Annotated in this window: 49 protein-coding genes and 13 pseudogenes (1 of these 62 running past the window's edge); 29 read left to right on the top strand and 33 right to left on the bottom strand. The window is 36.6% G+C overall.

Features of this window, described 5'->3' with window-relative positions:
• The 3 genes in view from CWATDRAFT_RS10980 to CWATDRAFT_RS10970 are tightly spaced (at most 16 nt apart) and all read left to right on the top strand, a layout consistent with a single transcriptional unit that may run on beyond the window.
• On the top strand, nt 1-290 hold the final stretch of the coding sequence (locus CWATDRAFT_RS10980) for a sensor histidine kinase (RefSeq protein WP_042711428.1). It extends 1,087 nt beyond the left edge of the window; 290 of the gene's 1,377 nt are visible here — the last part of the coding sequence; its start codon lies off the left edge, out of view; its stop codon occupies nt 288-290.
• A gap of 12 nt (nt 291-302) precedes the next feature.
• On the top strand, nt 303-1,985 hold the full coding sequence (locus CWATDRAFT_RS10975; protein ID WP_007305081.1) for an ABC1 kinase family protein: 1,683 nt from the start codon (nt 303-305) through the stop codon (nt 1,983-1,985).
• Between the two features lie 16 nt (nt 1,986-2,001).
• A complete protein-coding gene (locus tag CWATDRAFT_RS10970; protein WP_007305080.1) occupies nt 2,002-2,313 on the top strand; it encodes a DUF2499 domain-containing protein in 312 nt (103 codons plus the stop codon).
• Here the strand turns inward: CWATDRAFT_RS10970 and CWATDRAFT_RS10965 are convergent.
• Nucleotides 2,307-3,101: an aminotransferase class IV gene (locus CWATDRAFT_RS10965; protein ID WP_007305079.1), complete on the bottom strand. Its 795-nt coding sequence runs from the start codon at nt 3,099-3,101 to the stop codon at nt 2,307-2,309. The genes CWATDRAFT_RS10970 and CWATDRAFT_RS10965 overlap by 7 nt on opposite strands.
• A gap of 387 nt (nt 3,102-3,488) precedes the next feature.
• On the opposite strand from CWATDRAFT_RS10965, the gene CWATDRAFT_RS10960 reads away from it, so the two are divergent.
• The gene (locus CWATDRAFT_RS10960) at nt 3,489-4,241 is read left to right on the top strand and encodes a HEAT repeat domain-containing protein (protein ID WP_007305078.1); all 753 of its coding nucleotides are present in this window, start codon (nt 3,489-3,491) and stop codon (nt 4,239-4,241) included.
• Between the two features lie 136 nt (nt 4,242-4,377).
• Nucleotides 4,378-5,700: a hypothetical protein gene (locus tag CWATDRAFT_RS10955; protein ID WP_007305077.1), complete on the top strand. Its 1,323-nt coding sequence runs from the start codon at nt 4,378-4,380 to the stop codon at nt 5,698-5,700.
• A gap of 243 nt (nt 5,701-5,943) precedes the next feature.
• On the opposite strand, the gene CWATDRAFT_RS10950 is transcribed toward CWATDRAFT_RS10955, so the two are convergent.
• The 9 genes from CWATDRAFT_RS10950 to CWATDRAFT_RS10915 form a co-directional block, all read right to left on the bottom strand.
• A complete protein-coding gene (locus tag CWATDRAFT_RS10950) occupies nt 5,944-7,569 on the bottom strand; it encodes an IS1634-like element ISCwa1 family transposase (protein ID WP_007305076.1) in 1,626 nt (541 codons plus the stop codon).
• Between the two features lie 543 nt (nt 7,570-8,112).
• Nucleotides 8,113-8,850, bottom strand: a complete 738-nt coding sequence (locus CWATDRAFT_RS10945) for a tetratricopeptide repeat protein (protein ID WP_232287073.1) — start codon at nt 8,848-8,850, stop codon at nt 8,113-8,115.
• 21 nt (nt 8,851-8,871) lie between these two features.
• Nucleotides 8,872-9,060 (bottom strand): hypothetical protein, encoded by a 189-nt coding sequence (locus CWATDRAFT_RS39710; protein ID WP_021829524.1) that lies wholly within the window; start codon nt 9,058-9,060, stop codon nt 8,872-8,874.
• 40 nt (nt 9,061-9,100) lie between these two features.
• A complete protein-coding gene (locus tag CWATDRAFT_RS10940) occupies nt 9,101-9,421 on the bottom strand; it encodes a 2Fe-2S iron-sulfur cluster-binding protein (RefSeq protein ID WP_007305074.1) in 321 nt (106 codons plus the stop codon).
• A gap of 45 nt (nt 9,422-9,466) precedes the next feature.
• Nucleotides 9,467-9,940, bottom strand: a complete 474-nt coding sequence (locus CWATDRAFT_RS10935) for a globin family protein (protein ID WP_007305073.1) — start codon at nt 9,938-9,940, stop codon at nt 9,467-9,469.
• Between the two features lie 37 nt (nt 9,941-9,977).
• A complete protein-coding gene (locus CWATDRAFT_RS10930) occupies nt 9,978-10,460 on the bottom strand; it encodes a 2Fe-2S iron-sulfur cluster-binding protein (protein WP_007305072.1) in 483 nt (160 codons plus the stop codon).
• Between the two features lie 36 nt (nt 10,461-10,496).
• A complete protein-coding gene (locus tag CWATDRAFT_RS10925; protein ID WP_007305071.1) occupies nt 10,497-11,156 on the bottom strand; it encodes a V4R domain-containing protein in 660 nt (219 codons plus the stop codon).
• Between the two features lie 4 nt (nt 11,157-11,160).
• A complete protein-coding gene (locus CWATDRAFT_RS10920) occupies nt 11,161-11,394 on the bottom strand; it encodes a hypothetical protein (RefSeq protein ID WP_050018350.1) in 234 nt (77 codons plus the stop codon).
• A gap of 112 nt (nt 11,395-11,506) precedes the next feature.
• Nucleotides 11,507-11,902, bottom strand: coding sequence for a hypothetical protein (locus CWATDRAFT_RS10915; protein WP_007303423.1), 396 nt, complete (start codon nt 11,900-11,902; stop codon nt 11,507-11,509).
• A 79-nt stretch (nt 11,903-11,981) separates the two neighbouring features.
• Between CWATDRAFT_RS10915 and CWATDRAFT_RS33410 the strand changes: the two are divergent.
• The 6 genes and pseudogenes from CWATDRAFT_RS33410 (at nt 11,982) to CWATDRAFT_RS10885 (ending at nt 16,493) form a co-directional block, all read left to right on the top strand.
• A pseudogene (locus CWATDRAFT_RS33410) lies at nt 11,982-13,421 on the top strand (NF041680 family putative transposase).
• Between the two features lie 113 nt (nt 13,422-13,534).
• Nucleotides 13,535-13,957 carry a hypothetical protein gene (locus tag CWATDRAFT_RS10905; RefSeq protein WP_050018348.1) on the top strand — a complete coding sequence of 141 codons (423 nt, stop codon included), beginning with the start codon at nt 13,535-13,537 and terminating at the stop codon, nt 13,955-13,957.
• Nucleotides 13,958-13,960: 3 nt separating this feature from the next.
• Nucleotides 13,961-14,104, top strand: coding sequence for a hypothetical protein (locus CWATDRAFT_RS37190; protein WP_157134066.1), 144 nt, complete (start codon nt 13,961-13,963; stop codon nt 14,102-14,104).
• Between the two features lie 154 nt (nt 14,105-14,258).
• Nucleotides 14,259-15,583: pseudogene (locus CWATDRAFT_RS35755) on the top strand (IS1380 family transposase).
• Complete coding sequence (locus tag CWATDRAFT_RS41735) at nt 15,576-15,743, top strand: transposase (protein WP_007303244.1); 168 nt, start codon at nt 15,576-15,578, stop codon at nt 15,741-15,743. The pseudogene CWATDRAFT_RS35755 and the gene CWATDRAFT_RS41735 overlap by 8 nt, the downstream one beginning before the upstream one ends.
• A 345-nt stretch (nt 15,744-16,088) precedes the next feature.
• Nucleotides 16,089-16,493, top strand: coding sequence for a hypothetical protein (locus CWATDRAFT_RS10885; protein ID WP_007305066.1), 405 nt, complete (start codon nt 16,089-16,091; stop codon nt 16,491-16,493).
• 17 nt (nt 16,494-16,510) lie between these two features.
• Here CWATDRAFT_RS10885 and CWATDRAFT_RS10880 read toward each other — a convergent pair whose 3' ends face one another.
• The 8 genes and pseudogenes from CWATDRAFT_RS10880 to CWATDRAFT_RS10845 form a co-directional block, all read right to left on the bottom strand.
• Entirely contained in the window at nt 16,511-17,152 is a 642-nt protein-coding gene (locus CWATDRAFT_RS10880; RefSeq protein ID WP_007305065.1) for a transposase, read from the bottom strand.
• A gap of 64 nt (nt 17,153-17,216) precedes the next feature.
• Nucleotides 17,217-17,798, bottom strand: coding sequence for a helix-turn-helix domain-containing protein (locus CWATDRAFT_RS10875; RefSeq protein ID WP_007303150.1), 582 nt, complete (start codon nt 17,796-17,798; stop codon nt 17,217-17,219).
• A gap of 8 nt (nt 17,799-17,806) precedes the next feature.
• On the bottom strand, nt 17,807-18,208 hold the full coding sequence (locus CWATDRAFT_RS10870; protein ID WP_232287072.1) for a hypothetical protein: 402 nt from the start codon (nt 18,206-18,208) through the stop codon (nt 17,807-17,809).
• A gap of 240 nt (nt 18,209-18,448) precedes the next feature.
• Nucleotides 18,449-21,768 (bottom strand): annotated as a pseudogene (locus CWATDRAFT_RS41335) (tubulin-like doman-containing protein).
• A gap of 73 nt (nt 21,769-21,841) precedes the next feature.
• Nucleotides 21,842-22,180 (bottom strand): HepT-like ribonuclease domain-containing protein, encoded by a 339-nt coding sequence (locus CWATDRAFT_RS10860; protein WP_007305060.1) that lies wholly within the window; start codon nt 22,178-22,180, stop codon nt 21,842-21,844.
• A complete protein-coding gene (locus tag CWATDRAFT_RS10855) occupies nt 22,177-22,470 on the bottom strand; it encodes a nucleotidyltransferase family protein (RefSeq protein ID WP_007308763.1) in 294 nt (97 codons plus the stop codon). Before CWATDRAFT_RS10855 ends, CWATDRAFT_RS10860 begins: the two co-directional genes overlap by 4 nt.
• A gap of 5 nt (nt 22,471-22,475) precedes the next feature.
• Complete coding sequence (locus CWATDRAFT_RS10850) at nt 22,476-23,372, bottom strand: VWA domain-containing protein (RefSeq protein ID WP_007305058.1); 897 nt, start codon at nt 23,370-23,372, stop codon at nt 22,476-22,478.
• A gap of 23 nt (nt 23,373-23,395) precedes the next feature.
• Nucleotides 23,396-24,994 (bottom strand): annotated as a pseudogene (locus CWATDRAFT_RS10845) (ABC transporter substrate-binding protein).
• Between the two features lie 408 nt (nt 24,995-25,402).
• Between CWATDRAFT_RS10845 and CWATDRAFT_RS10840 the strand changes: the two are divergent.
• Nucleotides 25,403-26,296 carry a carbohydrate ABC transporter permease gene (locus tag CWATDRAFT_RS10840; protein ID WP_007305056.1) on the top strand — a complete coding sequence of 298 codons (894 nt, stop codon included), beginning with the start codon at nt 25,403-25,405 and terminating at the stop codon, nt 26,294-26,296.
• 49 nt (nt 26,297-26,345) lie between these two features.
• Here the strand turns inward: CWATDRAFT_RS10840 and yidD are convergent, their stop codons facing one another.
• Nucleotides 26,346-26,570, bottom strand: a complete 225-nt coding sequence (yidD, locus tag CWATDRAFT_RS10835; protein ID WP_007305055.1) for a membrane protein insertion efficiency factor YidD — start codon at nt 26,568-26,570, stop codon at nt 26,346-26,348.
• Between the two features lie 96 nt (nt 26,571-26,666).
• Between yidD and CWATDRAFT_RS10830 the strand changes: the two genes are divergently transcribed.
• From CWATDRAFT_RS10830 to CWATDRAFT_RS10820, 3 genes are all read left to right on the top strand, one after another.
• Entirely contained in the window at nt 26,667-27,542 is an 876-nt protein-coding gene (locus CWATDRAFT_RS10830; RefSeq protein ID WP_007305054.1) for an alpha/beta fold hydrolase, read from the top strand.
• Between the two features lie 188 nt (nt 27,543-27,730).
• Entirely contained in the window at nt 27,731-28,483 is a 753-nt protein-coding gene (locus CWATDRAFT_RS10825; protein WP_007305053.1) for a TerC family protein, read from the top strand.
• 75 nt (nt 28,484-28,558) lie between these two features.
• On the top strand, nt 28,559-29,215 hold the full coding sequence (locus tag CWATDRAFT_RS10820; RefSeq protein WP_007305052.1) for a hypothetical protein: 657 nt from the start codon (nt 28,559-28,561) through the stop codon (nt 29,213-29,215).
• Here the strand turns inward: CWATDRAFT_RS10820 and CWATDRAFT_RS39695 are convergent.
• Complete coding sequence (locus tag CWATDRAFT_RS39695; RefSeq protein WP_232287071.1) at nt 29,201-29,353, bottom strand: hypothetical protein; 153 nt, start codon at nt 29,351-29,353, stop codon at nt 29,201-29,203. The two genes, CWATDRAFT_RS10820 and CWATDRAFT_RS39695, sit on opposite strands and share 15 nt — an antisense overlap.
• A 4-nt stretch (nt 29,354-29,357) precedes the next feature.
• On the opposite strand from CWATDRAFT_RS39695, the gene CWATDRAFT_RS10810 reads away from it, so the two are divergent.
• Both CWATDRAFT_RS10810 and CWATDRAFT_RS10805 read left to right on the top strand, forming a co-directional pair.
• Nucleotides 29,358-29,939: a helix-turn-helix domain-containing protein gene (locus CWATDRAFT_RS10810; RefSeq protein ID WP_007305051.1), complete on the top strand. Its 582-nt coding sequence runs from the start codon at nt 29,358-29,360 to the stop codon at nt 29,937-29,939.
• 64 nt (nt 29,940-30,003) lie between these two features.
• Nucleotides 30,004-30,645: pseudogene (locus CWATDRAFT_RS10805) on the top strand (transposase).
• Here the strand turns inward: CWATDRAFT_RS10805 and CWATDRAFT_RS10800 are convergent.
• The gene (locus CWATDRAFT_RS10800; RefSeq protein ID WP_232287070.1) at nt 30,629-31,360 is read right to left on the bottom strand and encodes a hypothetical protein; all 732 of its coding nucleotides are present in this window, start codon (nt 31,358-31,360) and stop codon (nt 30,629-30,631) included. The pseudogene CWATDRAFT_RS10805 and the gene CWATDRAFT_RS10800 overlap by 17 nt on opposite strands.
• A gap of 187 nt (nt 31,361-31,547) precedes the next feature.
• Nucleotides 31,548-32,650 (bottom strand): annotated as a pseudogene (locus CWATDRAFT_RS39690) (ISAzo13 family transposase).
• Nucleotides 32,651-33,264: 614 nt separating this feature from the next.
• Here CWATDRAFT_RS39690 and ltrA point away from each other — a divergent pair.
• Nucleotides 33,265-34,508 (top strand): annotated as a pseudogene (ltrA, locus tag CWATDRAFT_RS10785) (group II intron reverse transcriptase/maturase); the annotation flags it as partial.
• Between the two features lie 232 nt (nt 34,509-34,740).
• Here ltrA and CWATDRAFT_RS35745 read toward each other — a convergent pair.
• Nucleotides 34,741-36,226 (bottom strand): annotated as a pseudogene (locus CWATDRAFT_RS35745) (IS1380-like element ISCwa5 family transposase).
• Nucleotides 36,227-36,456: 230 nt separating this feature from the next.
• On the opposite strand from CWATDRAFT_RS35745, the pseudogene CWATDRAFT_RS10770 reads away from it, so the two are divergent.
• Nucleotides 36,457-36,855: pseudogene (locus tag CWATDRAFT_RS10770) on the top strand (Uma2 family endonuclease); the annotation flags it as partial.
• On the opposite strand, the pseudogene CWATDRAFT_RS10765 reads toward CWATDRAFT_RS10770, so the two are convergent.
• Nucleotides 36,813-38,330, bottom strand: a pseudogene (locus CWATDRAFT_RS10765) (IS5-like element ISCwa2 family transposase). The pseudogenes CWATDRAFT_RS10770 and CWATDRAFT_RS10765 sit on opposite strands and share 43 nt — an antisense overlap.
• Before the next feature lie 643 nt (nt 38,331-38,973).
• On the opposite strand from CWATDRAFT_RS10765, the gene CWATDRAFT_RS37180 reads away from it, so the two are divergent.
• The 3 genes from CWATDRAFT_RS37180 to CWATDRAFT_RS10750 all read left to right on the top strand — a co-directional run bounded on the left by CWATDRAFT_RS37180 (nt 38,974) and on the right by CWATDRAFT_RS10750 (nt 40,497).
• The gene (locus CWATDRAFT_RS37180) at nt 38,974-39,201 is read left to right on the top strand and encodes a hypothetical protein (RefSeq protein WP_042711425.1); all 228 of its coding nucleotides are present in this window, start codon (nt 38,974-38,976) and stop codon (nt 39,199-39,201) included.
• Between the two features lie 8 nt (nt 39,202-39,209).
• A complete protein-coding gene (locus tag CWATDRAFT_RS10755; RefSeq protein ID WP_007303150.1) occupies nt 39,210-39,791 on the top strand; it encodes a helix-turn-helix domain-containing protein in 582 nt (193 codons plus the stop codon).
• A 64-nt stretch (nt 39,792-39,855) separates the two neighbouring features.
• Nucleotides 39,856-40,497 (top strand): transposase, encoded by a 642-nt coding sequence (locus tag CWATDRAFT_RS10750; RefSeq protein WP_007305043.1) that lies wholly within the window; start codon nt 39,856-39,858, stop codon nt 40,495-40,497.
• Between the two features lie 163 nt (nt 40,498-40,660).
• Here the strand turns inward: CWATDRAFT_RS10750 and CWATDRAFT_RS10745 are convergent, their stop codons facing one another.
• Nucleotides 40,661-41,674, bottom strand: coding sequence for a hypothetical protein (locus CWATDRAFT_RS10745; protein ID WP_007305042.1), 1,014 nt, complete (start codon nt 41,672-41,674; stop codon nt 40,661-40,663).
• 285 nt (nt 41,675-41,959) lie between these two features.
• Here CWATDRAFT_RS10745 and CWATDRAFT_RS33385 point away from each other — a divergent pair.
• Nucleotides 41,960-43,444 (top strand): annotated as a pseudogene (locus CWATDRAFT_RS33385) (IS1380-like element ISCwa5 family transposase).
• Between the two features lie 233 nt (nt 43,445-43,677).
• Here the strand turns inward: CWATDRAFT_RS33385 and CWATDRAFT_RS10730 are convergent.
• A pseudogene (locus CWATDRAFT_RS10730) lies at nt 43,678-44,592 on the bottom strand (glycosyltransferase); the annotation flags it as partial.
• Nucleotides 44,593-45,143: 551 nt separating this feature from the next.
• Between CWATDRAFT_RS10730 and CWATDRAFT_RS10725 the strand changes: the two are divergent.
• A complete protein-coding gene (locus CWATDRAFT_RS10725) occupies nt 45,144-46,394 on the top strand; it encodes a GNAT family N-acetyltransferase (protein WP_007305037.1) in 1,251 nt (416 codons plus the stop codon).
• A gap of 177 nt (nt 46,395-46,571) precedes the next feature.
• Here the strand turns inward: CWATDRAFT_RS10725 and CWATDRAFT_RS10720 are convergent, their stop codons facing one another.
• Complete coding sequence (locus CWATDRAFT_RS10720) at nt 46,572-46,730, bottom strand: hypothetical protein (protein ID WP_021837003.1); 159 nt, start codon at nt 46,728-46,730, stop codon at nt 46,572-46,574.
• A gap of 164 nt (nt 46,731-46,894) precedes the next feature.
• Between CWATDRAFT_RS10720 and CWATDRAFT_RS10715 the strand changes: the two genes are divergently transcribed.
• A complete protein-coding gene (locus CWATDRAFT_RS10715; RefSeq protein WP_007305036.1) occupies nt 46,895-48,442 on the top strand; it encodes an IS5 family transposase in 1,548 nt (515 codons plus the stop codon).
• On the opposite strand, the gene CWATDRAFT_RS10710 is transcribed toward CWATDRAFT_RS10715, so the two are convergent.
• From CWATDRAFT_RS10710 to CWATDRAFT_RS10695, 4 genes are all read right to left on the bottom strand, one after another.
• Nucleotides 48,402-50,156 carry a GspE/PulE family protein gene (locus tag CWATDRAFT_RS10710; RefSeq protein ID WP_007305035.1) on the bottom strand — a complete coding sequence of 585 codons (1,755 nt, stop codon included), beginning with the start codon at nt 50,154-50,156 and terminating at the stop codon, nt 48,402-48,404. The genes CWATDRAFT_RS10715 and CWATDRAFT_RS10710 overlap by 41 nt on opposite strands.
• A 517-nt stretch (nt 50,157-50,673) precedes the next feature.
• A complete protein-coding gene (locus CWATDRAFT_RS10705; RefSeq protein WP_007305034.1) occupies nt 50,674-50,877 on the bottom strand; it encodes a phycobilisome linker polypeptide in 204 nt (67 codons plus the stop codon).
• A gap of 187 nt (nt 50,878-51,064) precedes the next feature.
• Nucleotides 51,065-51,550: an allophycocyanin subunit beta gene (apcB, locus tag CWATDRAFT_RS10700; protein ID WP_007305033.1), complete on the bottom strand. Its 486-nt coding sequence runs from the start codon at nt 51,548-51,550 to the stop codon at nt 51,065-51,067.
• Between the two features lie 88 nt (nt 51,551-51,638).
• Nucleotides 51,639-52,124, bottom strand: coding sequence for a globin family protein (locus CWATDRAFT_RS10695; protein WP_007305032.1), 486 nt, complete (start codon nt 52,122-52,124; stop codon nt 51,639-51,641).
• Nucleotides 52,125-52,609: 485 nt separating this feature from the next.
• Between CWATDRAFT_RS10695 and CWATDRAFT_RS10690 the strand changes: the two genes are divergently transcribed.
• Complete coding sequence (locus CWATDRAFT_RS10690) at nt 52,610-53,815, top strand: RRXRR domain-containing protein (RefSeq protein ID WP_007305031.1); 1,206 nt, start codon at nt 52,610-52,612, stop codon at nt 53,813-53,815.
• Nucleotides 53,816-53,817: 2 nt separating this feature from the next.
• Here CWATDRAFT_RS10690 and hypD read toward each other — a convergent pair whose 3' ends face one another.
• Nucleotides 53,818-54,933: a hydrogenase formation protein HypD gene (gene hypD, locus CWATDRAFT_RS10685; protein ID WP_007305030.1), complete on the bottom strand. Its 1,116-nt coding sequence runs from the start codon at nt 54,931-54,933 to the stop codon at nt 53,818-53,820.
• Nucleotides 54,934-55,167: 234 nt separating this feature from the next.
• Here hypD and CWATDRAFT_RS10680 point away from each other — a divergent pair, with 234 nt between their 5' ends.
• The 3 genes and pseudogenes from CWATDRAFT_RS10680 to CWATDRAFT_RS10675 form a co-directional block, all read left to right on the top strand.
• Nucleotides 55,168-56,124 carry a PhoH family protein gene (locus tag CWATDRAFT_RS10680; protein ID WP_007305029.1) on the top strand — a complete coding sequence of 319 codons (957 nt, stop codon included), beginning with the start codon at nt 55,168-55,170 and terminating at the stop codon, nt 56,122-56,124.
• A gap of 168 nt (nt 56,125-56,292) precedes the next feature.
• The gene (locus tag CWATDRAFT_RS33380) at nt 56,293-56,448 is read left to right on the top strand and encodes a helix-turn-helix domain-containing protein (protein WP_081450946.1); all 156 of its coding nucleotides are present in this window, start codon (nt 56,293-56,295) and stop codon (nt 56,446-56,448) included.
• A gap of 105 nt (nt 56,449-56,553) precedes the next feature.
• Nucleotides 56,554-57,342 (top strand): annotated as a pseudogene (locus CWATDRAFT_RS10675) (RNA-guided endonuclease InsQ/TnpB family protein); the annotation flags it as partial.
• Nucleotides 57,343-57,368: 26 nt separating this feature from the next.
• Here the strand turns inward: CWATDRAFT_RS10675 and CWATDRAFT_RS10670 are convergent.
• On the bottom strand, nt 57,369-57,671 hold a 303-nt coding region (locus CWATDRAFT_RS10670; RefSeq protein ID WP_007305027.1), incomplete at its 5' end, for a transposase.

The following is a 57,671-nucleotide window of genomic DNA, read 5'->3' as shown; positions in this document are numbered from 1 at the left end:
AAGTTAACAAAGAAAATGACAATAATGACTCATTAATTATTATCACCTTATGTAATATAAGTGAGCACGGTTGTCGAAATAACATTAGCGAGTTTTTTGAACCTTTTTACCGAGAACAAATTGTTATAGATAGTGGTATTCCTGGTATTGGAGTGGGACTAAATATTGTTAAAGATTTAGTTAAACTCATCCAGGGTAAAATTAGTCTTGAATCTCTCCCCACAGAGAACCCTAAACATTGTAAAATTGTATGTAGATTGGTTCTTCCTCAATCATTATCCTCATCGTAATTTAAAGGTTGTATGCTCACAAAACGCGGTTCCTCTAAGTCACTACGATGGCAACATTCTCGATATTCTCCTCTTGGTCGTCAATGGGAAGTCTCCTTATTTACATTCCAATTTTTACTATTTATACTATGGGATAAATTTTTAAGAAAAAATAGTTCCAAACAAAGACAAAAACGAGCAAAATGGTTAGTCAAAAATTTGCTCCAACTAGGGCCAACATTTATTAAAATTGGTCAGTCTTTATCCACTCGTGCTGATTTAATTCCCTTAGAATATATTCAAGAATTAAGTCAACTGCAAGATAACGTTCCTCCTTTTAGTACCGACGAAGCGATCGCTGTCATTGAAGGAGAGTTGGGTAAACCTGTTTACGATTTATTTGACGACTTTGAAATCGAACCCTTAGCATCAGCAAGTTTAGGACAAGTCCATCGGGCAAAATTATATACAGGCAAAGAAGTTGTTGTCAAAGTGCAACGACCAGGGTTAGAAAAAATTTTTAATTTAGATTTTGAAGTTGTTCACCGTTTAATTCGTATTTTAACTCGATTTTTTAAGTCTTTTAAAAAGTATAATTTAGAGGCAGTTCATGAAGAATTTTTTGAAATTTTATTTAGAGAAATTGACTATGTTCACGAAGGTAAAAATGCTGAGAGATTTCGCACTAATTTTCGGGGATATTCACAAATAAAAGTACCTAAAATTCACTGGAAATATAGCACCAAGAAAATATTAACTTTGGAGTATTTACCTGGAATAAAAGTAGATGATAGAGCAGCATTAGAAGCGAATAATATTAATTTAGATAACATTATTAAACTGGGAATTTGTTCATATTTAAAGCAATTATTGATCGATGGATTTTTTCAGTCAGATCCTCACCCTGGGAACATGGCAGTTAGTCAACGGGGAGAACTGATTTTTTATGATTTTGGTACTATGGCTGAAGTTAAAACCTTTGCCAAGGATCAGATGATCCAAGTATTTTTTGCTGTCTTAAAAAAAGATACGGATACAGTGGTAGATAACTTGGTTTATATGGGTTTAATTGAACCTTTAAACGATATGACTCCTGTAAAAAGAATTGTTGCCTTTTTATTAGAGAATTTTCGGGAGAAACCAGTGGATGTTCGTGCTTTTGAACAAGTCAGTGATGAGGTGTATTCGATGTTCAAAAGCCAACCCTTTCGTTTACCCCCACAAATGACATTCATCCTGAAATCTTTGGCAACATTAGATGGTATTGCCAGAGCATTAGATCCTCAGTATAATTTATTAGCAGCTAGTCAACCTTTTGTCAAAAACTTGGCTTTAAGTGGTAGTGGGGGAAGTGTGGTGACAGTCATGGTGAGACAGGCCAAAGAGATGATTAAAAGTAGCTTAAATCAATCTGATCTCTCCGAGAGGTTTTTCAGAGGTTTCGAAGAAAGAATAGATAGAGGAGAGTTACAGTTTAGAGTTCGCTCTTTAGAAAATGAAAGAGTTTTAAAACGTATTAATTTAGGGATAAGAAGCTTAATATATGCTTGTTTAACCGGGTTTGTTTTATTATCAGCTTCTATACTAATGACAACGGTTTATACTAAGTTTGCTTTAATCTGTTTTGGTTTTGCCGGACTTTTTAGTTTATTTTTTTTAAAGTCTTTAATCTCTTTACTTTTGCAAGAAAAAGTTGATAAATTATTAGAGAAATAAAGTTGATGAGTGATTTATGAATGTACTTTCTATTCCAACTTGGATGGTTCATGTTTCCAGTGTCGTTGAGTGGACAGTGGCTATCTTATTCGTTTGGACTTATGCCCAAGTCAGTGCTAAATTATATTGGCGATCGCTGTCTTGGGGAATGTTACCAGGTTTAGTTAGTGCCATGTGTGCTTGTACCTGGCATTTCTTTGATAATCCAGCTTCTTTAGATTGGTTAGTGACCTTACAAGCGTCTTTAACTGTTATCGGCAACTGTACCCTTTGTTTAGCCGGTTGGTGGATTTTTCGCTCCTCTGCTTGCCAAAAAACTGATCACTGATAATATTGATATAATATCTGTAATAGTTCGCCAGAGATATCAAAGTTAAGGTATTCTCCCTGACAATCAATAGAAGAAAAAGGAATGACTTCCACAACACTGTTTGTATAGACAACTAATTCCAGAGATTTAACCCAGGAAGGACTCCATTGGTTTTCTATAACATTGATATTTTTTTGACGTAACCAGTTAATTAATTGCCATCGTCCAATACCGGGTAAGATACCAACCTCTAACCCTGGGGTGTACCATGTTCCCTCTTTCCATCCCCAAAGATTTCCCGTTGTTGTTTCCAACCAATTATCTTGTGAATTAACTAAAATTGCTTCTTGAAAACCTAGTTTTTTAGCTTTTTGTAAAGCTAAGTAAGCTCCTAAATAATTGCCAGTTTTGTGACCTTGTAAACTGCGTTGAAACAGGGAATCCTTAGCTAACCATCCTTTGACCCCTTGCTGCTGTAATTTAACTAAATTTTCGGGTAAAAAACGTCCTGTAATCCATTCTTTACCATCAGGAAAAATAGTTATTCTTAACACAGGGTAAGTCCCTATCAAATAGTTTGCCCCTTCAGCTATTTTTTGCCAATTCGGTAAACACCAAGCAAACTGTTGTAAACTGGTTTGAAGACGATGACAATGGGCTTTCCATTGGGTTAAAGGGTGGTCTAAAGACTGCTGATAAACCCGAAGTGTAGTAAAAACAGTTGCCCCATATTTTAAACCTGGATCATCAATAGATAGAGAAATTTTGTCTTCCGTAAATAGCTGACCATCATACCAATATTTCACTCTAGACTTTTATACACATTATCTAAAAAAATGCAAGATAAATTCAAAAAAATTAACGAAAATCGCTCTTGTGACGAAAGAATGCCTAATACAGACCATTAAACTGTTATAGGTAGGTAAACTAAGCCCACAACCTACCTGAAAAATAAAGTATCATGAAAATGGACAAAATGCAAATATGGCAAAATTTTGCCATAATCAGCAAAAATGAGTTGTTTCTTAACCATTCAAAAAAAGCAAGTATTGTTGAGTAAATAAAATCAATTTTTCAAACTCTATAAATTTAAGTTATAAAGAACAGAGATTATTTTGTTGCCTCAGAAAGAGAATTAAGACAAGGGACAGGAAACCTGCTTAAATAGTTAACAATAGGCCATTCTAACGAGTATGCAAACCGACGACGACCTCAGCGTAATTGACAGTGTAGATCAATTTGATGACCCCTTGGATCGCCTGGAAGCAGTAGATGTACAGGTTCCCAGTCCAGATCCAGAGGAAATGTTGCCAAAATTGAGTGATGAAGACCCATCACAGAGAATGCTGGCGGCGAGGGTCTTTTGTGAACTAGAAGACTCTAGAGCGATCGCCCCACTGGTGCAACTGCTAGATGATATTTGCCCCTTAGTACGGGTTAGTGCAGCTTATGCCTTGGGAAGAAATACCAGTCCTGAAGCAGTATCCGCCCTAATAGAGTTATTGGGAAGAGATTGGAATGGATACGTCCGTAAAGGGATTGTTTGGGCTTTGGGCAACGGCAGCGATCGCAGCAGTATTGCGCCCTTGATCCATGCTTTGAGAACCGATATTTCTGCCGTACGTCTTTGGGCAGCCAGTAGCCTAGCTCAAATCGCTAAACAAGAATACGAAGACGCGATCGCCGCCATGCCGCCTTTGATTGAAGGATTAAGGAGAGATTCCGTGGCGGCCATACGAGGAAACTGTGCTTGGGCCATCGGGCAACTCTGTCGAGAACTCCCATCAAACGTGGTTTATGCTACGGCGATCGATGCTCTAATCGAGGCATTGGTAGAAGATGAAGACTATAGCGTTAAAGAAGATGCCAAAAGTGCTTTATTGCGGCTTGGGGATACCAGGGGAATGCAGATGATCGAGGATCTTGAACTAGAAGGGCTAATTTAGTTATACAATGTAAACCCGATGAATTCTCTAACGCCTGAGTTTCCTTCTCACAGTTAACTTTAGTTTTGTTGAAAGTAAAAACTAATCTAGTTTATACTTAGTGAGGCTACATATTTGATATTGGAAAAAATATCTTATGAATAATTATTTTGAGAAATACCAAAAAATAAAAAATAAACTATCCTATCAATATCAAGGATATAACTTAGGTGAAATTATCGCTTTTTATATAATCTATCATATTTACTTTGAGAGAAAGAATGAGCTTGAAGGTCAAGCATATCGAATAATATTATCACAAATAAAACAACATCCATACATTGATAATTTACAAGACATTTGTGAGTATCCTGGTATTGTTTTTACCATTCCTAAAAATCAAAGTCGCTGTAATGATTATTGTGAACTTATTGAGTTAACAAGTCAGAAAATAAGCCAATCTGTCAGTTTCATTTTAGACATAAAGACTGACAGTAAATCAGTCCCCTTATTCAGTAAAACTTTTCTATTGTTCTTAGTAACTTTTATCAGTAATTGTACGAAACTATTTAATCTTTTAACTATAAAAGAAATTTTTTGGTTTAGTTGTAGATTACAATTTTATAGAAATTTTATTGATGCTCTTGAGAGGACTGAAGAAAATAAGCTAAAAATCAAAAAGTATATTACCTTTAATGGTGCCTTGAATTATGAAAATATGTTGGTAAAATTTTTCCAAAAGAGAGACATTCCTACTTACTCATTACAACACGCTATTATGGATAGTTATTTTCTCAATCAAGATTCTCCTCCTTATGATTTAATCAATATAGAAAATATTCAAACTGATTACCTATTATGTTGGAGTAAAAATACCATTAGTCAAATCATAGACTCCGCCATGACATCCACAGAGTTATTATTAGTTGGAAATCCAAAATATACTCAGTGGGAAATTGATAAAGTAAAACAGTCTTTCAAGAAATGTTTAGTTTTTTTAGGTAGAAAAGGAGGTGAATTAGTTAACGAAGAAGTGATTGAAATCATTCAAAAACTATCGAAAACGATGACAGATGTTGAGTTTTTTATAAAATTGCATCCTCAAAACCTTGATGATACTTACTACAAAGAAATGGCGCAAGGTTGTAAAATGGAGATAGTTCCTACAAACGAAAATTTATCGACTTTATTGAGCAAAGATGATTTCGATTTTACAGTTTCCTATAATTTGACAACAACAGTTTATTATGAATCACTATGTTATGGGTTGCCATGTTTTAGATATAACCGAGATAAGATTATCAATGTTTATGGATTAGAGAATGATAATTTTTCGACGCTTGAAGAGTTAAGGGAAAGAATATTATATTTTCAACAAGTTGAGTCTTCTATGTTACTTGTGGAGGTTCGGGAAATGCTTAAACAGACAATGGGAATTAATCTGGATAACTATCACCAATACTTTTCTCAATTTGCTTAAACCCAGATTCCGCACTTCAAAATGTAGTATAAAAAAATACATAGTTTTAAAAAGTCCGAAAATCATACCTGGGCAAGAATATTTCTCTTTTCATTAAATTTTTAGGAAAAATAATCAAATTAAGAAGATTTATACTCATTGAAAACTTAGCAAGACTCAGCACAAACGAAGGAGAGTTTCCTCTTCTCATTTGATATCATTAGACTCTTATTCTTTTATTATTTTTGCTTTATCCAATTCAATTTATAGATAATATCTTTGACAAGATGCAGGTAATAAACTCAATATAAAACGCCTTTCTTCTGTTAAATTGACAATTTGTTTAACTCCGTTTAAAATCACATAATGAATACCTTGAAAACATTGAAATATCCACCTCAAAGTCGGACGCAATGTTACTTTCCCTACTTGATTATTTATTCCTTTTTTGACTCTTTTTAAACAATTTCTTAATTCTCTTTGCCCCAAGTTATAAATCAACAAACACAAAGACATTAAAAATAACATTGTTTCTATTCTTTCTGGTTTTTCAACGAAGAAACTATCAGTAAAAAATAAGGGATCTTTCAAAAATCGAAATCCTCTTTCCGTAGATTGCTGGTTTTTATAAGTTATCAGAATTTCACTAGCTTCTAATTTATTTTCCTCTACTAAGTTAGTTGCTAAAATAAATTTTCCTGCTTCTTTAGTCTTTCTACTTATCTCTTCATCTTTTTTGATGATCAGACTAATCATTTTATAAATCTTTTCCTTTTTTTTTGAGTAAGTTTCAATCAGTTCAACTTCTTTTATTTCCAACAATCTCAATTTTTTATTAATAGCTTTTAATTTATATCGAGCAGCTTGAGGATGTTCAAATTCTTCAGATTGTATTTCTTTAAGAAATTTTTGGGATTTCTTCTCTTCTTGGGAAAGTTGTTTTTCTAGTTTTTCCAAATCACTTTTCTGTCTTTTTTCACTCAAGACTATTAACCAAGTTTGCTTGATTCCACCATAAGTAACAATTTCTTCTTTCCAGGTATAACTTTCTAAATTTAGGTCACTTCTTTTTTCTTTATCTTCATCTTTTACTTCTTCCACCTCTATATTTTGCACTAATTCTTTTGCTTTTTTTATGGTCATTGGAACTCTCGTTATCCATTTTAAATGTTGGATTAGTTGGAGATTTTCTTGACCATATAAAGCACTATCACAAACCATGATACTATCAAACTTTATTTGCTTTTTGAATTCTACTAAAACTTTTCCAAATACAGCTTTATCAGATTCATTTCCATCTCCTACTCTCACAAATAATGGAATATCTCCATCTTGGCTTGTTATTAAATCCAAGACACATTGTTTTAAGTCTGGTCTATGATCCCGAGAATATCCTTTCTTAATAAAAATTGGTCTTTCTTTAATAATTTTTTCTTCTTCCTGTTTCTCTTTATCTTCTTCCCTTTTATATTCTCCATCTAAATGAAATGACGTGGAATCTAAATGGGAGTATTTAAGGTCTATTTTAATTTTTTTAATTACTTCTAAAACTACTTCAATAAAAATATCATTTAGTCCATATTTATATAATTCATCCATTACTCTCCCAATTTTATCATCATTAAGGTAATCAGGTTTAATTCTTTCTCCTAACAATTTCTCAATGGCTTTATCTTGAAAAAACTGACTGAATAAATATAGAGGTCTTGAAACAAATCCTAGTCCATTGATTAAAATAGACTTAACTACTGTACCTGCTGAGATTTTTTCTCTAACATCTATTCCTAATTTATTATTAATTATTTTGACTATTCCTATTTCATCAATTAAACCAGCTACTATCCCTAAATGGTCTAAATTTTTAACTTGTATTTCTTCTAAATAAGACATTTTTCGCTCTTTTTTTACAGAGGAAACAACTTAAGCAATTATCCCACTTTTTTGTCTTCAAGAGCTTAAGCAATTATACTTAATTATTAACCCCAGGCTTGTAGTATTTAATGCTACTTTTTGAAGTGCGGAATCTGGGGTGTAAAAAGCATAACAGACTACATATTTAAAATGGTGGGTTACGGTGCAGATAACAATTTATGATGTTTTTATCAAAATCAAATCCGCACCTAACCCACCCTACCCTCGGCTAAAATTTCCTTATCACTGTGACATACTTCTGCTGTTAGGCAAGAAGCTTCCTGGGCTGAACGTGCCATCACTGGTCTTACCTATTCATGTCTCCCAAGGCGTGAATTTCGGGATGCCCTCCCGTATCCTTCTACACTAGCATATTACGTCCTTTAGGAAGGGGTTTTAGACCCTTGATTTTTCGATAAATCCAAAAAAGCCATTTATTAAAGAAAAAGCAGTGATCTTATGGAAAAGATCACTGCTGACAAGGAGAATTAACATACAAACGATGAAATATTTAAAAAGGTTTTAACCCAATATAGAGATGTTTTCTTCACTATCAGTTTCATCATCAAATAAACCACCGACTGTCACTAAATCCATTGGTGCGGAGTTCATTTCTTGACTCATTTCATCCTGAGAATCTATTACTTCTGCTGTTTCGGTATTAACTGGAGAATGGCGAACCTCATAAAATTCTTTACTGAGGTTTCTCGCTTGTTCATAGCTTTCGATATCACCTTGCTCAAAGTAATATTTAGCTGCTAAACGTAAGTCTTCAACAGCCTGTTTTCTGTTGCCAATTTCTGCTAAGATAACCCCTCGGGTATGATAGGCTCTAGCATAAGTAGAGTCTAAATGCAAGGCTTCTGTATAGTCTTCCATTGCCCCTGTTTTATCCCCTAATTTTTGATGATTCAATCCCCGTTGATAATAAGCTTCTGCACTCTCCGGGTTAGTACGAATCATTTGAGAGAAGTTTTCGATGTTTTGCAGGGTTTCAACAACACCTTCAACTTTATTGAGTTGGGACTCTAACTGATGATAAAATTGATCTAGTTCATTTTCTTTTCCATTTAAAAGAGTAAAAGATTCTTTATTGTTTTGAACTCTATCTGATAACTCATTGATAAGGGTTTTAAATTTTTGATCTTGCTGTTTTAAGCTATTTTCTCCCTGTTGTTTTAATTGTTGCAATTGTTCTACAAGGGTAGAATGATTGCTATTCATAAGTTGGGTCATCTCCATTGTAGAACTTTCTTGCATTTGAGCTAATTCTACTTTTAATTAACGACGGTTAGCAATTTGTAAAGCAACTGAGAAAGAAAGAGGAATGGCAGCAAAAGCAGCATTACCTAAAAAAGAGCCAACCGCACCCCCAACTAATCCAACTCCTGATAAAATATCAAAAATGTCAGATAAATTACTGTTATTATTTTGATTTTCTAGTTCTTGTTGTTCTACTTGATTTTCCATGATATTCAATACTTTTTAAAGATTAATAAACGGTGAATATTTAAACTAAATATTCTTCTTCTTGATGGGTTAAAATGGTGCAGTCAGATGTAGGAGAACAAGCACAAAGTAATACATATCCTTGATCTAATTCGTCTGGTCTCAGAAAGGATTCAGCCTTTTCTGTTTGTTCAAATTTTCCAGAAATAAGTTTACCCAAACAATCAAAACAAGAGGCAGCACGACAAGAAGCCGGATGTTTAACGCCTTTGATTTCTGCAATATCAAGAATATAGTCTTCTGAGGAAACCCTGATAGTTTGATTTAAGCTGCGTTTGGGGTTAATTAATGTGACTTGGAAAGAACCGTTAGTTTGACTCATTTGTAGCTCCTTAATAGTTAATAATTAAATGATTGAAAAGAAATTTTAAGCACCTAAAATAGTGCAATCGAGTTGAAAAGCTGGTAATATATACTTAGCCTCTTCGGGGGTTAAATACTCTTGAATTACCTCCTGAATAATGGGGTAGTGAGTTCGGACAAAACGATCATATCCAACAGCTTTAACAATGGTTTTTAACCAAATCAAAAGACCATCACGCAAACGATCTAAATCATTGATTAACATTGCCGCACTGGTATATTTAATGGCATTTTTTCGATCTCTTAGACAAACTATTTTTGTATTTTCATCCATTTTGAACAAGGAATCATTTTTATTTAATTCCTGCATTTTTTCATCAACTTCTTGAACAATTGCTTCTTCATTTGCTTGAATTTTTTCGTAGGTTTGAACTCGCATAGCCATTGATTCTAAATAATCGTTAATAAATTCTAATTCAGAATCAGTCGCGTAACGGCCATCGGTGTTTACACTAAGGTTTGAAAACTGGGTTAACATTATTATTCCTCGATAATAAAATTAGGGTTTAAATAAATTAAGCATCTTGAACTTTTGCCATGTATTCAGCAACTTCAACTTGCGTATCTTTTAGTTGAGTAATCATGGTTCGAGTAACCAATTTATCCTTTTCAACTAAGAGCGCACCAGTGATGGGATGAAGGATATTATCTTTGGCACGACTGCCAATTAAATCTTCAATATTATCGATTTCATTGACATACATCCCCGAAGGAACTTCTACTACAACCCCGTCCCCGATAACCCTTGCTTGACAAGCTAAACGAGAGCATTTACCAGCAGTGGTAATCACTTCCATAGTGCGAATTTCTCGGCGGTTAACAGGGGATAAACTCTCCATTCCATCTGTGATAAAAACATGGCAAGTGGAACACATTCCCCGGCCACCGCACTCTTTCCAAACATTCAAATCTTTGGCTAATAAACCACTCAAAAGATTATCGTTAGTTAGTATATCAACCTTTTCGTTAATCGGGTCAAGTTTGACTGTTTTTGGCATTTCTAAAGTATCCTAAATTGATTAGTTTTGGTTCAATTAATCACGACATAATAATTCCATAATTTTATTATGATCATGACCTTCTTCTCGCCATGCTTCTACGGATTCAAGTCTTTCAGCTAAACCAATTACAAAGTAATTAGAATTAGCTCCCATAGATTCACAAGTGGTTTGAATACAGTGTAATTTTTCTCCTGTTATTTTACTGAAAAAAGCACTCATAATTCCTGCTTCTAGGAAACACATAGGACGCTTATTTTGAGGAGCAAATCGAGCAAAAGGAGAATTAGAAATTTGGGGTACTATAAAACCATTTTGATAGTATTTGAGGTCAATATCAAGAACTCCCCAACCATGAGCTTTCCAGCATTCTTTTAAGCATTGAACAAATTGAATCATGTTCATTTGTGCTAGAGGTTTTCCGTAGTATTCCCCTAATTCATCGGCAAATCTCTGATAGAAATTTTTTCCCCACCAACGACCAATACTGAATAAAGCAACACTACTTCCCTCCCCTAGTTCATCTTCTAGGGTATTGTAAAGTGCCTCTAATAAAGGTTGGGGCAGAGCTAATAAACGGGAACCACTACGGTTCTCTAATAATCCAAATTCAAAGTCTCCTTGTAGATAAATGTCTGGGGAAAAGTAATTACCCTTAAAGGAAGACTTTTCGACTAAATTGGCAACATCAATCATTAATTTATGCTCCTACTTTTAAGGTTTCAGATTCGGGCTTTGTTTCTAGTAGCGTAATTTTTGCCTGTTTCAGAAATGGGGTTAGAATAACCATTTGCTCCATAGTTAATATTTCTTCTAAACCCTGGATCAAATTCTCAAAAATATGGGTTTCTATCTCTACCATTTCTTGAGCATGGATAACATCTGTGAGCCATTCTAAAAGGCGATGTCTGATTGGACTTTGGATAAAAAACAATTGTTAGCGTAAATTTTACGCTAAACATATCTCCAGAGCTAAAATAGAGAATTAAGGTGATTTTAAAAACTCTCTTTCCATCTTTTTAGGGGATTTTAAATATTAAATAGCTTCATTCAGTTTCGGTTCCAATATAGATATCTAAGTAGCTTTCAGTTAGAGATTGAATGACTCGTTCTAATTCATCAATGAGATTTCTTCTAGTGAGTTTTTCTACAGCATCAATATGAGCAGAACTTCCGGCTCGTCCTAAATATTTATATTTGGTTTTTTTCTCATTATTAGTGGCCATAGGAAAAATTGATTCAGCAGCCTGTAGTTTATAATACCAGTAGATTGTTCCCTTTCGATTAACCTGATAACGAATAATATGACAATTAGCTGGTGCTACTTCCCCTTCCCGTTCAATTTTCTTTATTTTCTGTTTAAGAGAGCGAATTAGACTCTTAATTTGTTTGGCTCTCAGGTGGACATCTTGACTGGTCTTAAGTTCGGAATGTGATGACATTAGCCTTAACTGTAACAAACAACCTCTTTTGATGTTAGCGTATATATTCCGCTAATTTATAAGGTAATAAATTTTAAAAATGACCAAAAATGAAACGGCTACGTCTGTCGAGGAATTCCTGGTGTGGAGGTCTAACCTCTTCCAAGGACTAAAAGCTAGAAAAGAAACTATTATAGAATTACTCGATGCCCTCTCCAGTAAACAACAAGCTCACTCAGTCGTTGAATTGTCTCTCAATCCTTTATTTAGAAGAGATTATAACAGTTTATATAGAGGAATTCAATAGTTTTTACCCACTCAAACTGACCCTAATTATGAACAGAGAATTGAGACTTTATTTTCAGCGGTATCGAGAACAATTCCTCCCACTTCAAAACATTATAACTTATTTGGTATTGACAGAACTCCCTGTCCACGACGGTTTGCCGAAACGTTAGCGGATAAAACCTTTATTCATTACCCCAATCCAGTTAAGGGAAATAAACCCATTAATATTGGACATTGTTATTCCGTTGTCTGCGCTTTACCTGACCAAATAGACACAGAAAAAGTCCCTTGGGCTGTCCCCTTATCAGGAGAGCTAGTCCCCTCTAAACATAAAGGAGTAAATCAAGGCAATCAACAACTAAAAAAAATCTGGCAAAGTTCTTTATTTTCTGATAAATTATCTGTCTTAGTGGCTGATAGTGACTACAGCCAAAAGGATTTTATTGGGGAACAAGTTAAGCATGAAGACGTAGTTACTATTACAAGAGTTAGAAGTGACCGAGTTTTTTATCGTCAATTTATTCGGGACCCAAATCAAGCCAAAACTTCGGGACATCCCCGTTGGTATGGGGATAAATTTGACCTTAAAGATGACCAAACTTGGACTGAACCTGATGAAGTTCATCATGTTCCCTTTACAACGAAAAAAGGTCGTCAATTAACAGTGACTATTTCGGGATGGAAACAGATGTTAATGAGAGGAACTAAAAACTATAAAATGAACAATCACCCCTTTACTTTACTCCAGATTGTTGTCAGAGCTCAAGAAAGAAATAGTATTTGGAAACCTATGTGGCTTATTGTTATTGGTTCTCGGCGCGATGAGTTAAGTTTAGTTGATTGTTATCAGTGTTATCGACAACGTTATGACATGGAACATCTTTTTCGATTTGGTAAACAAAGATTATTGATGACATCTTATTTAACTCCCGATGTACATCATGAAGAAAATTGGTTTAAACTAACACTTCTTTCTTCTGTAAATTTGTGGGCTGCCAGAAAATTAGCTGTGGTTTTACCCCGTGATTGGGAACAGTATTTGAAGACTAATAAATCCATCAAAATCACCCCTAGTCTAGTTCAAAGAGACTTTTCAAGAATAATTACGACCTTGGGGACTTTCGCCAAATTTCCCAAACGTCGAGGTTTTTCTTCCGGACGTATTAAAGGTTACAAAAAAGCCCCACGAACTCGTCATGATGTTATCAAGAAAGGGAGCAAAAAATCAACTGAAAACTTAAAAGCTCCTTAGTTTTCCTCAGAATCTATAGATTAGCCCTATTTGTCAGCCAATTTTATTGACTGATACAGAGCCGATATTTTGGGATTTTAGTTTAGCGTAAAATATACGCTAACAAACTTTTTTTGTCCAAAGTCCAATTACTGGAATGGGGTGAAAAATCGATTGAATTGGATTCGGTTAAAGATAAATTGCGATCGCTAAAAGATAAAAGCTCTCAACTGAAGATGGCATACGAAATGCCTGGTTGTTATCGCACTAGCAATCAAATAGACCGATTAATGAACTATCAAGACCGAATTCTTGATGATATGCAGTATTTCCACGGCACAATTGAAGCGGCTCGTCTCCAAATGCGCGCCCATGCCCTACTGTGGAACTTCCATCCTTACGGTCGTCGAAAACTTGATGGGGGCAGCGATTTTCGTTCCCCGTTTGAGGCTCTTAATGGTTTTTCCTTTAACATCAATTGGTTGCACAACTTGTTACTGGCTGGTTCTCTCAATGGTTATCGTACTGTTTCCCCTCCATGTTACAAAAGCGGCTGAAATATGTTACGCAGATATTTCAACAAAAGGCGTTACCCGAATTTCTCACAAAATCTGCGATCGCCAAACACAGAAGCCTTACAGGAAGTGGGTTTGAACAGAGCGATCGCAGATTTCCCCAACCAACAGTCTGTTGTCAGATTTTAAGTTAAAATTAACCCGAATTAGACAAAGATGAAAAGATAAATCAATCACTCATTTTTCCAAAAAAATTATTAATAAAATCTCTAATAGTACTAGATTGTTAGAATAAAATATGCTATAATTTAATTATTAAAGCAATTTACCTTAAACTGATTTAATAAGTCCCAGTCATCCCCGAAACCCTCGTCAAGTAATCAACTTTAGTAAACAGAAAGGAAAAGAAATAATCGCTAATTTTGATGGGGGACTAATCACTTCAGATGCGGGGATTGTCTGGATAGCTGAGTTGGATAAAAAACTGGGAATTACCGAGAAGTTTGATAACTGTTTTCAAGATCATCGTCATCAATCTTATGTAGATCATTCCGTTCATGAGTTATTAGCACAAAGGCTTTATGGAATTATTTTAGGCTATGAAGATGTCAATGACCATGATAAATTACGTCACGATCCTGCCCTTAAGATCGCTTTAGAAAAGCTTAATGAACTTGAAGATAAAAAGGGATGGTTAGCTGGAAAAAGTACAATTAATAGATTGTAATATTGTCCTGAGACTATTCTCGACCAAAAAACGAGTCGTTATCATAAAATAGAACCCAACTTTGAAGCCATTGAAAAATCTTTTGTCGAATTTTGTTTAGAGTCTTATAAAAAACCTCCCTTAAGTATTATATTAGATATGGATGTCACGGATGACCAAGTACATGGTAATCAAGAAGGGGCATTTTTTAATAGTTATTATCACGGAGTATGTTATGCTCCTTTATATATTTTCTGTGGGCATCATTTATTAGTTGCTAAACTTCGTTCATCTAATGTAGATCCAGCCGATGGAGCCTTAGACGAATTACAAAGAATTATCGGACTAATTAGAGAAAAATGGTCAGAGACTCATATCCTAGTTAGGGGTGATAGTGCCTATGCCCGTGAAGAAATCTTCTATTTTTGTGAAAATCAGTCTTTAGTTGATTATGTTATAGCTATGGGAACAAATGGCGTTCTTAAGTTACGAGCGGATGATGTAATTGAAAAAGCCAAACATGAATATGAAAAAAAACTAGCTCCAATAACTGAATTAATGGATAGTTTATTTCAGAAAAAAGAAGATTTAGAAGAAGTTAAAAAATTAGTACCAATTTCTACTTGGTATCGCTCTATTCGTTATAAAACAGAAAAGTCATGGAGTTGTCAAAGAAGAGTAGTGACAAAAGTTTGTTATGGAAGTGATGGCTTAAAAATGCGCCATATGGTGACATCTTTGCCCGTTTCAAAATTCCACCCTCAAAACTTTATACAAAAAAATACTGTCCGAGAGGCGAGATGGAAAATCGGATTAAAGAACAACAATTAGACTTGTTAGCTGATAGAACTTCAACTCAAACATTTCAAAGTAATCAACTAAGATTATGGATACATTCCTGGGCTTATGTTCTCATAAATGCTTTTCGTCAACACTGTTTAAAAAAAAACTTCATTGGCTAAAGCAACTGTGGGAAGAATACGTCTAAATCTTCTTAAGTTGGGAGCCAGAATAAAGATTAGTTGTAGAAGAATTATTATCGCTATAGCTAGTGCTTGTCCTTATCAAGATATTTTGTCTATTGCTAACAAAAGAATTAAAACTATTCCTAATACTGGATAAGTAGAATAAGTTGTTTTTAAAAAAAGATATCTATCATAAGTTGTTGACTGACTGATACTTTCATTTAGTCTTATTTATCGTGGAAAAAATCAAAAGTTAATATAATTATTCCCTCTTAAACTCAATTTTTGGATAATCAAAGTCAATTTTTTTATTCATCTATATTCAAAATTTCTATTAGTCCTAAAAATTATCATTTTTCATCTCTGGATTGGGCTTTCAAATTAATTTGTGAGAAATCCGGGTAACACCCTATCAAGGTTAGAGGAAACCAATTCGGTCTATTGTGATGAACGGGAGAGCGTCACGTCTGCTAGAGCTAACTGGGTTAGCATTCTCAAGCGGATGGTAGGGGGTCATCAACCCCTAGAAGTCAAAAAGCTTTATAAGGACAAGTTTATTCTCAAAGGCCATTGGGTGGTTAATCAAGCTACCAACAATGAGGAACTATTCTATGACGTGGGGAAAGCACTTGAGGAACGCATTATCACCATCAAGACACAAACCATCCCTAAAGTAGAAATTGACAAGTTCAATAGTGATTTAGTCCGCACAACTCGGTTGTATAGTGAAGAGGAGGCCACAAGGTTTGTCTATTACCTTTATAAAAAGTTTCCTTACTTTGAGGACTGCTTATCTACCATCTCTAAGCTAAAACTTGAGTTTGCACACGAAACACGCAAAATAGCTGATAGTAGTAGTCCATTTGATGGGTTCCTTGAGGAGTGCTTAGAACCTAGTGCAGCTTAGCAAAAATAATCCACCAGTCACTTATGATCTTTAAAGCCCTTAAATTTCCAAACGAACGGCTTAGCAAAATGTTGATTAAAGTAATCAATAAAATTGAGAATTTTTTGGGATAGTTCTTCAGTTGAACGGACAGTAATTCTTTTGAGTAAACGCCGGACTAAGATCGAAAACCAACACTCAATTTGATTAAGCCACGATGTATGTTTGGGAATATAAACAAAGCGAATTCGATGAGATTCATCTGATAAAAAATCTGCTCTGCTGTCCATAGATTGCAAAATCCCCTCCTTTTCTTTTCTCCCCAAATCAATAGTAATTCCACAGCTTTCTGCTACTAATTTGACTAAGCTTTCCGATTTATGAGTGTTGAGTTTATCTACAATAAAAATCCATTCTGCTTTTTCATCAATCTTAATCGTTCTCTGGATATGTTCAGAAAAATCTTGTTCTGTTCTTGTCGGTCCAATAGAGGGACTAACAACTTTTCCTCTTGCCACATCCCAGTTCGCAATCAAGCTTAAAGTTCCGTGTCTTTCATATTCAAATTCGATTTTTTCTACTTGTTTAGGCTTGATTCTTTTGTTCGGAAATAATCTCTCAAGAGCTTGAATCCCTGTCATTTCATCTGTACTAATTAAATGAATTCCTTGTTCTAACAAAGTTTTAGCTTCTTGATGAAGTTCACAGATATATTTGACTTGCTTTTTAAATTTTAAGGGATCATCAATTTTGGCATTTAACCAGTAACGAACGAGATGTGGTTGTAATGTCGCTTCTTTTTAAAAAACGCCCCACACTACGGGGGGAAATCTTTTCGACAATTCCTCTTTTTATGGCTTCATCCGCCAACTCTGAAGGTGTCCAATGGCTCACTGGTCTGTCTGATTTTTCACATTCTTCACAAGCGATCGCTACAATCTGGACTACTTGTTCGACCGTAAAGGATTTTGTTGTTCCAGGTCTTGGGCGATCGCTTAAAATTCCTTTGATCAAGACCATTAATGCTTTCTCCGTTACCTGTTGTTCTTCGGCGGCACTCAGTTTTTCTCTCTCCTCAAACCATCGCGATCGCCACTGACGCACTTGTACTCGGTCTAATTCTAATCTTCGACTAATCGAACTATTGCTCTCTCCTGATGCTGCGGCTAAGATTAGCTTGGCTCGTCTAACAAGGCGATAGGGGTTTGTTGTCCCTCTCACTATTTGTTGGAGTACTGTTTTCTGTAGGTTGGAGAGGTTAATTGGCAATGCTTTTATCATGGACATCAACTTCGAGATTCTTCCGTTAGTTTCATTGAAACACATTGTCGTGGCTAGTCACGAAAGTTTCTGTAAAAATCTGGTGGATTACTTTCGCCAAGCTGCACTAGACTTACTGTTCTTCTCGTCCCATAATAATCTCTTGCAGTAGCACCGGGGAAATCACGAATATTAGCCCCTTCAGACCTAGAATTTTCAAGAGTTCGAGATGGTCTTTCCTCATCTATAGCGATTCTACGGTTTAAAACTCCTGTCTCTCCCCCATTTTCCTCTCTTTGTTGTCTATTTTCTCCTACATTATCTTTAATTACCTTCTGACTACATAAATGGGAAAGATCAATAGTTTGTCCCGATTCATTAACCATGTAACATAAAGGACTTGCTACAGTGGTTTCTAAACCAATAAAGAAACCCATTAAGCTAGACATCCCACTAACAACTAGAAATTTCTTCAAAAATACCTTCATAGCAATAATAACCTATTCTCCAATAAGTAATCTAGCTTAAATCTAGCTTAATTCTTTTTCTACCTCTTATTCTAATACCATTAATGAAATTAAATTCAAAAAGTTTCAATGCTGTTAGAAAAGTTTACATATTATTGTTTAGGTTTAGTTTCTCATTGCGAATGCTAATAACACAACATTTACGTATAAAAACTAACCGAAAATTTCAAGCTAAACTGGGAAATCAGGTTAAAAAATATGACTTAATTCTGTGATTTCTGATGCTATTTTCCACCCTTCCATTCCAGCACACCACACATAGGTTTGAGGGGTTACTCCTTGGGTTGTGAGTTCATCCATAGAAAAGGGGCCAGTTTGTTGATTATTTTTGTACAAATACCATTTTCTAGGTGCAGGGGTTTGTGGTGTTTTTGCTGGGGTATTAGTAACAGTATCAGTTGTGTAAAGTTGATAATCATCAATCAATCTTTTGATAACTTCAGCTTCTCTTTTATATTCAGGACTATCTTTTCCTCCTTGTTTTTCTAGTTCTAAGGCTCGGTGTTCTAAATAGTTGGTGAATGTTTGATAAAGTTGTCTTTTTTGTTGAGGAGTTTCTGCTTGGGTTAACTGTTCGTTGATTTGCCTTTGTATTTCTTCTCGATCAGGACGACAAGCACGAACTTCTAATATTTGTGATGCTTCTTCCCAACTTGAAGCAAGGTCAACATTTTCTAGACCTATGTTAGTCTTACGAGTGTAACGAATTGTCTTTTCTTTTGTAGATTGATTCTCTGATAGGTATAAAACATTTAATGCTCTTGCTTGAATGACTAATTGAAATATTTTTTGATCTTCGGGAAAAACATCCCAAAAAGGAGGTTCTTTTTGGATATGAACGGGAATAGGTAAGTCCCTGGGTTCTCCTCTTAACTGGGCGCGTTTTGCTTCAATGCTATCTCCTTTCCAGTCTTGATAGGATTGTCTTAATTCTTTCATTCCCTCAATACAACGTAAGGAAAATCCTCCAGTTTCCTGTACAAATACAATGCGATGGCGTTCAGTATCTCCTAAAGGTTTAATAGCACTTTCTTTAATGTCTTGGAATTGTTGCAGCAGAGGAAGAAGTTTTTGGGAAGCGGGATCGGGGGTATTTCTACCCCCTAAAATACCAACATTGACATTAGTTGAGGGAGTAAAACCTGCATCTTTTCCTGACAAAACAGCACGATCCATCATTATTAAGGGACGAGATTTATTATAAGCAATACGGATATTATTAGTTATCTCTGTTTCATCGTTATAAAGTTTGAAGAGGCGATCGCAAGCTGCCATTTCGGTGTAAAGATAGGAATTTTTTGGGGTTTTATCTACCACTGTTTCTTTACTGTGGTTATAGATAATTTCTTCGAGATCCCCTTGTTGCACATCGGGAATCTGTTGAATATCAAATAAGCGCATATATTCATCAGCAAGGCGATTTTTTTTCCATAACGAACTTGCTTCTTTTAAAATATCTTCTGATAAGGTACTACAAATTTGATCTAGTCCGGTTTCAAAGAGACTTTTACTTCCTTGAACACCAGATCCTAATTTTTCAATTAAGTCTTGATAAAGTTCGTTCATCTTATCTCGATCGTATAATTTAATGCCATTTATGCTTAAAACATCGGCACTTTCTGCTTGATAATCTGCTTGTTTAGAAAATTCATCTCTTGTTTGAACTAAACATTGTTGAAAACGATTTAAACGTCTTTCTAAATTTTCTAGTTCTTCTTTTAAGCGGTCGATTACCACTAAGGAAACTTCCCGAGTTTTTCGCTGTATAGTTGCCACTAAACTCCCTTGAAGATTCTCTAGTATAGAATCATAGCAGACTTCCATTCTATCTTTCTTAGTAATACCATATTGTTCTTTAATCTGACTAAATTCTTCTAAGGCTTTTTCGTATTTTTCCTGCCTTTCTATTTCTTTTACTTCCCAAAGTTGTTCTTTTTGTTGACTAAATCTTTGTCTAGTATCATCAAAAATTTGTCTTACCATTGTGATAAATGTTTGGGCAAATTTGGGACCATAATTACGATCTTCTATAATGCGATAAAGTTCCTCTTCTAGGGCTTTTCTTCCTTGATTAATTGTGCGATCGCGGTTATCGTAAATTCGCTGAAAATAGTCTCCATGTCGTCTTTCTTCGGGACTTAGTTCTCGAAAATGATCTTGTTGATAACTATTAACTTCTTCTCTAATAAATTGCTCCAAGTCTTTTATTTTACCCTGTTCTTTCCCAAAAATATTAATTCCTGTTGCTGTACACTGTAAGTAATTTTCTTGGTTAATTGTTTTCCGAAGTTGATTAACCCATTGGGATACTTCTTCGATATAAGATTTATCCTGTGCAGCGCCCATATCTGCCAATAATTCTACATCGGTTAAACGCATCCTTTTGAGGATATCAGTTTTTAGCAACTCCATAGAATCTGCCGGCAGTTGGACTTGTTCATTTAACCACCAATTAACGATATCTTTAGCTAAGCGGTAACATAAAGAGTTACGAATCTGAAAAATAGGAATTTCAATAGTAGATAAGCCAAAACTCATAAAGTTTTTGGGGTATCCTCTCCCCCTGGGATCTGCTTGGGCCCAAGCAGACTTAATATTGTCTCTAATAGATCGCTTATGAGGAGAAAAATCTGAGGTCAAATCTAAGAAAATATTTTGTGCAATCATTTCTCGCATTTCCTCAAGTTTAAAGTCACTTTCCCCGTTTTTTGTTCCCACTAAATAGGTAAAATCGAAAGGGGGCGGTTACTGCGAACTTCATCGGCTAAGTTTTTACTTAATTGAGAATTATATTCGGTTCGGTAGTCAGAAAAATAACTCAATTCCATCATAGCGGCGTAGCCATTTGCTAACACACGATCGCCTACTTTTATCCCAGCAAAGGCTTGAGGCATGGGAACAATAGCGGTTACTAAAGGGCTTCCTTCTCCTTCTAACCATTTACGAATACAGTAGCCCATATCAATCAACATTCCACTGCCTGTTCCCCCAGAAAGTGAACCTGTTACAAACACATTAATGGCGTTGGTACTGACTTTTATCCCATAGCGATCTAACATAAAATTTTCGCGGCCTTTAACCCGATTGACGGCATCCAAAAATTTATCTCTAATATCATGATAATTACAAAATAAAGCAAATCTTCCACAGGCTCTAATTTGTCCGGCACCTGCTTCTAAAGAGGTAATATTTCTTTCTAACTCCCTCGGAAATCAGCGATCAATCCAAGGATATTGTTCCATATCAGAAACCATATCGCTGACTTGTTTTCCGCTAACACTAGCCCAATGTTTTTCGTGATCTTTAAATTTACTTCCTCCTGCTTCTGGGTTACTAATTTTATAATCTTTATCGGTATCAACTACTAAGAAACTGAGGATAGGAAACCCATTTAAACTGCCGTAAGTTTCTTCCACTAATCTGCGTATTCTTGATAATATTTCTGCCCCAGTCCCCCCCACACCCACTAAGACGGTGGGAACCATACTTTTTTCTTCAACTGCTGCCATTTTTGCCTCCTGATTGTTATTTTCTATTTTAGGTTAATGATAGGTAAGATGTTGGGGGTAAAAACATAAATCTTTATGTTTGTATTTCCTTTAATAGTAACTTAATTTTAATTTTTAATTCAGGTATTTCTTGTTCAATAATTTGCCAAACAATTTCTAAATCAATTCTAAAATACTCATGAACTAAAAGATTCCGAAAATCCGATATATCATTCCATTGAATATTTTCATGACAATTTTTAAAGTTTTGAGATATACTTCTAACAGCTTCGCCGATAATTTGTAGATTATATAACATCCATGTCTGTATTAATTCATCTTTCATAAACATATCTTTTCCTTTAAGGGTATACTTTTCAATTTTTATGATTGCTTCTTGAATATCAATTAATCTTTGCTTATCACTTCTCATAGTTTAACACAATCTTTTAGTACCTTTTCTTTAATTCTTTCTTGTAGACCATTTTGAGTAACCACGTCAACTTTTCGTCCTAAAATTGCTTCCAAATCACGAATTAGTCTAACTGGAAACCAAGGAGAAATTTCAGACAAATCATAATCAACCAAGAAATCAATATCGCTATTTTCTGTCTCTTCACCTCTGGCTACCGAACCAAAAATCTTAACGTTGAAGGCACCATGTTTTGCAGCTATAGATAAGATAGCTTCTCTCTTTTCTGTTAATAATTGTTCTAGTAACATAGAGGTTAGCATTTAGAAATAAAAGGTAATCCGATATAAAGCAAAATTGATAGGGTAAAAGCTGTCCAAAATAGGGCTAAAAATAAGGAAAATCTCCCTGAAACATTCATGTTAACCTTAAAATGTTGCAAAGTTCTATCTAGGGGAAGCACAAGAGTCCACCAGAGAAAAATCCAAGCTAACCCAGACCAAAAGACAATCCATTTTAAATTACTATTAAAATAGGTAAAGAATTCATCGACGAATAATAAGTCTAAATAATCAACACTACCATTTAGTAAAAGTCCCCCAGTAGCGTTTACAGTTCTTTGTAAATCGGGAGCCGATTCTCCTAGTATAATACCATTAATTGTGATATCACGACTAATTGCATTGTTACTAATATTAATATCTACTGGTGCATCCCCATCGGAAACTAATAACAGTTCTCGACAGTAATTATTAGGGGCATTTTCTAAGCTATTAATCCCAAATTGAAGGGCATTATCTAGGTTTGTTCCTCCACCAATTCTAATGGGTAAGCTAGTATTTTGTACACTTTGAATTAATTCTGTTTGTACTTGTTGACTATCGGATTGAAATCCAGTGGTGAGGGGTTCAACACTGTTGGCAAAACCAAAAATTAGGACATCGTTGGGCTTTTCTAAAAAGCCTGTTTTCGAGTTTTCTTGGAGGTAAGCTTGCACCGCTTGCACCTCTTTTGTCATAGTTGACTCATTGCCTAACCATCCTCCTTGGGCATAAGTGCTGCTGCTGAGATCAAGGGCGATCGCCACGGCAACAGGGGGCTTTCCTATGCCAAAACCCCAAAAGCTAGTCAACCCGATCAAAGCAATGAGTAAACAGACTAAAGGTAATAAAAACCATGATTCTTGCCAAAATTTTTTGCTGTAAGTTCTCATAATAACCCTTTATTTTGTTAGTCCTATTTTAAAGGATCAAATTGATAATCCGATCCCTTGGGACCTTGATTGCCTTTTACGGCTTGAACTAAGGGAACTTGGTCGAATAAGTTAAAATTGGTGGTACTATCAGAAAGGTTGATCCCGTTAGTTAATTCTTGGAAAACCAGAGTGCGATCCGGGTTTTTACTAACCGTTTCTGCTAAAGCTTTGGTAGCATCATAAGCCGTAGCTGTGCGCCAACTGACTCGTCCTTTCCAGCTTTGTAAGGCATCTTTAGCAAAGTCATCTGTGGGGCTAAAACTTCAAGGAACTGCTAAAACTATATCTGCGATCGCATCACCTCCGTCCCTTAAAATATCAGCGTTATAAAGTTCGTCTCCTCCCATTAATAGTAAAGGAAAACCATTATTTTGATTAGCTTTAGCTATAGCTACTGCTTGGGAAACTTTACTTTTGCTCATAGCTAAAATAGCAATTCTTCCACCGCTATTCTGCACATCTGTAACGGCACTATTAGCATCAAAACCGGAGTAACTAATATCGATTTCTTTGATTAAATTTCCCTTAACTTCTGGCAAACTATTGATAATTTCTTGCCGTAGTTGTTGAGAGTAACGACTATCAGAATTATAAAAAATAGCGATGTTTGGGGAGGGTTGCTTTTGTGCCGCATATTCGGTTAAAGTTTTCCCCACTGCTTGCAAATAACTGACTAATAATTCGTCTTCTTTTTTATCTATGGGAATAGTTTTCAGGGTCGATCCTTGAAAGCTAGTAGTCAGGGGGGATAAAACCGTAACCCCGGCCCTTTCATATTGTTTTAAGGCTGCTTGACTCCCTGAATCGATACCATAGCCTACAATGCCCAAAATTTCGGGGGTATTGATGACTTCTTGGGCAACATTTGGGGCGGTGGAGGGGTCACTGCTATCGATGATGGCCACTTCTAACAGTCGCCCTGATGTGGAAGACTGATTATACTCTGTTTGATATCTAGCTACCCCGCGCAAAATTTCTGCTGCTGAGTCGGGAATTGCGGAGGTGGGAACAGCTACAGCAATAGTTATGGGGTTTCCTGCTTGTTTAGCTTGGGCGTTATGCCAATAGATACGACTTTCAGGATCGTTGGGATCTCTTTCCGCTGCCCTTTTATAAGCTGCGATCGCATTAGGCCAGTTTTCTTGGCTAAAGGCATCGGCCCCTTCTTGTTTCTTGGGGGTTGATCTCAAAAAGAGTTTTTCTCCCCGACTTATAGACTGGCCGTTGCTAGGAGTTGTGGGAGAGGGAGTGGTTGGGCTTGGGGATAAAGAAGGAGAGGGAGCAATGGCTTGATCATCGGATCTAAACAAGAAAAACGCACCTACACCACCCCCTAAAAGAAGGATAATAAGGGCAATAATGGCAGGAATTAGCCATTGCTGGCTTCCATTAGCCGAACCACCATTACTCCCTGTCATAACTGTTTTTCCTGGTTTACTGCTCCCACTAGGTTCCATGGCTTCTCTTGGCAAGCCACAGATAATACAGTCTGGTCCGGTATTATTTTGGGGGGCGTGGGGAGATACCCCAGGATATTGTTTCCCGTCTTTAGGTACTCCATCACAAGTCCATGAACTCATGGTTAGATTGCGCTCCTTATCACCATCCTTAAATTATGAACGATTGTTTGAGAATTTGACTCATTTTCGCCATAACATATCTATCAAATTCGGCCATACAAAATTGTATCACAGATTTAACACTGGGGGAGACTGGGGAGACTGGGGGAGCAAAACATTAATATTTTTTCTCGTCTTCCCACAGTTCTTCAATTGACTATATCTATGTTGAATGTCAAAATGCTTGATGTTTATAGCGTTTCTCGGACTCAATATGTACACCTAATATCGCGCCTCCGAACTCCGAACTCCTAACTCCTAACACTAGAAAACTCTGTACCGTTCGGAGCCGCGCTCACGGCGAAGCCTCACAAGTATGAGAAATGCTATATATGTTTGTACGGTTTTTAATAAGTTAGAAATATTTTTATGAAAATTTCTTTAACAAATAGCTCAAGTAAAATATTGAATTTTACTCCCTATTTATTTTTACTCCCGGCTTTACTCTTGCTACTCTTCACTGTTTTTATTCCTGCAATTCAAGCTTTTTCTTTGAGTTTTACTCAATACGATTATGATATTACTCAAGCCCCCCAGTGGGTGGGTTTGGATAATTTTCAAAGATTACTTAAAGATCCGGTATTTTGGTTGACATTAACTAATACCATTTTATATTTGGTTGGTGTTGTTCCTCTCTTGGTTATTTTGCCGTTGCTCTTAGCTATTTTAGTCAACAATAAACTCAAAGGAATCAGTTGGTTTCGCTTAGCTTTTTATGTTCCTGTTGTTATTTCTATGGTTGTGGCTGGAATTGCTTGGAAAGCTTTGTATAGTTCTAATGGCTTGTTTAACCAAATATTAGAAAAAATAGGCTTAAGTGAAGGTATTCCTTGGTTAACCAGTCCAGATTTGGCGATCTGGAGTGTGATGTTAGTGACGATTTGGAAAGGATTGGGCTATTATATGGTTATTTATTTAGCAGGATTACAAGCTATTCCCGAAGAATTGTACGAAGCTGCTGCTATTGATGGTTCCGATGGTTGGCTTAAACATTGGGACATTACTATCCCCTTAATGCGTCCTTATTTATTATTAGTTGCGGTCATCTCTTCTATTGCTGCAACCAAGGTATTTGAAGAGGTTTATATTATGACTCAAGGTGGTCCCTTAAATCGCTCTAAAACCATTGTTTATTATGTTTATGAAAGGGCATTTGAAGATTTGGATATTAATTATGCTTGTACCATAGGACTGATTCTATTTTTAATCATTTTAATTCTTTCCTTTATCAATCTGAAAATTTCTAAGAACCCAACTCTTTAGAAAATCTTAGTTGACAAAGTATTATTAGTTTAATACTTTGCCAATGGGTTTATTTTTTGCTCACAGGAGGAACGGGATCGTAACCACCAGGATGAAACGGATGGCAGCGTAAAATTCGTTTTAAACCCAACCAACTACCTTGTACCGGACCAAATCTCTCAATAGCTTCCAAGGTATATTGAGAACAAGTTGGACGAAAACGACAACTAGGGGGAAACAAAGGAGAAATAAAATTACGATAGCCTTTAATCAGTAAGATTAGAATTTTTTTCATGAATCCTCGCATGGGAAGAAAACGATCAGAAGAGTCCCTTTTTAAACTATAATAAGGGAATTAAGCTATGGAGATCATCAAAGGGTAAGACGATTTATGCCAACCATTGATATCTTGGGGGTTCCTCATGCTTATGAGTTAACGTCTCCATCCTCTAAAAACTCAAACCCTGTTTTAATTTTTATTCATGGCTGGCTCTTGAGCCGTCGATACTGGCATCCTTTGATAGAGCAGTTGTCGGTGGAGTACCCTTGTCTTACCTATGATCTTAGAGGCTTCGGCGATTCTAAACCCTTGAGCGACTCCGTATCAGAAACTTACTCTAGCTCTTCTCCTTACACTTTAGAAGCTTACGCTCAAGATTTAATTATCTTACTGGAAAAATTAAACATTAAAAGAGCTTGGTTGATTGGTCATTCTTTGGGAGGTAGTATTGCCTTATGGGGTGCTGATCTTTGCCCCGAAAAAATACGAGGGGCTATTTGTTTAAATGCGGGAGGAGGCATTTATTTAAAAGAGGAATTTGAGAGATTTCGCTCAGCAGGCCAGCAACTAATTAAGTATCGTCCCCCTTGGTTATCCAATGTTCCTTTGGTTGATATTTTGTTTTCTAGGATGATGGTGGCTAATCCTATTGCCCGACAATGGGGTAAGCAACGAGTCCTAGACTTGGTAAGGGCAGACTCAGAAGCCGCTTTAGGCTCACTCCTAGACTCTACCACGGAGACAGAAGTACATCTATTACCTCAAATTGTCTCTCGTCTGGGACAACCTGTTTATTTTTTTGCGGGGGACAAGGATACAGTGATGGAACCGCAATATGTTAGTTATCTAGCCAGTTTTCACGAACTTTTCAAGTATCAAGGACAAAATGTCATTGAACTTGCCAATTGTGGTCATTTCTCTATGGTAGAACAACCAGAATTATTAGGGGAAAAAATGATCAACATTCTGATAACCCATGAAATCTAAAGGGGACAGGTATTTGAGACTGAGATCGCCTTTGAGATCAGAATCAGAAGAAAAAGATGAGAAATCTGACGAGAGTTTGTTAAATACATTATCATTAATTTAAGGAATCGTTTAGATCATAAGACAATTTAAGTCGTGTTCACTCGTCCCTCCTTGTTGATGGCACTTATTATATCTAAATTTTTTGAATGTTAGACCAGATTCTTGACTCTTCTATGGCCTTTAGTCTAAAAACCCCGATCTTACTATTAATTTTAATCACTCTAGAGGCGGTGCTATCAGCTGATAATGCCATTGCTTTAGCGGCCATCGCCCAAGGGTTAAAAAAGCCAGAATTACAACGTTCAGCCCTTAATCTTGGCTTAGTGGTGGCTTACGTGCTACGAATGTCCTTAATTCTCACAGCTACCTGGGTGGTTAAATTTTGGCAATTTGAACTGTTAGGAGCTATTTATTTACTGTGGTTAGTGTTCAATTATTTTACTTCCCAAGATAATGAAGAAGATAATCATCATGGTCCAGAGTTTGCCTCCCTTTGGCAAGCGATTCCTTTAATTGCCGTTACAGACTTAGCCTTTTCTTTGGATAGTGTTACCACTGCCATTGCTTTAGCTGACGAAATTTGGTTAATTTTGTTAGGAGGAACCATTGGGGTGATTACCCTACGGTTTTTGGCAGAATTATTTATCCGTTGGTTAAACGAGTATACTTATCTTGAGGATGCTGGTTTTATCACCGTTGGTTTTGTGGGATTAAGGTTATTATTCCGGGTGATTAATCCTGAGTTGGTTCCCCCCCAATGGTTAATGATTAGTGCGATCGCTTTAGTCTTTGCTTGGGGTTTTTCTAAACGCAACCCAGACAGCAAAGATGAGGTAAAAATTCCCATTGAACCGATGGAAGATCAAGTTAGTAAAGAACCCGAAAAAATCTCGTCCTAAAAGTGCATAAGCTAACGGTGATGAAGACTACTTAATGAGTGTAGAGAATGAACACAAAACTTAAGGAGTTGCAAAATGTCATTATCAAACGATTTTACTTGTCTGACACTTAGCTTATTGTCATTTGTTGCTTTAGGGGTTCCAGCCAAGGCAACAGACTATCCCGACATTATTGTTAACGGTTCAGTTTCGCAGGAATCCGTTGCTAATCAAGGGGTTATTTTACCTCAATCTACCCCCTTGTTAGTGACCTTTCCCCAAAATACTGTTGTTGATGTGGGACAGGGAGATTCTGCACCGATTATTTTGCCATTAATGCAGGATATTAAGTCTCCTTCGGGAGATATATTGATTCCTGCTAACACTCCTATTAGTTTGAAAGTACAACCTTATGGAGATGGTGCTTTATTGGTGGCAGAATCTATCATTTTGAATAGTCAAATGATTCCTATTAATGCTATCAGTTCTGTGTTACCTGGAAGAACGATTACCGTTAGAACCGCAGAAGAAATGGCCAGACAAGGAAGTAAAGTCTATGGTAACTTAGCCAATGCTCTTGGTGGTGTATTTGATGCTGATATTCCTGATATGCAAAGAGGCAGTTTTGGCGGTGTTGCTTTTGGTATTTTAAAAGGTTTAAGTAGTCCTGATAATGTTAGAGTTGTAGAAATTGGCGCAGGAACTGTTCATCTTTTAAAGTTACAATCATCCCAACAATTAAGTTACCGTTAATTGAAGTTGTTTGATGGGCAAAGTAAGAGACAAAAAATTAATGGAACCATAATCGCTTATCTTGTCCACCAAACTCTCTAGTGCAGCTTGGCGAAAGTAATCCACCAGATTTTTACAGAAACTTCCGTGACTAGCCACGACAATGTGTTTCAATGAAACTAACGGAAGAATCTCGAAGTTGATGTCCATGATAAAAGCATTGCCAATTAACCTCTCCAACCTACAGAAAACAGTACTCCAACAAATAGTGAGAGGGACAACAAACCCCTATCGCCTTGTTAGACGAGCCAAGCTAATCTTAGCCGCAGCATCAGGAGAGAGCAATAGTTCGATTAGTCGAAGATTAGAATTAGACCGAGTACAAGTGCGTCAGTGGCGATCGCGATGGTTTGAGGAGAGAGAAAAACTGAGTGCCGCCGAAGAACAACAGGTAACGGAGAAAGCATTAATGGTCTTGATCAAAGGAATTTTAAGCGATCGCCCAAGACCTGGAACAACAAAATCCTTTACGGTCGAACAAGTAGTCCAGATTGTAGAGATCGCTTGTGAAGAATGTGAAAAATCAGACAGAGCAGTGAGCCATTGGACACCTTCAGAGTTGGCGGATGAAGCCATAAAAAGAGGAATTGTCGAAAAGATTTCCCCCCGTAGTGTGGGGCGTTTTTTAAAAAGAAGCGACATTACAACCACATCTCATTCGTTACTGGTTAAATGCCAAAATTGATGATCCCTTAAAATTTAAAAAGCAAGTCAAATATATCTGTGAACTTCATCAAGAAGCTAAAACTTTGTTAGAACAAGGAATTCATTTAATTAGTACAGATGAAATGACAGGGATTCAAGCTCTTGAGAGATTATTTCCGAACAAAAGAATCAAGCCTAAACAAGTAGAAAAAATCGAATTTGAATATGAAAGACACGGAACTTTAAGCTTGATTGCGAACTGGGATGTGGCAAGAGGAAAAGTTGTTAGTCCCTCTATTGGACCGACAAGAACAGAACAAGATTTTTCTGAACATATCCAGAGAACGATTAAGATTGATGAAAAAGCAGAATGGATTTTTATTGTAGATAAACTCAACACTCATAAATCGGAAAGCTTAGTCAAATTAGTAGCAGAAAGCTGTGGAATTACTATTGATTTGGGGAGAAAAGGAAAGGAGGGGATTTTGCAATCTATGGACAGCAGAGCAGATTTTTTATCAGATGAATCTCATCGAATTCGCTTTGTTTATATTCCCAAACATACATCGTGGCTTAATCAAATTGAGTGTTGGTTTTAGATCTTAGTCAGGCGTTTACTCAAAAGAATTACTGTCCGTTCAACTGAAGAACTATCCCAAAAAATTCTCAATTTTATTGATTACTTTAATCAACATTTTGCTAAGCCGTTCGTTTGGAAATTTAAGGGCTTTAAAGATCATAAGTGACTGGTGGATTATTTTTGCTAAGCTGCACTAGTGCTAGGGCAAGTCTTTGACCACAGATAACAGCATTAATAAAGACCATTGCCATGCCAAATAACCCGCAATTTCTCCAAAAGAATGCAGAATCACTAAAGGCAACAGAAAAACAAATAGCAGCATTTGCCACTAAAAACCACCCCCAGTGCCAAGGAGAAACAAAAGTTCCAGGCATACGAATCTGTCCCTGACTCGGAGAGTATAAAGCAGAACCTCCAACCAAGCATCTTGCCTTTATAGTTGGTTTAAATAATAGTTCTCCTGCTAAATGATCCGTCCCTTGACATCGTCCAGTTTTGAACATCCAAAATTGTATCAGTGCTAAGCCACAACAAATAATTGCTATTACCACTAATAAGCGACCTAGAAACAATAACTGTTTCTTATCGTTGATTAAGTAATAAGCACAAAAAATTAGAGGAATGTAACCAGCTAAGACTTTTAGACCCAAAATTCCTTGAGCAAAGGGAATTGAATTTTTACAAGGCGTTCTAATTACTATTCCGTCCGCACTTAAAATCCATTCTCCATTAGCATCCCGTAAATATCTATCGTCGTAACTTATAGAATCACAAGTAGGTAAAAATTGCTTAGCTCCATTCACAAAAAATAACGTTAATAAGGCACAAGTAGCTAGCAGTACCAAGGTAAGGTGATTTCCAAGAAAAAGTTTCCCACCCATTCTCAGAATCTGTTTGTAGAACATCTCAAATAAGCGAAAAGGGAAAAATAAAAAGTTGTTCGCGGATACTTTCCGCGAACAAAAACCTCCCTATCTAAAAGAAAGAAATACGCTAACTTTTAAATTAGCTTTGACTATTTTTAAAAAGGAAATTCACTTAATTTTACACTCTTATTAACTTTTTAGACTAACTGGGTCTAATCAAAATATCCCATTTAGGTAAGTGAGGATTACGTTCTAAACGTTTCTCAATTTCCTTCATCTCTTTTTTCGTTAAAGAAATGCCTTTTTGATAAACTTTTTTACTTAACTTAACTATCGGATTTAAGCCTTTCCATGTCATAGTTTTTACCCAAGCTAACATCGTTTGAGCATTTCTCAGAAGTGTTCCGTTCCAATGCCTCTCTAAAATTCCCCAACATCTTTCTATGGGATTATATTTACTGTGATAAGGAGGAAAATATAGTAATTGAATAGATTTCTTAGTTTGGTCGGCAAACTCTACCATTCTCTTCAAAAATTGCCTTCTTCTTCCACTATTTTCTGGTCCATTATCAACTTTAATTTGGATGTTCTCTAGTTGCTGCTTTTCAGTTATACTCAGACTTGTCCACCATTGCTCCAAGTTATCTACCATGAAATCACTCGTTTTATAAGAACTTCCAAAAGTTACATAAAGTTGCCCTGTATCTTCATCTACAATCCCACAAGGAACGTATTTTTCTTTAGTTCCCATATCATGATCTTGAGCTTGATTATAACCTCTGGTTTGTCCGCCACGTGAATATTCTCCTATTTCCACAGTTGCTTTACAATCCATACTTAAACGTTTCACAGAAGGGTCTTTTTTTCCATCTTTTTTCTCTATATTCTCGAAGATAGCGTCCGTCTCCGAGATTTTTTTTTAGGTTTAGCTTTTACCACTTTTCTTAATCGATAGCCCAAACGATTTAAAATATCTGCCATTGTCGAAGCAGCAGGAACCTCCTCTCCATTATATCCTAGATTTCTTAATTGTTTAATGGCTTCAGCCGCCGTTAATCTTGTATAGGCAATGGGGTTATTAAATGTGGGGTTTTGTTGTGCGTGAGCTTCGGCTATTTCTTTCAATGATTGGGCAACTATTGGGTATCTTTCCTCCCATTTTTTACATCCACTATTGACTGATTGTAATCCTAAACACACTATCCCAGTTCGTTTTTCATGTAATCCAAGTTGAACATTTTTTCTCCCCCAACCAAACACGATTTCGGTTTGTCTGGCACTTCCTCCACAATACTTGAGACACATTTCAGCTTGAAATGAACGACGCTCTGCTCCCGTCATTTTTGAGGCTGCTAAACGTAAATCATCGACCATCGACGGGGTTAAGGGATTATTTGTCTGTTTTAGCTTCAATTTACTCTCTCTAATCTTTTTACCTCTTCATTTTAATCTATTTCTTCTATTTTTTCAGACAAGCCAATTATGAAATTTTAAAGTTGTGTACCAAGATCCGCTAACTCTCTGTTTCTTTTATTTCTTGAAAGCCTTTAGTCCAAGCTATTACCCCCTATGGGAAAAGCTTTCTCGGAAATCACCTTAAAAGGGGATAACCACTATGAAACAGCACAAGAAATCCTCAAGTCAATCGGTCATGGTTAAACATTATGTTGAATCATTGACTTGAACCCTCAAGACCTGGAAGTAGCCAAAACTGTTTGATAGGCTGCGTTCAAAAAGAACATGGTGAAAAGTGGAGTTTTCTGAGTGACATCCACACCGATTCCTGAAAAGTAACCTGGGGGAGAGATGAAACCTAAAACCGATATACCCAAGCCAACGGAATGAATTAAGTCCATGACTGCTCTTATCACTGGTCGAGTAGATAAGTAGGAACAAACTTAAGCGCAAGGGTCATGGATGTGAGAAGTAAAAAGTCACTACGACCTAACCAAAGATTAAAGTTAGTCAAAGAACTGACTATAAAAGGTTACAAAGCAAAGGCACTCAGACGGGTTTGGATTCCCAACCACAGAAGAGATGAAAAACGTGGATTGGGAATACCCACCATGAAAGATAGAGCAATGCAAGCCTTGGTTAAATCAGCCTTAGAGCCATATTGGGAAGCCCAATTTGAGGGAACATCCTATGGTTTTCGTCCAGGCAGAAGCGCACATGACGCTATCGAAAGAATATTTTCCAATATTCATAAAGGCTCCAAATATGTCCTTGATGCGGATATCGCCAAGTGCTTCGACAAGATTAACCATGATTACCTACTGTCTAAAGTAGATTGTCCACATAACATCAAAAGAATCATTAAACAATGGTTAGAATGTGGTGTTATGGACAAAGGCATCTTTGAGGAAACCGACTCAGGTACACCTCAAGGCGGTGTAATAAGCCCATTACTGGCAAACATTGCACTACACGGAATGATAAAAGACGTAGAAAACCACTTCCCTCGCACAAAACGCCAAGGAAATGGAACTGTCGTATGGGACTATAAACCTAGAATCATTCGCTATGCCGATGATTTCGTAGTTCTTCATAAGGACTACGACGTTATTCTACAATGTAAAAAACTGATTGCACAATGGTTAGAAAAAGTCGGACTGCAATTAAAACCAGAAAAGACCTCCATCAGACATACTTTAAAAAGTATCGAACATGACGGAAAAACCATTAAACCAGGTTTTGAGTTTCTTGGATTCAATGTCAGGTCATACCCTGTAGGAGAACACCACTCTGGTAGAACAGGGGGAAATAATTCCACAACAATTGGATTCAAAACGTTAATCAAACCTAGCAAAAAGAAAATACTAGCTCATCATGAGGCAATCAAAGAGGTTATCAAAGCCCATAAGAAAGCCCCACAATCAGCACTAATCGCAAGATTAAACCCATTATAAGAGGATGGTGTAACTACTACCGAACTGTAACAAGCAAAGTAACGTTCGCATCCGAAGACTATTTACTATGGGAGATGCTTAGAGCATGGACAGTTAGCAGGAAAAAGAAAAAGACACCATTGATTAAAGCTCTCAGAAAATATTTCTCACACGGAAAACACGGATTTTGGACCTTCCAAACAACAGGAGCAATCCTCTACCATCATGCCGAAACGGAAATAAAGAGACATACACTGGTAAACCCGGATTTCTCACAAATTAATTTGAAAGCCCAATCCAGAGATGAAAAATGATAATTTTTAGGACTAATAGAAATTTTGAATATAGATGAATAAAAAAATTGACTTTGATTATCCAAAAATTGAGTTTAAGAGGGAATAATTATATTAACTTTTGATTTTCTCCACTATAAATAAGACTAAATGAAAGTATCAGTCAGTCAACAACTTATGATAGATATCTTTTTTAAAAAACAACTTATTCTACTTATCCAGTATTAGGAATAGTTTTAATTCTTTTGTTAGCAATAGACAAAATATCTTGATAAGGACAAGCACTAGCTATAGCGATAATAATTCTTCTACAACTAATCTTTATTCTGGCTCCCAACTTAAGAAGATTTAGACGTATTCTTCCCACAGTTGCTTTAGCCAATGAAGTTTTTTTTAAACAGTGTTGACGAAAAGCATTTATGAGAACATAAGCCCAGGAATGTATCCATAATCTTAGTTGATTACTTTGAAATGTTTGAGTTGAAGTTCTATCAGCTAACAAGTCTAATTGTTGTTCTTTAATCCGATTTTCCATCTCGCCTCTCGGACAGTATTTTTTTGTATAAAGTTTTGAGGGTGGAATTTTTGAAGCGGGCAAAGATGTCACCACATGGCGCATTTTTAAGCCATCACTTCCATAACAAACTTTTGTCACTACTCTTCTTTGACAACTCCATGACTTTTCTGTTTTATAACGAATAGAGCGATACCAAGTAGAAATTGGTACTAATTTTTTAACTTCTTCTAAATCTTCTTTTTTCTGAAATAAACTATCCATTAATTCAGTTATTGGAGCTAGTTTTTTTTTCATATTCATGTTTGGCTTTTTCAATTACATCATCCGCTCGTAACTTAAGAACGCCATTTGTTCCCATAGCTATAACATAATCAACTAAAGGCTGATTTTCACAAAAATAGAAGATTTCTTCACGGGCATAGGCACTATCACCCCTAACTAGGATATGAGTCTCTGACCATTTTTCTCTAATTAGTCCGATAATTCTTTGTAATTCGTCTAAGGCTCCATCGGCTGGATCTACATTAGATGAACGAAGTTTAGCAACTAATAAATGATGCCCACAGAAAATATATAAAGGAGCATAACATACTCCGTGATAATAACTATTAAAAAATGCCCCTTCTTGATTACCATGTACTTGGTCATCCGTGACATCCATATCTAATATAATACTTAAGGGAGGTTTTTTATAAGACTCTAAAAAAAATTCGACAAAAGATTTTTCAATGGCTTCAAAGTTGGTTTCTATTTTATGATAACGACTCGTTTTTTGGTCGAGAATAGTCTCAGGACAATATTCCAATCTATTAATTGTACTTTTTCCAGCTAACCATCCCTTTTTATCTTCAAGTTCATTAAGCTTTTCTAAAGCGATCTTAAGGGCAGGATCGTGACGTAATTTATCATGGTCATTGACATCTTCATAGCCTAAAATAATGCCATAAAGCCTTTGTGCTAATAACTCATGAACGGAATGATCTACATAAGATTGATGACGATGATCTTGAAAACAGTTACCAAACTTCTCGGTAATTCCCAGTTTTTTATCCAACTCAGCTATCCAGACAATCCCCGCATCTGAACTGATTAGTCCCCCATCAAAATTAGCGATTATTTCTTTTCCTTTCTGTTTACTAAAGTTGATTACTTGACGAGGGGTTCGGGGATGACTGGGACTCATTAAATCAGTTTAAGGTAAATTGCTTTAATAATTAAATTATAGCATATTTTATTCTAACAATCTAGTACTATTAGAGATTTTATTAATAATTTTTTTGGAAAAATGAGTGATTGATTTATCTTTTCATCTTTGTCTAATTCGGGTTGATTTTAACTTAAAATCTGACAACAGACTGTTGGTTGGGGAAATCTGCAATCGCTCTGTTCAAACCCACTTCCTGTAAGGCTTCTGTGTTTGGCGATCGCAGATTTTGTGAGAAATTCGGGGCTAATATTGATCAACAAATACGAATGGAGTTAACGCAAGAAGGAGAATTAATTATTATGAGTCCAACAGGGGGTGAAGCAGGGAGAAAAAACTTTAATCTCTATTTAGATTTAGGTATTTGGAATCGTCAAACTAAATTAGGAAAAGCTTTTGATTCTTCTACTTTATTTATCTTACCCAATGGTGCCAGAAGAAGTCCTGATGTTAGTTGGATTAAATTAGAACGCTGGAATGGTTTAACCCTTCAAGAAAAGCAAGGTTTTCCACCCATTGCTCCCGATTTTGTTATTGAATTAGTTAGTCCCAGTGACCTAAAAAATCAAAGATATTCTGATTTACAATTAAAAATGCAAGAATATTTAGGGTTTGCTGAAAAAGTTTCTCCAAAATTAATGAAAGGCGGTTTGATGAGTTCCCCTGTTCTATTATTAGTAAATAAGGACAAAAAAAGCGACAAAAACTGCCTCAGAAGTTTAGAAAGATTGACAACTAAAAATGTAATAGCAATAGATGTAATGGAGGTTTCAGGGAGTTTTGTCATCACGAGATTTAGGCTAAATCTTCGTTTAGCTTGTCCAAACTTTCCCTCAATAGCATTACGGAAGCATTCATCGGAGTGGGCTTGTTTCTTTTCTTCTTCACTGACATTTTTCGGAGGTCTTCCTAACTTCGGACCACTGATTCTTATCCCTCTTTCTTTACACTAATTTCTGTTTTCCCTAGTTCGATAAATTTTATCTACATGGACGGATTCGGGATAATAGCCAAACGTTTCTTTATACTTTTCTACTTGTTCTTTTAAATGACAAGATTCATTGAAGTTTTCCCAACTTATTTTGTCTAGAAACACATAGTTATCTACACAGCTTACTGAGAGTTTAGCTCCAAACTCTATTGGTTTTCCTGCTTTTCCCCTCACTATTGGACGAATATGCGGTTGAGTTAAACTTACAATTCTTTGAGGAACACTCTGGGTCTTATTCTCCCACATTGACTGTTGTTGTTCATAAACTTTTTTGATAGTCTCTAGACAATTTTTCTGTCTTTTACTCAGATTTTCCAGGGAAGCCCCAGCTTGAATTAAGTCTTCTATATTTCCTAAATTTTTCTTAAGGTATTTTAACTGTTTCCCGATAGCTTTTCTTCTTTCTTGATAAGATACTTTTCGTTTTTTAGCTACTTTTAAGTATTCCTTTCTAGCAATTTTTCTAGAAGTTCTCAGCTTTTTTCTCAATTTTACTCTTAATGGTTTATAAAGATTATCTATTATTCTTTTTGTCTCAATTCTGGCTTGATTTAATATGCCTAAATCCGTTGGGTATTTGATGTCTGCTGGCGCACAAGTCGCATCTAAAATTAGTTTACCTTTATTTTTTATTTTTTCTCCTTTTTCTTGGAGACAATCCTTTTTTTTTACTTCTTTATCACTCTTGTCTATTTCTCTTTTTACTATTTTTTTATTGATTTTGTTTATCAATTCTCCATCAATTCTTTTCCTAAAATGAACTAGCATTGAAGATTCCAGTGGTGGCTCTTGTTGATAACAATTTAAACCTATAAAGTATTGTAGATAGGGATTTTCTCTAATCTGTTCTATAGTTTCTCTATCACTTGTTCCTAATTTTTCCTTAATAATTAATGTCCCTAATGCCATTCTAAATAGTTTGGCTGGCGCACCTTTTTCTGCTGAAAAAAGTTTAGCATATTCTTCCTCAAAATCATCCCAAGGTATCAACTCTGCCATGATTACCCAACAATTATTGGGGGACAATTTGCCCTCGAAAGGTAATTCAAATTTTTCTGGGGGCGGTAAAGGTTGCTCCTCTTTTCGATACATTTGTTCTTGACCAACAACTGGGAGGTGTTTCTACCAATTATAGCGGTTTGTAGCCGACAAAGCTGATCTTTTTTGCGATCGCGAATATGGGTGTAACCTTTTAAAGAATAGGGTTTTGCTTTTATTCAGCAAACCCTATTTATAGTCAAATTTCTGTTCCCGAGTCCAGTTCTATTTTAGGACTTTTTGGTTTTGGTCTGTACGGCTTAGCAGTTTTCTTTAAGCAAAAGTCCCCAGCTAAAATCTCCAGATCGTTAAAGTTATGATAGACATTAGACTGCCATTAATATCTGAGTTAATGACTTGATTATTGGCAGTCTTAAACAATCCTCTTTTAATTCGACGACCAAGATCCGAGTTATGCTTGCCCATTGCTTCTAAATCTAAATCTAAAAAAACTAATATATTTATAGAAAACTTTAAGCAGTTTTCTTCTTGGCTTTTTATGGGCGAGTTACTGTCTTTTTAACTGTAGGATAAGGATGTTTTTTATTCCTTTTTTTCCCTTGTTTCCAACCGGGATACTTTCCACGGGGTTTGGGGGGCTAAACAATCATGTGATAGAGTGAAGTCTTTAGAGATTGGGTTTTTCCCGACTGCAAAACTTATCAAAATTAATTGTTTAACATTTTTATAAAAGCCCATGATAGAACCCATATCGCTTATTAATAATGCTTTACAGTGGTGTAGTCCATCGCTGTTAGCCACCGCTACAGAAGGAGAGAGTTATGGAAAAGCCCTAGCTGTATCTCTCGCTTTAGTAAGTCTTTCAATCTATGTATTTAGTCGTTTTTTTGAAGAAATAGCAGCCAGACTAGTGCAGCTTGGCGAAAGTAATCCACCAGATTTTTACAGAAACTTTCGTGACTAGCCACGACAATGTGTTTCAATGAAACTAACGGAAGAATCTCGAAGTTGATGTCCATGATAAAAGCATTGCCAATTAACCTCTCCAACCTACAGAAAACAGTACTCCAACAAATAGTGAGAGGGACAACAAACCCCTATCGCCTTGTTAGACGAGCCAAGCTAATCTTAGCCGCAGCATCAGGAGAGAGCAATAGTTCGATTAGTCGAAGATTAGAATTAGACCGAGTACAAGTGCGTCAGTGGCGATCGCGATGGTTTGAGGAGAGAGAAAAACTGAGTGCCGCCGAAGAACAACAGGTAACGGAGAAAGCATTAATGGTCTTGATCAAAGGAATTTTAAGCGATCGCCCAAGACCTGGAACAACAAAATCCTTTACGGTCGAACAAGTAGTCCAGATTGTAGCGATCGCTTGTGAAGAATGTGAAAAATCAGACAGACCAGTGAGCCATTGGACACCTTCAGAGTTGGCGGATGAAGCCATAAAAAGAGGAATTGTCGAAAAGATTTCCCCCCGTAGTGTGGGGCGTTTTTTAAAAAGAAGCGACATTACAACCACATCTCGTTCGTTACTGGTTAAATGCCAAAATTGATGATCCCTTAAAATTTAAAAAGCAAGTCAAATATATCTGTGAACTTCATCAAGAAGCTAAAACTTTGTTAGAACAAGGAATTCATTTAATTAGTACAGATGAAATGACAGGGATTCAAGCTCTTGAGAGATTATTTCCGAACAAAAGAATCAAGCCTAAACAAGTAGAAAAAATCGAATTTGAATATGAAAGACACGGAACTTTAAGCTTGATTGCGAACTGGGATGTGGCAAGAGGAAAAGTTGTTAGTCCCTTTATTGGACCGACAAGAACAGAACAAGATTTTTCTGAACATATCCAGAGAACGATTAAGATTGATGAAAAAGCAGAATGGATTTTTATTGTAGATAAACTCAACACTCATAAATCGGAAAGCTTAGTCAAATTAGTAGCAGAAAGCTGTGGAATTACTATTGATTTGGGGAGAAAAGGAAAGGAGGGGATTTTGCAATCTATGGACAGCAGAGCAGATTTTTTATCAGATGAATCTCATCGAATTCGCTTTGTTTATATTCCCAAACATACATCGTGGCTTAATCAAATTGAGTGTTGGTTTTCGATCTTAGTCCGGCGTTTACTCAAAAGAATTACTGTCCGTTCAACTGAAGAACTATCCCAAAAAATTCTCAATTTTATTGATTACTTTAATCAACATTTTGCTAAGCCGTTCGTTTGGAAATTTAAGGGCTTTAAAGATCATAACTGACTGGTGGATTATTTTTGCTAAGCTGCACTAGTCTAATTCTGATTATTTTTTCGGTGATATCATAGTTACATATTGGCTCTTTAGTCTTACACATTGCATCTAACTCTGATGATATTTTATTTAATTCTCTACTTTTATTGAATTTATTTTGAGCTTGAGCTAATTATATTTTATAAGTCGATGTTAAGGGTTGAATTTCATTCCACTTAAAGGTATTTTGAGGGACTTTATTGATATGGAGTGTAGCCATATTCCAATAGTTAACTGCTTGTAACAATTGGTTACTTTTTTCTGATTTCTCAGCTAGTTTAGCATATTTATTAGCTTCCTCATACATTTCTAAGGCTAAATTTTCTTGTTTTTTCCGTTTCTCAATTCTATTTTTCCTGAATATATAGCTCTGTAAAAGAGTACGAGATTCCTGATAAACAGTTGTTTCTATTGGTATGTCTTGTAAGCTTTTTATAGATTTTGTCCAACTATTATATACTAATTCTAAACTGCTTACATTGTTGGCAGTATTTTCTCTATTTTGAGCTAATAATGCCCCTGATTTTGCTTGTTCTAGGCTTTTGAACGCTCGTTTTTCTTTTACTATCCTTTGATTAATTAGTTGGATATTATTTGAGTATTCTTTATATTTCTGATTTTTTACTTCCTCTAAAAATTCATTATTCTGAATTAATTTTATCTGGGCGATCGCCGCCTGAAATTCTTGTTTAAGTGCTTCTAGTTGTGAAAGTGATAAAGGAGATGATTCTGATAAGGATAATGATAATAGTGCTTTGCTTTTTTGATTTATAGCAGATTCGAGTAATAAAATATCGTCTAATTGTTGTTGATATTGATTCTTGAGTTGAGAAGATTCTTGATGATAGTTAGACCAAAAAGGAATGTCGTGTAATAAATTAATGGCTAATTCTAAATTAGTTTTTACTAAAGTTATTTCAGCATCACTAACATTATTTTTTGATAAAATTTCAGTCTGTTCATAAATTTGTTCTGCTTGATTAATTTGTGGACATTCACCAAAAACACAAGGACGAGTTAAACCATAAAAAAGACTAATAGTCGTTATGGTGGCCAAACTGCAACCCATAACTAACAAAGATAATTGATTTGATTTAAATTTTTTTGTAAAAGCAGTTAATCTTGTTGCATCAGGAATACTATTCATTTTTTACCACGCCTCTTAACCCGAATTTCTCACAAAATCTGCGATCGCCAAACACAGAAGCCTTACAGGAAGTGGGTTTGAACAGAGCGGTCGCAGATTTCCCCAACCAACAGTCTGTTGTCAGATTTTAAGTTAAAATCAACCCGAATTAGACAAAGATGAAAAGATAAATCAATCACTCATTTTTCCAAAAAAATTATTAATAAAATCTCTAATAGTACTAGATTGTTAGAATAAAATATGCTATAATTTAATTATTAAAGCAATTTACCTTAAACTGATTTAATGAGTCCCGGTTATCCCCGAACCCCTCGTCAAGTAATCAACTTTAGTAAACAGAAAGGAAAAGAAATAATCGCTAATTTTGATGGGGGACTAATCACTTCAGATGCGGGGATTGTCTGGATAGCTGAGTTGGATAAAAAACTGGGAATTACCGAGAAGTTTGGTAACTGTTTTCAAGATCATCGTCATCAATCTTATGTAGATCATTCCGTTCATGAGTTATTAGCACAAAGGCTTTATGGAATTATTTTAGGCTATGAAGATGTCAATGACCATGATAAATTACGTCACGATCCTGCCCTTAAGATCGCTTTAGAAAAGCTTAATAAACTTGAAGATAAAAAGGGATGGTTAGCTGGAAAAAGTACAATTAATAGATTGGAATATTGTCCTGAGACTATTCTCGACCAAAAAACGAGTCGTTATCATAAAATAGAACCCAACTTTGAAGCCATTGAAAAATCTTTTGTCGAATTTTTTTTAGAGTCTTATAAAAAACCTCCCTTAAGTATTATATTAGATATGGATGTCACGGATGACCAAGTACATGGTAATCAAGAAGGGGCATTTTTTAATAGTTATTATCACGGAGTATGTTATGCTCCTTTATATATTTTCTGTGGGCATCATTTATTAGTTGCTAAACTTCGTTCATCTAATGTAGATCCAGCCGATGGAGCCTTAGACGAATTACAAAGAATTATCGGACTAATTAGAGAAAAATGGTCAGAGACTCATATCCTAGTTAGGGGTGATAGTGCCTATGCCCGTGAAGAAATCTTCTATTTTTGTGAAAATTAGCCTTTAGTTGATTATGTTATAGCTATGGGAACAAATGGCGTTCTTAAGTTACGAGCGGATGATGTAATTGAAAAAGCCAAACATGAATATGAAAAAAAACTAGCTCCAATAACTGAATTAATGGATAGTTTATTTCAGAAAAAAGAAGATTTAGAAGAAGTTAAAAAATTAGTACCAATTTCTACTTGGTATCGCTCTATTAGTTATAAAACAGAAAAGTCATGGAGTTGTCAAAGAAGAGTAGTGACAAAAATTTGTTATGGAAGTGATGGCTTAAAAATGCGCCATGTGGTGACATCTTTGCCCGCTTCAAAAATTCCACCCTCAAAACTTTATACAAAAAAATACTGTCCGAGAGGCGAGATGGAAAATCGGATTAAAGAACAACAATTAGACTTGTTAGCTGATAGAACTTCAACTCAAACATTTCAAAGTAATCAACTAAGATTATGGATAGATTCCTGGGCTTATGTTCTCATAAATGCTTTTCGTCAACACTGTTTAAAAAAAACTTCATTGGCTAAAGCAACTGTGGGAAGAATACGTCTAAATCTTCTTAAGTTGGGAGCCAGAATAAAGATTAGTTGTAGAAGAATTATTATCGCTATAGCTAGTGCTTGTCCTTATCAAGATATTTTGTCTATTGCTAACAAAAGAATTAAAACTATTCCTAATACTGGATAAGTAGAATAAGTTGTTTTTTAAAAAAGATATCTATCATAAGTTGTTGACTGACTGATACTTTCATTTAGTCTTATTTATAGTGGAGAAAATCAAAAGTTAATATAATTATTCCCTCTTAAACTCAATTTTTGGATAATCAAAGTCAATTTTTTTATTCATCTATATTCAAAATTTCTATTAGTCCTAAAAATCATCATTTTTCATCTCTGGATTGGGCTTTCAAATTAATTTGTGAGAAATCCGGGATTAGCGGCTGCCAACATTTCAGGTAATTTATGTCTAGGTTGAAACGGTTTTAAAATGACATTGGTAGCTTTTTTTCCACAAGAGTACTTTTCTAGCCTTTCCAGTGCTTCTTGTTTACCCACAATAACAACAGCCAAATTATCAAGATGATTTAACTTAACGGCTGCATCTATTAAAATTTCTAATGGTTGAGTTAGGGCAATATTCCCCGAATAGAGAACGACAAATTTATCATCTAAATTATTTTCTTTGCGGAAGTAATTATCTTCTTTTTCAAGAGGTTTAATAAAGTTAATATCTACCCAATTAGGAATTTCTATAATTTTCTCTTTAGAAACTTTCTTCTCTAAAAGGTTTTCGGTGAACCCATCACTAATTACACTAATTTTTCTCGCTGTTTTATAAGCAAACTTTTCCAACCATGTAAACAAGCGAATCATTTTAGGATTACGAATTAAGCCCACATGAACGGCTGCATCAGGTAGAATATCTTGTAAATTGAGAACAATGGGTGTTCGATATAACCAACTAAGAATAGCTGCTGGAACACAGACTGGCAGACCAGGAATTGTCAAAAAAATAACATCAGGACGAGAACCTTTTAAAACCTGGAAAAAACTTAAAAAAACAAAACTAATCTCGAACAAAGCCCGATTTTAAAAATTTCTTTCACGAGATATCCAGACAAAACTCCGTTGAATTTTCACGCCATTACAATTTTCAGTAAGATACAATTTACCCTGATACTCTGGAGCAATTTCACTATTGGGATACCAGGGCATAGCGGTAACAACTCGCACATTATGTCCTTTCTTAACTAAACCCTCGGCTAACTCTGTCATTAGAGGGGCAATACCAATGGGTTCGGGATGATAATTATACGAGTAAATAAGGATGCGCATGTCCTGATCATTAGAATTAAGATAAAGTAAACAGATTTATAGTCAAGGTGTTTTATGGGAGACTAGCCATTAATAATAAAGTATATTAGTTCAGGGTAAAAATATATCTATTACCCTTCATTCAAACCCAATTAATCCTAAAGGTCAAGAAATTACCAAAAAATTGGGTTTAAAGCCCCGTCCTTCTTGCTCCGTCCCTATGTCTGAGGGAACCTCAGACGGGGCGATCGCTTGTCTCAAACTGACGCAAGTGATCTACTGACGCTGTGCCTTGGCAATCAAAGATATGGGGTTTTATCCATTATCGTGGGGCGCACGAAAAGTAACGCTTGGGGAAAGAACCACCTCTGGACTAAGAATCGCAAGGTACACGGGTCTAAGTGGACTTGTTGAACCAAGAATCCACTCGCCATAAGGGCAGTGGAGGGTCAATTACTCCCTTAGCCTACCCTAGATCGGACCCTGTCGTGAACTACGGGGTCTAAATTAAACAAGAAATCCCTAAAAATGGTTAAGATAGAAAGTAGGCGACCCACTTCCCAGTGCGATTCATGACAGCATCTTCTGATAATTATCCCAAAGTATTGATCCGTCCCGTCCAATATCGGGATCTTGACTGGTTAGAAGGTATTACCACAGAGACTAACCAGACTGCCCCAAATTCGGTTTCTTTTGCAGAACAATTACAACAAACCAAACGTTGGTTTGGGGTTCTCAAGTTTCTTAGCTGGTTCCCCAACAGTCTTAGAGATCATTTTCGTGTCTATGTAGCAGAGTCACCCCAACAATCAGATCCACGACTAAAACGGTTAAAAGGATTTATCCATATTTCCCCTTTCAACATGGGACGGAGTACCTGGCGTGTAGAAAAGGTTATGGTGGCTTGTGATCAAGGACAACCTGAGCTATTAACCAACCCTAAGGGTGTAGGATCTCAGTTATTACGCTATTGTTTAGAAGCCGTCTGGGAAGCCAGAACTTGGGTTTTGGAGGTTAATATCAATGAAAAGAATACCTTAGCCTTATATCGGCAAAATGGCTTTCAACCCTTAGCCCAATTAACCTATTGGTTACTAGAACCTACATTATTACAAACCCTAGCCCAACAGAATTCAGAATTGCCCAATTTACTGCCAGTGAGTAATGCAGATGCGCAATTATTATATCAGTTAGACTGTGTTTCTATGCCTCCGTTATTAAGGCAGGTTTTTGATCGCAACTCACAAGATTTTAAAACTCATTTTTTGATGGGATTATGTTCAAAATGGCAGCAGTGGCTTAATCAAACAGAAGTCGCCCAGGGCTATGTTTTTGAACCCCAAAGAAAAGCAGCGATCGGTTATTTCAAATTAACCCTATCTAAAAATGGTTCTCAACCTCATCAGGCACAGTTGATTGTCCATCCTGCCTATACTTGGCTTTATCCAAAGTTGTTGGCACAAATGGCACAAATCGTCCAAAAATTTCCTAGTCAAGGTTTAGAGTTGATCTCAGCAGACTATCAGCATGAACGGGAAGAATATCTAGAAAAATTGGGGGCAAGTCCCATTGAAAATACTTTGTTGATGTCTCGTTCTGTCTGGCACAAACTCAAAGAAGCCAAACTAGAAGGACTCCACCTATCAGATATGTTACAAGGGTTACAAGCTGTACCTCGCACTCCTATTCCCACTCGTTTTTCTTGGGTTAAAGAACCTATTAATTTGTCGGAGAAAAATCAAATAGATTCTCAAAAATACCATCATCAAGACAATAATAACTCTTTCAAATCTTCGGAAAAAATAGATAAAGGTTCAAAGTAGATATTTTATGTTATGTCATGGCTTGTACAACAATAATTGGGGGATAATTTAACATATCTTACCAAAATTCCTTACCGAATAATTAATAATTAATAGTTAATAGTTAATACTAAATAATAGAGGGTATAAGATTCCCCTCTGTTATTCAACAATTTTTTGAGTTACGAAGAAGTTTAATTAACTACCAGCAGGAACAAGATCAACCTCATCGGTTCCATCGGTTTTTCCTTGACCAGAAGTCATTTGTTCCCCGTTAACTTCAATGGCAAAAGGTGTATCATCTAAACTAAGATTATAGTCAGTTAAATCGGCAGTATAACCAACACTTGCGATCATTTTACGACCTTCTTCATCTGTATATTTAGGGTTTGCTGAATAAAAGCAAAACCCTATTCTTTAAAAGGTTACACCCATATTCGCGATCGCAAAAAAGATCAGCTTTGTCGGCTACAAACCGCTATAATTGGTAGAAACACCTCCCAGTTGTTGGTCAAGAACAAATGTATCGAAAAGAGGAGCAACCTTTACCGCCCCCAGAAAAATTTGAATTACCTTTCGAGGGCAAATTGTCCCCCAATAATCGTTGGGTAATCATGGCAGAGTTGATACCTTGGGATGATTTTGAGGAAGAATATGCTAAACTTTTTTCAGCAGAAAAAGGTGCGCCAGCCAAACTATTTAGAATGGCATTAGGGACATTAATTATTAAGGAAAAATTAGGAACAAGTGATAGAGAAACTATAGAACAGATTAGAGAAAATCCCTATCTACAATACTTTATAGGTTTAAATTGTTATCAACAAGAGCCACCACTGGAATCTTCAATGCTAGTTCATTTTAGGAAAAGAATTGATGGAGAATTGATAAACAAAATCAATAAAAAAATAGTAAAAAGAGAAATAGACAAGAGTGATAAAGAAGTAAAAAAAAAGGATTGTCTCCAAGAAAAAGGAGAAAAAATAAAAAATAAAGGTAAACTAATTTTAGATGCGACTTGTGCGCCAGCAGACATCAAATACCCAACGGATTTAGGCATATTAAATCAAGCCAGAATTGAGACAGAAAGAATAATAGATAATCTTTATAAACCATTAAGAGTAAAATTGAGAAAAAAGCCGAGAACTTCTAGAATAATTGCTAGAAAGGAATACTTAAAAGTAGCTAAAAAACGAAAAGTATCTTATCAAGAAAGAAGAAAAGCTATCGGGAAACAGTTAAAATACCTTAAGAAAAATTTAGGAAATATAGAAGACTTAATTCAAGCTGGGGCTTCCCTGGAAAATCTGAGTAAAAGACAGAAAAATTGTCTAGAGACTATCAAAAAAGTTTATGAACAACAACAGTCAATGTGGGAGAATAAGACCCAGAGTGTTCCTCAAAGAATTGTAAGTTTAACTCAACCGCATATTCGTCCAATAGTGAGGGGAAAAGCAGGAAAACCAATAGAGTTTGGAGCTAAACTCTCAGTAAGCTGTGTAGATAACTATGTGTTTCTAGACAAAATAAGTTGGAAAAACTTCAATGAATCTTGTCATTTAAAAGAACAAGTAGAAAAGTATAAAGAAACGTTTGGCTATTATCCCGAATCCGTCCATGTAGATAAAATTTATCGAACTAGGGAAAACAGAAATTGGTGTAAGGAAAGAGGGATAAGAATCAGTGGTCCGAAGTTAGGAAGACCTCCGAAAAATGTCAGTGAAGAAGAAAAGAAACAAGCCCACTCCGATGAATGCTTCCGTAATGCTATTGAGGGAAAGTTTGGACAAGCTAAACGAAGATTTAGCCTAAATCTCGTGAGATTTAGCCTAAATCTCGTGATGACAAAACTCCCTGAAACCTCCATTACATCTATTGCTATTACATTTTTAGTTGTCAATCTTTCTAAACTTCTGAGGCAGTTTTTGTCGCTTTTTTTGTCCTTATTTACTAATAATAGAACAGGGGAACTCGTCAAACCGCCTTTTATTAATTTTGATTATACTTTAAACAATTTTTATGTACTAAAACTTATTGATTTGTCAGAAAATTCTTGGTCAAAAGTGGCATAAATTTTGGAGAAACTTTTTCAGCAAACCCTAATTCTCGTTTTAAAGCCTCCCAATCTCCAGGATCTTCTAACTCTTCGTATAACTTGGAACTAGCAGTAATTGTTTCTTTACAGAGATCAACATTTGGGGCTATATGTTCATTAATCTGAGTCGCTTTTGCTGCTTCCTCAAAGGATGATGTTTGTGGGGGTGGGGATGTTGTGGGAGTTGAAGAAGTATCAGTATCTTTTAATGCTTGTTTGAGATCATGTAATTCTTTAGTCAAAGTCATTAACAATGTTTCCATTGTTTCCAGACGCTGGGTTACGTCTGTTGGTGAGGGAATTGGTATTTCAGTGGGAGTGGGAGTCGAGGGATCAACGTAAGAGGGACACACCTGAGCAAATTCCTTTAAACCAATTTCCCCATCTTCAAGCAATGAAAGTGCTTCCGTTCTCAAAGAAGATGGTTGATCCCTTCGGGAGATTTGTTTGAGTTGTTCTAGATCGGCACCTTGAGCAATGGCTGTTCTTAAAGCTGGAGTGATGGCATGGAATTCGTATAATTGGACATAACCATCGTATCCTTCACCGTTGCATTGACGGCAAACTCGCCCCTTTTGTCTCATCTGTTCGATTTCTGTCTCCTTGAGGCAACGGGCTTGATAAAAGCTATTTTGGGAACTATCAGTCTCAGAAATACCCAATTCAGCCAATTCCCTTGCCGTCGGTTCATGAATCATACGGCAAGCAGGGCATAAACGAGGAAGACTATGTTGATGAACCACTCCTATTAAAGTATCTGCCAATAAAGTTGGAGTGACCATTTCCCTCAATAAAGCAATGGCACTAATGCCATCTTCAGCGTTGAGACTGGTGAGAACAAAACGGTCATTATCTGCCATTTCTGCAACCATTCGGGCCACCGATGGGTTGGAGAGATTATCAACTAGAATACGGGCTTTATCTTGCTGGAGAAGGGATTGCAATACCGTATGATAATCTTGTTCTTGATCAACATCGATCTCAGTTTGACTCATACCAGAGAGAAGATAGCTGATAGATTCTTCCACAGTGGCCATGGCTGATGGATTAGCTATATTTTGAGAGAACAAACTACAAAGAAGGGGTGTAGGGGCTTTTGTATCTGTACTGGTAACTAATAATAATCCCGAAGAACCCTCCATCATTTCTTCCAGGTTTTGTCTGATCACTTCATCAGAAATGAAGGTTTCCAAATTGGGGGGTTTAACAGCACTATCCACCACACGAATGGTCATTTTTTCCCCATACAAACTGGCCTCAGTTTGTACGAAAAAATGGATGGTGCGACCTCCCCCTCGTTTGCGAATACGACCTCTTTGTGGAGTTTGAGATTGGTTAACCTCCAACTCAGCCATAGATTTTAACCGAGATAGGATAGGTGAGGCAAATTTTTTGGGTAAAGGATCAACAAGGGGTTTGAGAATTTCCGCTTTACCATAGCGAATGCTGAGAAAATTGGCCTCCGGTTCAATCTGAATAGAAGTGGCTTTTTTTTCCACTGCTTTGGCTAGAAATTTATTAACCAGGGCAACAACCCTATTAGATGGTGTTTCCTGTAAGATGGCATTGGTTGCTGGTGTAAATTCTGGTGGAGAAGATTTATCACCAACAATGGTGGCCTCACAATCTGGTACTGGTTGACCAATGAGCGTGGCTTCACAATTTAAGGAGTCTTGAGGGTGATTAGACATGGGTGGTTAATGATAGGCTTGAATTAGAATTTAATAATGGCATTCGGGTCAGTTAACGAAGTCAGAAGTCAGAAGTCAGAAGTCAGAAGTTGTTTTTGAAACAGAGATTTATGCTCCGCTTCAAAAACTATGCGCCTTAAAAGGCGGGGTTTTAGACCCAACTATTTTCGATAACATTTCTCATATCCTGTCGGTTAGTTACTTAAGTTCGACGTAAGACAAAATTTCCATAAGTTGTAGCACTGGAAGTCTTTATCCCCCGTGACTACCTTGAAAAGTTTCTCACTCTGAACTCCGAAATCCTAATACCGAACTCAGATTTGTTGGTTGTTACAACCAGAAAACAATCCCTTCATGGTGTTACTCTTCTCTATCAGGATTCCCAAATTCTTCCCTCCAGTTAGCATTGCAGTATAAAAATAAGGAACCCATAGGCTCTAGTTGCCTATGGGTTCTTGATTGAGCCACAATATTGATAATAGGGAAACCAACAATCTTGGAGATATATACGAAATCTCTAGAGTAATCCAGTGTTGGTTCCAGGTTTCCCTGTGGCTAATTCAACTTTGACGATTTTACCGCCCATTTTCATGATGCGTTGTTGTTCCCTAAACCAATTATCGTAGGGAACCAATTTTGTAAAAAAGGTATTTTGTAATTCTCGCTGAGTCCGAATTCTCGTTTGACTGGGAACACAAGCGGTGACTTTAAACATTCGCATGGGTTAAGTTCTCCTAAATTTCCTCAAAAATTCTTATACAACAAAGTTCGGGAGTCAAGAGTCAATACTAGATGGTCAAAACCCATCTTTAGCAGCAAAGATTGAGCCTTTAACCAGCTAGCACTCACTCTAGACTTCCCGAACCCCTTTTTCAACAACCTTTAGTTAGTTGTTACCCTCAGTGGTTCTAGCTTAAGCCAGAGCAAATGTAGTCAAAATAGACACCCATTTCTTGTCCTGCATCTGCACCAACCAAACCAGCAGTTACTTCTTTCATGGCTTGAATAGCTTGAACAGTGCTACCGATGGGAACACCCAAAGAGTTGTAGGTTTCTTTTAGTCCATTAAGAACACGCTCATCGAGGATGGAAGGATCACCCGCTAACATAGCGTAGGTGGAGTAACGGAGATAGTAGTCGAGGTCACGAATACAAGCAGCGTAACGACGAGTTGTGTACATATTACCGCCAGGACGGGTAACATCGGAGTACAGTAAGGACTTCGCTACTGCTTCTTTAACGATGGCCGCAGCGTTGGCACTGATGACACTAGCTGCGCGAACACGGAGTTCTCCGGTAGCGAAGTAGCCTTTCAGTTTATCGATCGCTTCACCATCAAGGTACTTTCCTTGAACGTCGAAGGAATTAATGACGGAGGTAATTGCATCTTGCATAGTTTTGCTTCCTTAATCTTGCCTAGTCTTCAACAGTCTTAACAATTATTGGGGACGGCTGAGATAATGCGAGTATTTTTTACTCGTCTTAGCTCATCGCACCAATAACATAATCGAAATAAGAAGCAGCTTCTGCTGCATCATCAGCAGACATCATGCCAGTGGCTACTTCTTTCATTTCTCGTACACTTTGGGCTACTGCGTCAATTGAGGTTCCCAAAGACTTATACATTTCCTTTACACCCACTAAACCGATTTCTTCGATGGGGGTAACATCACCAGAAACGATTCCATAGGTGATTAGACGGAGATAGTAGTCCATGTCACGAAGACAGGTAGCGGTCATTTCTTCGCCGTAAGCGTTTCCACCAGGAGAAACAACGTCAGGACGCTTCTGGAATAAGCGATTTCCAGCATCCTTAATGATGGTTTCCCGTGAACCGGTCAAGGTTTCTGCAATGCGTAAACGGGCAGCACCGCTGGTAACAAAGGCTTTGATTCTATCGAGTTCGCCAGGGCTAAGGTAGCGAGCTTCTGCATCAGCATTCACGATGGATTTCGTGACAATACTCATGGATGGATTCCTCCCAATAATTTAAACTAGATGCGCTAATAGTTACATCTTATACGAAATCGGGTTGCAATTGGATCGCTTAACTTGATCCATTGTCAAGCAACCTGACCCATCTATTTTCTGGTATTGTGTTGACATTCACTATCGTTTCTTAATATTTTGTAACATTTTTTTAATAAATCGGGGATAGACACCCCACCGATCACTACCACTCGGATAAGCTTGAAACGTTCAGAAAGTGGGGAGTTTGGGAAGGAAAGACATTCAACAACCCTAACTTACTACGTTGAAGTTAGGGATTGCCACTCCTAAAAGTGGCGACGCAAGAGTTGAATAGCCCATAGAGCTTAATCTTGGAACACACTCTCAAATACTTGTCTAGTTTGAGTTATCTGTAAGTTTGTTTGGGCAAACGCTTTAAGAAAGGGCATCTTAGATTAGGTGGGCGAAGACACAAAAAACTCATTAATTTGAGGAATTATCTTATGTATCGAGTACCAGTTTTATCACCAGACGGAAAACCGTTAATGCCGACAAAACCAAGTCGAGCTAGACGGTGGATAAAAGAAGGAAAAGCAATTCATAAGTTCAATAAGCTAGGGCAATTTTTCGTCCAGCTTGTAGCCGAACCTTCTGATAGTAAAACTCAACCTATTAGTTGTGGAATAGACCCAGGAAAACTCTTTTCTGGGATTGGAGTCCAATCAGCTAAATTTACCTTGTTTACTGCTCACCTTGAACTACCCTTTAAAAAAGTTCGAGAACGGATGGATAATCGTCGGATGATGCGACGAGCAAGAAGGGGAAGACGAATTAATCGTAAACTACCTTTTCCCTTAAGAGCGCACCGTCAAAAGCGGTTTAATAATCGAAAACAAGGTAAATTACCACCATCTATTAAAGCTAATCGACAACTAGAATTAAGAGTGATTCAAGAATTGTGTAAAGTATTTCCTATTACTGATATTTACTTTGAGTACGTCAAAGCCGATGTTGATTTAACATCGGGTCGAAAAAAAGCTAAGTCAGAAAAGGGATTTTCAGCCGTTATGGTAGGACAGAAATGGATGCTTAAACAATTAGAAAAGTTGAGCAGTGTTCATACCATTTACGGTTGGCAAACTTCCAATTTAAGAAAACACCTGAAATTGGAAAAATCTAGAAACAAAGCAGAACAAACACCTAGTTCCCATGCTGTTGATGGTGTTAGTTTCGCTTGTTATCAATTTCTTAGGTATAAAGCCCATTATTCGGGTAATAATCATGGACATAGTTGGCAAGGAAATGTAACTATTACCCTTTGTCAATTCATGGTAATCAAACGCCCTCCCATTAGTCGTCGTCAACTTCACTTAATGCTTCCAGGCAAAGGAGGTAAAAGACGAAAGTACGGAGGGACAGTTACTCGTCATAACATCAGAAAAGGAGATTTTGTCAAGGCGGAAAAGGCTAACAAGGTTTTCTATGGCTGGTGTTCTGGGGATACAGCAAAACAAGTCTCAGTTTCCGATTTCGATTGGAAAAGATTGGGACAATTTACTGCCTCGAAAGTAGTGTTGCTCCAACGCTCTACGGGTTTAATTTGTAAACAAGGAACGGAAGAGCGTTGGAGCAACTGTTTGTTAGTTGATGCTAGTTTCCTCCCCGACGTTTTCAGACGACGGGGTTTCCACTCGCATATTTTACGATGAAATTAATATTGCCCCACCAGTTGCCGATGGTTTCGATAGCGGTAATAAGCAGCACAAGCTCCTTCTGAAGATACCATGGGCGCACCTAGAGGGTTTTCTGGTGTACATTGGGTTCCGAAAGCAGGACAATCGTTAGGTTTTTTGTACCCTTGCATGATTTCACCGCTAATACAGACTTGTGGGGCTGTGGATGGGGTTAAAGAGGATAAGGGGCTTTCAAAGCGTTTTAAGGCATCATAGAGGGAGTATTCTGGGCGTAAACCTAAGCCACTCTCCCGTATTTCTCCAATACCTCGCCAACGACGGGGAACCACTTCAAAGATTTCTTGAATGAGTTGTTGTGCTAAAAAGTTACCCTGAGATTTTACGGAGCGAATATATTGATTTTCACAGTCATATTTTCCGGTTTCTAATTGTTGAATACAATGATAAATTCCTTGCAAAACGTCGATAGGTTCAAACCCTGTTATGACGATATGTACTTTATATTTTTGAGCGATAGGTTTATAAGCTTCGTAGCCCATAACGGTACAGACATGACCTGCTGCTAAAAATCCTTGCACCACACAATTAGGCGATGATAAAAGGGCTGACATAGCTGGGGGAACTAAGACATGAGAAACTAATAAAGAGAGGTTTTCAATTCCTTGTTGATCAGCCTGATAAACTGCCATAGCTGTTGCTGGGGTGGTTGTTTCAAAGCCAACAGCAAAAAAAACAACCTCTTTATCAGGATTTTCTTGAGCAATTTTTAAACTATCTAGAGGTGAGTAAACAATACGAACATCCCCACCAGAAGCTTTGATAGTTAATAAATCTTTTTCGCTTCCAGGGACTCGCAACATATCCCCAAAAGAACAAAAAATAACATTAGGTAAACTAGCAATTTTTAAAGCACAATCTATTAATTCAATGGGGGTAACACAAACAGGACATCCAGGACCGTGAATCAGGGTAATCTCAGGAGGTAATAGGCGATCTATCCCATATTTAACAATAGAATGGGTTTGTCCTCCACAAATTTCCATGATTGTCCAAGGTCTAGTAATTGTTTGTGTGATCTCTTGGACATACTTTTGAGCTAGATCAGCATTACGATATTCATCAACAAATTTCATAGTGTTCTCAGTTTAAAATGACAATAGATAATACTTTTTTACTGAATACTATTCTCTTGACTCGATGATAATTCTCCCTTCTGCTTCTCTTGAGGAAAATTAACTTTTTTTTTGTTTTTCTATTAATATTTGAAAATTGATGGTTTGTCTAGGTAGGCAAAACCTTGAATTATTCACTATCATTGATAACAGTAGTCAAAGCCTTATTATTTCAAACATCGTTAAGCGTCATAGATGAGCGAAACTTCCCAAACCCTGCAATTACCAACCCATGAAAGTGCGATCGCCCTAGCTGGAGTCGCCGAAGAAAACTTAAAATTCCTCTCTCGTCATACGGGAGCTAACTTGGTCTTACGGGGTCAAGAATTAAGGGTTTATGGACAAGAAAAACCAGTGGATAGGGTGATGAAAGTCTTGCGATCGCTTAAACCTTACTGGGAAGAAGCAAAAACTATTTCTCACCCCGATCTCATGACGGCCTTTCAAGCGCTAGATACCGGACGCATGGAGGAATATCAGGACTTACAGAAATCAATTTTAGCAACAACCCGTCGAGGGGAAGTCATTCGCGCGAAAACCTTTCGACAAAAACAATATATTAAAGCTATCCAAAAACACGATGTTACTTTTTGTATTGGTCCAGCAGGGACGGGAAAGACTTTTCTAGCTGCTGTTTTAGCGGTTAGGGCCTTATTAAACGATGAGTGTGAACGGTTAATTTTAACTCGCCCGGCAGTGGAAGCAGGGGAAAAATTGGGATTTTTACCTGGAGATTTACAACAAAAGGTTAACCCATTTTTAAGACCTTTATACGATGCGTTATATGAGTTTATTGACCCACAAAGAATTCCTGATTTAATGGAAAGAGGACAGATAGAAGTTGCACCTTTAGCTTATATGAGAGGACGGACTTTAAGCAATGCTTTTGTCATAGTTGATGAGGCACAAAATACCACCCCTGCACAATTAAAAATGGTCTTGACTCGCTTGGGGTTTGGCTCAAAAATGGTAGTAACAGGAGACATTACCCAAACCGACTTACCCAGACATCAAGAGTCTGGTTTAGTGGTTGCTACTAAAATTTTAAAGTCCGTGGAAGGTATTGCTTTTTGTTACTTTTCTCAAGAGGATGTAGTTCGTCATCCTTTAGTGCAAAAGATTGTAGCAGCTTATGAAAAGTTTGAACATTAATAAATTGTTTTTAATTGTCTTTTTTATTTTTGATATTATCTATGGGTATAATGTTGGGAATATTATCATCGAAAAATTGGGTCTGAAACCCCGTCCTTTAGCGGAGCGCAGGACGGCTTTACTCTTTTAGTTTAGCTTACTCACACAATATGTGTTAAAATGTGAAGTATGAGAGAACGTGCCTATCGATTCAGGTTTTACCCAAGCCCGTCGCAAGAAAACCTCTTGCGACGGACAATGGGATGTGTTCGCTTGGTGTATAACAAAGCATTACCCGCATTTCTCACAAATTCTGCGATCGCTAAACTTCAAACCATTATGTAGTCTGAGTTTAACCTTGATTTGAGGGGCGAGTAAAAAATAACAGTGTGCCATTTTAAGCGATCGCTTGAAAAATAAGCCACATCTAACCTCTAGCTGATTACTGATCAGTTTGTGAGAAATGCGGGATTAGCGGTACGCACCGAAGGTTGGTATGAAAAACAGGAACGAATAGGCTACAGTCAAACATCAAGTCTATTAACTGAGTGGAAAAAGCTTGAAGATTTAGAGTTTCTAAATGAAGTTAGTTGTGTGCCATTACAACAGTGTTTAAGGCATCTTCAAACAGCTTTTACCAACTTTTGGGCTAAACGTTCTAAATATCCTAACTTTAAGAAAAAGAGAAATGGGGGAAGTGCCGAATTTACCAAGTCAGCGTTTAAATGGAGAGATGGTAGGCTGTTTTTAGCTAAGTGTAAAGAGCCTCTAAATATAGTCTGGAGTCGCTTTTTGCCTCAAGACTGTTACCCATCAACAGTAACAGTTAAACTTGACCCATCGGGACGCTGGTTTGTCTCAATTTTAGTTAAAGACCCAAGTATTAATCCATTACCAAAAACAGGTAAACAATTAGGAATTGATGTCGGGATCACCAGCTTAATTACTACTAGCAACGAAGAAAAAGTAGCTAATCCGAAACAATTTAACCGCTTATACAAAAAGCTAAGAAGAAAGCAGAAGGCTTTGAGTCGGAAAACCAAAGGCTCAAATAATCGATATAAAGCTTGCTTAGAAGTAGCTCAAGTTTACGCTCAAATTAAAGATGCTCGTACCGACTTTCTTCACAAGTTAACCACTAAACTTGTGCGAGACAATGACCTGATTGCTATTGAAGGCTTAGCTATTAAAAATATGGTTAAAAACCACAAGTTAGCTAAGTCAATTAGTGATGCTAGTGCAGCTTAGCAAAAATAATCCACCAGTCACTTATGATCTTTAAAGCCCTTAAATTTCCAAACGAACGGCTTAGCAAAATGTTGATTAAAGTAATCAATAAAATTGAGAATTTTTTGGGATAGTTCTTCAGTTGAACGGACAGTAATTCTTTTGAGTAAACGCCTGACTAAGATCGAAAACCAACACTCAATTTGATTAAGCCACGATGTATGTTTAGGAATATAAACAAAGCGAATTCGATGAGATTCATCTGATAAAAAATCTGCTCTGCTGTCCATAGATTGCAAAATCCCCTCCTTTCCTTTTCTCCCCAAATCAATAGTAATTCC

The sequence above is a fragment of the Crocosphaera watsonii WH 8501 genome, from assembly GCF_000167195.1.
Classification (GTDB): domain Bacteria; phylum Cyanobacteriota; class Cyanobacteriia; order Cyanobacteriales; family Microcystaceae; genus Crocosphaera; species Crocosphaera watsonii.
The sequence above is the reverse complement of the archived record's forward strand: the minus strand, read 5'-3'. Positions and strand labels throughout refer to the sequence as shown.

Bases quoted from the DNA above. Each gene is read 5' to 3' on its own strand.
- CWATDRAFT_RS10950 (WP_007305076.1), bottom strand. From the start codon at position 7,569: ATGTCTTATTTAGAAGAAATACAAGTTAAAAATTTAGACCATTTAGGG.
- CWATDRAFT_RS10875 (WP_007303150.1), bottom strand. From the start codon at position 17,798: ATGTGTTTCAATGAAACTAACGGAAGAATCTCGAAGTTGATGTCCATG.
- CWATDRAFT_RS10885 (WP_007305066.1), top strand. From the start codon at position 16,089: ATGGTAGGGGGTCATCAACCCCTAGAAGTCAAAAAGCTTTATAAGGAC.
- CWATDRAFT_RS10855 (WP_007308763.1), bottom strand. From the start codon at position 22,470: ATGTTACTAGAACAATTATTAACAGAAAAGAGAGAAGCTATCTTATCT.
- CWATDRAFT_RS10930 (WP_007305072.1), bottom strand. From the start codon at position 10,460: ATGCCAAAAACAGTCAAACTTGACCCGATTAACGAAAAGGTTGATATA.
- CWATDRAFT_RS10745 (WP_007305042.1), bottom strand. From the start codon at position 41,674: ATGAATAGTATTCCTGATGCAACAAGATTAACTGCTTTTACAAAAAAA.
- CWATDRAFT_RS10695 (WP_007305032.1), bottom strand. From the start codon at position 52,124: ATGAGTATTGTCACGAAATCCATCGTGAATGCTGATGCAGAAGCTCGC.
- CWATDRAFT_RS10925 (WP_007305071.1), bottom strand. From the start codon at position 11,156: ATGATTGATGTTGCCAATTTAGTCGAAAAGTCTTCCTTTAAGGGTAAT.
- CWATDRAFT_RS10715 (WP_007305036.1), top strand. From the start codon at position 46,895: ATGTATCGAAAAGAGGAGCAACCTTTACCGCCCCCAGAAAAATTTGAA.
- CWATDRAFT_RS10720 (WP_021837003.1), bottom strand. From the start codon at position 46,730: ATGATCGCAAGTGTTGGTTATACTGCCGATTTAACTGACTATAATCTT.
- CWATDRAFT_RS10725 (WP_007305037.1), top strand. From the start codon at position 45,144: ATGACAGCATCTTCTGATAATTATCCCAAAGTATTGATCCGTCCCGTC.
- CWATDRAFT_RS10690 (WP_007305031.1), top strand. From the start codon at position 52,610: ATGTATCGAGTACCAGTTTTATCACCAGACGGAAAACCGTTAATGCCG.
- apcB (WP_007305033.1), bottom strand. From the start codon at position 51,550: ATGCAAGATGCAATTACCTCCGTCATTAATTCCTTCGACGTTCAAGGA.
- CWATDRAFT_RS10680 (WP_007305029.1), top strand. From the start codon at position 55,168: ATGAGCGAAACTTCCCAAACCCTGCAATTACCAACCCATGAAAGTGCG.
- CWATDRAFT_RS10975 (WP_007305081.1), top strand. From the start codon at position 303: ATGCTCACAAAACGCGGTTCCTCTAAGTCACTACGATGGCAACATTCT.
- CWATDRAFT_RS10955 (WP_007305077.1), top strand. From the start codon at position 4,378: ATGAATAATTATTTTGAGAAATACCAAAAAATAAAAAATAAACTATCC.
- CWATDRAFT_RS10800 (WP_232287070.1), bottom strand. From the start codon at position 31,360: ATGGGTGGGAAACTTTTTCTTGGAAATCACCTTACCTTGGTACTGCTA.
- CWATDRAFT_RS10840 (WP_007305056.1), top strand. From the start codon at position 25,403: ATGAAAATTTCTTTAACAAATAGCTCAAGTAAAATATTGAATTTTACT.
- CWATDRAFT_RS10710 (WP_007305035.1), bottom strand. From the start codon at position 50,156: ATGTCTAATCACCCTCAAGACTCCTTAAATTGTGAAGCCACGCTCATT.
- CWATDRAFT_RS10970 (WP_007305080.1), top strand. From the start codon at position 2,002: ATGAATGTACTTTCTATTCCAACTTGGATGGTTCATGTTTCCAGTGTC.
- CWATDRAFT_RS10940 (WP_007305074.1), bottom strand. From the start codon at position 9,421: ATGAGTCAAACTAACGGTTCTTTCCAAGTCACATTAATTAACCCCAAA.
- CWATDRAFT_RS10825 (WP_007305053.1), top strand. From the start codon at position 27,731: ATGTTAGACCAGATTCTTGACTCTTCTATGGCCTTTAGTCTAAAAACC.
- CWATDRAFT_RS39710 (WP_021829524.1), bottom strand. From the start codon at position 9,060: ATGGAAAATCAAGTAGAACAACAAGAACTAGAAAATCAAAATAATAAC.
- CWATDRAFT_RS37190 (WP_157134066.1), top strand. From the start codon at position 13,961: ATGTTACGCAGATATTTCAACAAAAGGCGTTACCCGAATTTCTCACAA.
- CWATDRAFT_RS33380 (WP_081450946.1), top strand. From the start codon at position 56,293: ATGAGAGAACGTGCCTATCGATTCAGGTTTTACCCAAGCCCGTCGCAA.
- CWATDRAFT_RS10945 (WP_232287073.1), bottom strand. From the start codon at position 8,850: ATGCAAGAAAGTTCTACAATGGAGATGACCCAACTTATGAATAGCAAT.
- CWATDRAFT_RS10935 (WP_007305073.1), bottom strand. From the start codon at position 9,940: ATGTTAACCCAGTTTTCAAACCTTAGTGTAAACACCGATGGCCGTTAC.
- yidD (WP_007305055.1), bottom strand. From the start codon at position 26,570: ATGAAAAAAATTCTAATCTTACTGATTAAAGGCTATCGTAATTTTATT.
- CWATDRAFT_RS37180 (WP_042711425.1), top strand. From the start codon at position 38,974: ATGATAGAACCCATATCGCTTATTAATAATGCTTTACAGTGGTGTAGT.
- CWATDRAFT_RS10960 (WP_007305078.1), top strand. From the start codon at position 3,489: ATGCAAACCGACGACGACCTCAGCGTAATTGACAGTGTAGATCAATTT.
- CWATDRAFT_RS10755 (WP_007303150.1), top strand. From the start codon at position 39,210: ATGTGTTTCAATGAAACTAACGGAAGAATCTCGAAGTTGATGTCCATG.
- CWATDRAFT_RS10705 (WP_007305034.1), bottom strand. From the start codon at position 50,877: ATGCGAATGTTTAAAGTCACCGCTTGTGTTCCCAGTCAAACGAGAATT.
- CWATDRAFT_RS10810 (WP_007305051.1), top strand. From the start codon at position 29,358: ATGTGTTTCAATGAAACTAACGGAAGAATCTCGAAGTTGATGTCCATG.
- CWATDRAFT_RS10915 (WP_007303423.1), bottom strand. From the start codon at position 11,902: ATGTCATCACATTCCGAACTTAAGACCAGTCAAGATGTCCACCTGAGA.
- CWATDRAFT_RS10830 (WP_007305054.1), top strand. From the start codon at position 26,667: ATGCCAACCATTGATATCTTGGGGGTTCCTCATGCTTATGAGTTAACG.
- CWATDRAFT_RS10860 (WP_007305060.1), bottom strand. From the start codon at position 22,180: ATGAGAAGTGATAAGCAAAGATTAATTGATATTCAAGAAGCAATCATA.
- CWATDRAFT_RS10850 (WP_007305058.1), bottom strand. From the start codon at position 23,372: ATGAGAACTTACAGCAAAAAATTTTGGCAAGAATCATGGTTTTTATTA.
- hypD (WP_007305030.1), bottom strand. From the start codon at position 54,933: ATGAAATTTGTTGATGAATATCGTAATGCTGATCTAGCTCAAAAGTAT.
- CWATDRAFT_RS10820 (WP_007305052.1), top strand. From the start codon at position 28,559: ATGTCATTATCAAACGATTTTACTTGTCTGACACTTAGCTTATTGTCA.